A 57,671-nucleotide genomic window follows, 5' to 3' on the forward strand; every position below is an offset into this window, starting at 1 on the left:
TTGATATGACCAGAAAATCCTCAATGACTTCAGCAAAAGCTTCTTCACGTAATTGCTGAAGCTGCAGAGTTCGCTCATCCAGCTGCAACAACGACGGTTCCTCGACCGCTAAAACGCGGATGGCGGCATGGTGATCCTCTTCGGAAAGCTTCAAACTTTGACGCAACTCTTCTAAGTCCGCTAACGCAACGGCTCGATCAAGAGAGCCCTTACCAATCAAATCACGAATGACTCCTTGATAAATCTCACGGGCCTGTCCACGAACAGCAACAGGAAGTGCCTTGGCCAAAGTAAAAATCTCTTGGGCCGACAAGTCCTGCAATCTTCGTCCATCCAATGCGATATCGAGATCAGGAAGTTGCTTCAGTTGTCTTCTCAAACTATCGCTTGTGCTCTCACGACGATACGTGGATTGGTCACGCGACCAAGAACGGAATAAAACAATCGCCGAGACCGCTAATACCAACGAGCGCATCCATTGACCCCCATGGGGACCAAACGTGCCCTGACTGGGATCAACGAACCAGAAAAAAAAGTTAACTGAAAAAAAAGTGGCTAGTAAACGCGTCCGACTAACCGCTAACTCTGCAGCGGTAGGCAACCCTAGTTTTTCGTATCGATGCAAAAAGATGCGCTCCATGCCTTGAAAGACAGCAAAAGAGGCCCAGCCAGCTAAGGCCAAAAGCAGGGGGATTACCACAATCCTTGGAAACGGAAGCCATCCACCCAAAGGATCAAAAGCTCGCGCAGGTAATGTTGCATCAAAAGCCCAGTGGCCTTCGCGCAAATAAGTGAGTTCTGAATCTTTGGGTGCCACATGAGCCTCAATAGCCATCATCAACTCAAAGAACATCAGAATCAGACCTGGATAGGAATACCAGGCCCAAGCCAATCCACGCTTACCCCAGAGAGACTTCCAATAATGGCGTTCAGAATCAATATCAATGCAAGAGACTTGGCAAGCCACACAGGCACTTTTCTCCTGACCTGAATCAGCAATGGAGCGACACATCGACTGAGTGATCTTGGTTGTACTACCGATATGAGCAGCTCCCCCAAGAGCACCGCGCTGACCCGTCAAAATCGTTTGAACTGGACCCATTGGACAGATATATTGACACCAGGCTTTTCCGGCATAGAACCAACCAACGAATGCTGCTGCTGCCAGAGTAAAAATCATTAGCGATGCCAGGCCTATTGGACTGGAATTAACAACCAACAGACGAAGACAAAGTCCAGCAATCAGAAGCGTCCATTGCAATTGCACGTGATGACGCGCGAGCCATGAGTCTGGATTGACCTTAACGGGCTCAAGACGACCTCTTTTATTCTCAACTTTGCGCTGAATCCCAAGTGAGCGAGCAGCCTGAGAGACAAATGCCAATGGACAAATTCGGCGCCAAAATTCGTGGCTTCCAACAACCAAAATCAACAAACCAGATGGAACAACGACTCCCCAAAACAAACGATTCCCTGGCTGGCGATGCATCACGCACTCAATAGCGTTGGGTTCACAACCTGGAGCCAATGACGGTGGCAATGCCAACACTGGAATAAGCAGTGAGAGGATCAATAAACACCAACCAGTCAATAAAATCCAGCGCACTACCCGTGCCTGATGTTCTGGCCATTGGCTGAACCAACGCATGCTGAATCGCGCTCAAACATCACCTTAACCTGGCCAAAATGACCTTTGAACGTCAATCAGAAGGTTGCATCCCAGCGCCCAAGCCAAAGATGAAAAGCATCAGGGCCATGTGGGTCGAACACCACAACTGGAAGCCTTGCGCTAGTGGCTGAAAGTGCTGCTAGCGGCTCAAAAGCAAGATCTGAGCTCGCAGGAGATCACCGATGAAGCAGGCACGATGGTGTTCCGCCGACGGGAGCATTGCAAACCTTGAAGGTGCTGAAAACAGTGCTAAGGCCATCAATCTCCCCCAAGAGCCAGGATGCACACACTCGCCGAGATTGAGTCGGTGGCATCCAAATCCAAGTCTGCTTGGGAGAACCAATGACCAGCCCGTGGACGGCTGATTACCCCTGCAGCTCTTGCCGCAACATGGTTTTGGCCTGCTCCAAGGCACCATCCAGGGCAGCCCCATCACGCCCTCCAGCCTGAGCCAGGTTGGGCCGGCCACCGCCACCACCGCCACAGAGCTTGGCGATGCCAGCGATGAATTGGCCGGCCTGGAGCTTGGCAGCAATCACCGACGTGCCGAAGGCCGCCACCAGGATCACTTTGCCCTGATCGGCTGGGTCCGGCAGTCCACCGATCACGACCGCAGCACCATCCCCCATCTGATCAGCCAGGTTCTGCGCGGCCCCCTGCAGACCCGCGCCATCCACGCCATCGAGTCGTTCCACCAGCAGCTGGAAGTCGCCCACCGCAACAGCCTTCAAGGCCAGCGCTGCTGACTTGGCCACCGCCAGTTCAGCCTGCGCCGCGGCCAGCGCCTTGCCAGTGGCTTTCAGCTCGTCTTGCAGGGCAATGACCCGGTCGACGATCTCCGCAGGCTGCGCCTTGAAGCGCTCACCCAGCCGCTTCACCACCGCATCCCGTTCATTGAGATAGGGCAGCACTGCTGCACCAGCGACGGCTTCGATGCGGCGAATGCCAGCAGCGACACCGCTCTCACTCACGATCTTGAACAGCCCGATTTCCGCCGTGTTGCCCACATGGGTGCCACCGCAGAGCTCCATCGATACGCCTGGCACATCCACCACACGCACCACATCGGCATATTTCTCACCGAACATCGCCACCGCTCCAGCGGCCTTGGCCTGCTCGATCGCCATCTCCTGCACCTCGAGCGCATGAGCATCGGCAATCCAACCATTGATCAAGCTCTCAATACGTTCCAGTTCCTCTGCGGTGACCGCCCGCGGGCAGTGGAAATCGAAACGCAGGCGATCAAAACTCACCAAGGAGCCGGCCTGACCGATACCGGAATCCACCACCTGTTTAAGCGCTGCTTGCAACAGGTGGGTAGCGGTGTGATTGGCCTGCGCACGACGACGGCAAGCACGATCCACCCGGCCGTACACCACATCACCCACCGACAGACCACCGCGCTCCACACGACCGCTGTGCACGAACACACTGCGGTTGCGACTCACGGACTCGACGATCACGATCAGGCCATCACCGGCCTGGCCATCCGCCACCAGCGTGCCCCGATCACCGATCTGGCCGCCCCCTTCGCCATAGAACGGCGTGACATCCAGCACCACCTGAACGGCATCTCCAGCGACAGCGGTCTTCGCCGGCTCACCGTTCACCACCAGGGCCTGGATGCTGCTGCTTTGTTCCAGCTGCTCATAACCCCGAAACTCAGTGTCTTGCAGTCCTGCAGCCACCTGGTCGATCGCGTCTTGCAGCGTGAGGTCAATGCTCACTGCAGCTGCTTTCGCCCGCTGGCGCTGCTGCTCCATCGCCGTCTCAAAGCCGTCGACATCCACAGCAAGGCCATGCTCCTCAGCGATCTCCTGGGTGAGCTCCAAGGGGAATCCATAGGTGTCATAGAGCTCAAAGGCCTGCTCACCATTGATCTGCGACGGCTTGGCCGCGAGCACATCAGCGAGCAACTTCTCGCCGCGTTCCAAGGTCTCCAGGAAGCGAGCTTCTTCCCGTTGCAGTTCCGCAAGGATCACCTCCCGCCGCTCTAGCAACTGCGGATGCACTGATTGCATCAGGGCGATGGAAGCCTCACCCATGGCCTGGAGAAACGGCTGATCGATGCCGAGAAGACGGCCATGGCGCACCACCCGGCGCAGCAGGCGCCGCAGGATGTAGCCGCGGCCGAGGTTGCTAGCGGTGACGCCATCGCTGATCAGCTGGGTGATCGCACGGCTGTGATCACCGATCACCTTGAGCGACGTTTGGCCCTTGTCATCGAGCTGGTGGTAGTCAACACCAGCCTGCTCAGCAGCCGCCTGAATCAGCGGAAAGATCAGATCGGTCTCGTAATTGTTGGGAACCTTCTGCAGAATCTGCGCCATTCGCTCCAGACCCATGCCGGTGTCAATGTTGCGGTTCGCGAGCGGCGTGAGCATTCCCTCCGCGTCGCGGTTCGACTGCATGAACACCAGGTTGTAGAACTCGATGAAGCGGTCGTCGTCGTCCAGATCGATGCCGTCATCGCCCAGTTCAGGCTTGAAGTCGTAGTAGATCTCCGAACAGGGCCCACACGGCCCAGTGGGACCAGAGGCCCAGAAGTTGTCGGCCTCATCCATACGGATGATCCGCTTGGGGTTCACCCCCACCACCTCACGCCAAATCTGCTCCGCTTCGTCGTCATCACGGAAGACACTCACCACCAAATTTTTGGGATCCAGACCGAACACCTGCGTGCTTAGCTCCCAGGCCCACTCGATCGCCTGCCGCTTGAAGTAGTCCCCAAACGAAAAGTTGCCGAGCATCTCGAAAAAGGTGTGGTGCCTAGCAGTCCGGCCCACGTTCTCAATGTCGTTGGTGCGGATGCACTTCTGGGAACTGGTGGCACAGGGGGCTGGACGCTCCTGCTGTCCAAGGAAAATCGGCTTGAACGGCAGCATCCCAGCAATGGTGAGCAACACCGTGGGGTCGTCAGGCACCAGGGAAGCGCTGGCCATGCGTTTGTGGCCGCGCTCCTCGAAAAAAGCCAGAAACGCTTCTCGGATCTCCGCACCCGTGCGGGGACGCGCTGCATCGGTTCGCGACGATCGTGCAACAGCCATGGCGAGTTCGAGCTCGAAAAGCGGGTCCAGCAGCCATGATCGCCTTTGAGCCGCCACCGACGTTGGCTGACAGCACTGCCGAGCCGAGCCGCGCGTCCCTCAGGCTGCGCTCCCTGAGCTGGGCCCTGATTGCCGGGGTCACTGCAGGGCTGATCAGCCTGCCCTTCGGGATCGACCAGGCTGTGAGATCCACCGGCTGCGGATTGTTTTACGGCCTGCTGGCATTCCATTTGGAACGCGTCGATCCTGAGGATTCCCATCTCCAAGCAGGACTGGTGGGGGCCATCTGCGGCGTACGCACTTTGGGAATGTCCCTGGCCTCCCCTTGGGATGGAGCAGACGCCCTGGCATCATTAGTGAAGGATTTCGTCATGGGGTGGCTGCCGTTGATCGGCAGTTCGCTCTTGCTCCACGGGTTCCAACGCATGTTGTCTGCGTCGCGGCCATGAGCCTGCTGCACGCCACCTGGCTTCCGGCCATCCGTACTCCCAGCAGCTCCGGGCGAGCTGCATTGCTCGTGTGGGCTGACACCTGGAGGGTGGCCGAGCCCATGGGACCAGGCACGACACCAGCCATCCATCCATTCACGCTCAAGGCTGAAGACCTGCGCGCTCTGCTGAGCGAACGGGATCTACTCCCCAACGGCATCATTGACGCCACGGCCTGTCTCACCCTGCCGAGCCGCAGCGTGAAGCCGACGCGAAAGGCCAAGGCCGCTCAAGAGACTTCCAGCGACGACGCACCTCCCTGGTGCGGCCTGCCGCTGCAGGCGGGCGAGCCGATTCCCAAAACCACGGAATGGTGGCCCTGGCAGGTGCAGGGTCTTGCGATCGAACCGATGGCGGCCACCGAGTGGTTGGCGCGGCTGCCCCTATCCGGGCGTCATCCGGATCTGGCCGACGAGCTGCGCTGGTGGAGCCACATGCAGCGCTGGGCCCTCAGCTTGGTGGCGAGGGGTCGCTGGTTACCGCAGGTGGAACTGAGCAAGGGCGAGGGCTATCCGCATCGAGCCCGCTGGGTGCCGCTGCTCAACCGGGAAGAAGACCGCCGCCGCCTGGAGGACATGGCAGCACGGCTGCCCTTGGTAGCGACCTGTGCACTGCCCTGGCGTGAACCGACCGGCAAACGCAGCAATCGGATGACCCGACTGCGACCTGAAGCGATGCGGGCCGCCAATCCCGTGGCCTGCTGCCGACCCCGCAGCGGCCGCCTGCGGGTGGCCACTTTGCTGGAAGACCTGGTGGATGCCCAGCTGCGCAAAGGCTTCACACCGGATCAGGAAGGCCTAGACCCCTTGCTCTGCGCCTGGGAGGACGCGCTTAGCTCTGAAACCGGCGTGATCAACCTCAAGGATGAGGACGCTGAACGTCTGGCAACTGCCAGTCACCATTGGCGTGAGGGTGTGGCCGGAAATGTGGCCGCTGCGCGTGCCTGCCTGGAGCTTGAAACCCCAGCGGAAGGGGAGGACCTCTGGCCCCTGCGTTTCTTCTTACAAGCGGAAGCGGATCCCACCTTGAAACTGCCAGCCGGTACAGCTTGGGCCGCCGGTCCAGACGGGTTGCAACTCGGAGAAATCCCTGTGGAGCGTCCCAGCGAAGTGCTGCTCGAAGGCATGGGCCGAGCAATCACCGTGTTTTCCCCCATCGAGCGCGGACTGGAGAGCGCAACACCAGAAGCGATGCAACTGACCCCGGCTGAAGCCTTCGTGCTGGTGCGCACTGCAGCGCGCCAGTTGCGAGATGTGGGGGTGGGCGTCGATCTGCCCCCGAGCCTCTCTGGCGGACTGGCCAGCCGACTGGGCCTGGCCATCAAGGCCGAACTTCCCCAACGATCGCGCGGCTTCACCTTGGGCGAAAGCCTGGATTGGAGCTGGGAGCTGATGATCGGTGGTGTCACTCTGACGCTGCGGGAGCTGGAGCGCCTCAGCGGCAAACGCAGTCCCCTGGTGCGCCACAAGGGCGCCTGGATCGAATTGCGGCCCAATGATCTCAAGAACGCTGAACGGTTTTGCAGCGCCAACCCGGAACTGAGCCTCGACGACGCGCTGCGCCTGACAGCCACAGAAGGCGACACGATGATGCGGTTGCCGGTGCATGCCTTCGATGCGGGGCCCCGGCTGCAAGCCGTTCTGGAGCAGTATCACCAGCAGAAATCACCGGATCCACTGCCGGCACCAGAGGGGTTCTGCGGACAGCTGCGGCCTTACCAAGAACGTGGACTGGGGTGGCTGGCCTTCCTGCATCGGTTTGATCAGGGTGCCTGCCTGGCCGATGACATGGGCCTCGGCAAAACAATCCAGCTGCTGGCGTTTCTCCAGCACCTGAAGATGGAGAAGGAGCTGAAACGACCCGTGCTGCTGGTGGCGCCCACTTCGGTGCTGACCAACTGGAAGCGGGAAGCCGCAGCGTTCACCCCTGAACTCCAGGTCCGAGAGCACTATGGGCCTAGACGCCCAACCACCCCAGCAGCCTTGAAAAAGGCCCTGAAGGATGTGGACCTGGTGCTCACCAGCTACGGGCTGTTGCAACGGGACAGCGAACTGCTGGAAAGCTTCGACTGGCAAGGCACGGTGATTGATGAAGCGCAAGCCATCAAGAACCCCTCGGCCAAACAGAGTCAGGCCGCCCGTGACCTGGCCCGAACTCGCAAAGGCACCCGATTCCGCATCGCTCTCACTGGCACACCGGTGGAGAACCGCGTGAGTGAACTATGGGCGCTGATGGATTTCCTCAACCCCCGCGTGTTGGGGGAAGAGGAGTTCTTCCACCAGCGCTATCGGATGCCGATCGAACGCTATGGCGATATGTCATCGCTGCGGGATCTCAAATCCCGCGTGGGTCCCTTCATCCTGCGCCGGTTGAAAACCGACAAAGCGATCATCTCGGATCTGCCGGAGAAGGTAGAGCTGAGCGAATGGGTGGGGTTGAGCAAAGAACAGAAATCGCTCTACGCCAAGACCGTCGAAGACACGCTCGATGCCATTGCCCAGGCCCCCCGCGGCAAACGGCACGGCCAGGTTCTGGCATTGCTCACCCGCTTGAAACAGATCTGCAATCACCCCGCCCTTGCCCTCAAGGAAGAGTCAGCGAGCAACGACTTCCTGAAACGCTCTGTGAAGCTGCAACGGCTCGAAGAGATTCTCGAAGAGGTAATCGAAGCCGGCGATCGGGCGCTGCTGTTCACGCAGTTCGCGGAGTGGGGCAATCTGCTGCAGGGCTATCTGCAACGCCGTTGGCGCAGCGAGGTGCCCTTCCTCAGCGGCAGCACCAGGAAAAGCGAACGCCAGGCGATGGTGGATCGCTTCCAGGAAGACCCGCGCGGGCCGCAGCTGTTCTTGCTGTCACTCAAAGCTGGCGGTGTGGGCCTCAATCTCACGCGCGCCAGTCATGTGTTCCACATCGACCGCTGGTGGAACCCCGCCGTTGAAAACCAGGCCACCGACCGCGCTTATCGCATCGGTCAGACCAACCGAGTGATGGTGCACAAATTCATCACCAGCGGATCGGTGGAAGAAAAGATTGACCGAATGATCCGGGAGAAGTCCAGACTGGCGGAAGACATCGTCGGTTCCGGCGAAGAATGGCTCGGAGGCCTCGACATGGGCCAGCTCAAGGAGCTGGTGAGCCTCGAGGACACCCCGTCTTGAAACCATGAGCATTACTCCCAACGGCATCAACACCTCCCTCGGCGATGAAGGGCTCGGCCAGCAGCCGTGGTGGGTGGAGCAGTGGATGGAGTTGATCAACTCCTACCGCTTCAAGAAACGCCTGGAGCGCGCCTGGACCTACGCCCGAGAAGGGCACGTCACCTCGATCCGTTTTGAAGGCCGCCGCGTCCACGCCCGGGTGCAAGGCACCGGTGAAGACCCCTACAAGGTGAAACTCTGGCTGGATGTGCTGAATGACGAAGACTGGGGCTACGTGCTGGAGGCCCTCACTCAGAAAGCCCGCTGGTCAGCTCAGCTGCTGGCCGGAATCATGCCAGCCGACATCGAGCGGGCCTTCGCTGCTAGTGGCCGTCGCCTTTTTCCCTTCAAGCTCCAGGAGGTGCGCAGCGAATGCAGCTGCCCTGACAAAGCGAATCCTTGCAAGCACATCAGTGCGGTCTATTTCCTGATGGGGGAACGCTTCAGCGAAGATCCCTTCGTGCTGTTCCAGCTCAGAGGCCGCACCCGAGCCAAGCTGCTGGAAGACCTTGCCGAACACCGGCTCAAAGCCCTTCAGGCCAGGGTCGCCAAACAATCCGCCGCCACCGATGACTCTGCGGCGTCGGACGCTGGCGCTGAACCAGACATCCCTGGACCAGTGACGCCTCCCCACCCGGCGGTGCTGGACCCAACGCTGTGGTGGCGTTACGACGCCAGCCTGGACGGTGATCTGGTGGTTATCACACCCGCCATGGACGGAGACACGGGCCTGGACTCCGCAGGTGAACTGCCCCTGGCCGAGGAACCACGCTTTCCAGAAGCCAAGCCACGCTTCATTCAGCATCTACGCGATCAGGGACAGGCTCTGGCGCAGCGGGCCATGCTGGAAGCAATGGCCACCGGTGGCTGAGACAGCACCCTGGCTGACGCAGGAGAGTCAGGGGCTCACCTCCATTCTGCTGCGCTCGCATCAACGGGCCTTCGGAAGAGCGCTGCTCGCATGCGACCGTCCTGGCACCTCAAGACGACTGACCAACCAAGAGCTGTTCAGCAGCGCCGTTGCTGTTCTCGCCCACGACAACAGCAACGATCCGCGCTTGATCTATGCCAACGCCATGGCTTTGCGGCTCTGGCAACGCTCCTGGCCAGAGATGATCGGCATGCCATCGCGCTACACCGCTGAGGAAGGGGCACGACGGGAGCGCGCCTCTGCCCTTCAGCAGGCACAGCGCCAAGACGCGTTCGAGGGCTACCGAGGCATTCGCATCAGCGGAAATGGACGCCGATTCATGATCAACAACGCCAGGATTTGGACTCTTTGGGATGAAGAAAACCGCAGCTGTGGACAGGCAGCTGCTTTCTCCAACTGGTATTGGATTGAGCCCTGAGAGACAACGGTACGGCTCCCACGGCAATGCTGTCGCAACAACCGAACTAGGTGGTCTTGACCGAACCAAATCGGGCGGTTCTCCACCTCTTCAGATTCAATCAAACGGCGCAGATTGTTCTCGTGGGTGATGCCAACACCCCATCAACATCACTCCTGAGGAGTTCATCATGATCACCCTTCGCCAATCCCCTTTCGACCTGTTCGAGCGCCTCGACCAGCAGTTGTCCCAAGCAGAGCGCGTTCCTGCCGCCGAGATTTACGAAACCGCCGACCACTACACCGTGCGCCTGGAACTCCCGGGTGTCGCCCGTGACTCAATCGACGTGAAAGCCACCGACCGCAGCTTGAGCGTCACCGCCGAGCGGCAATCTCTGCAGCCTGAACCAACGAACGAAGCCGCTGACTCCGCCGAGACCGCCCTGCTGAGCGAATTCCGCTACGGCACCTGGAGCCGCAGCTTCCGCTTTGGCCAAGGCCTGAACCGAGAGGCCATCACCGCCAACTACCGAGACGGCGTGCTGGAAATCACGGCAGGGAAAACCCAGAGTCACACCAGCGTCACGGTGGCTGTGGACGCCTGAGCGTCAGCCTCCCCGTAACCATGACCCACAGTGAAGAGAACGCAATCTGGCCCTCGCCTCCCAGCGAGGGCTTTTTCATAGGGAGCGGCCCTCTGCGCATCAACGCGTCAGCGACCAGCCGATGAACAAGAGACTGACGCCCACCAAAAACACCAGACCGAACCAACTGAGCGCCCGCATGGCCAGGCCATCGCGATGCTGAGGCTCCACCAAGGGACTGTTCATGGTGTCCATCGCCATCCAGGCGAACACCGGCGCCGTCAGAAAACTGCCCGTCATGGCACCAAACACGAAATCCTTCACGGTGACGCCACCGCTGTAGGCCCAGAGCAGTGCCACCAGCGCCGCCAAAAGATGCAGCAGAATCCACAGCCCCAGTCGCCGCCGCTGGGGACCGGGCGCCGAGTCGCCGCGATCCACACCCTGGAGCAAACCCTGAATAGCGGAGATGCTGCGCGGATAAGCATCGAGGCAGGTCAGCGTGGTGCTGAACATGGCAGCAAAGGCCGCTGGAACGATGATCCAGGCCGCCCAGGTGCCCATCGCATCGGTGTAGATGCGGATGAGGTTCTGGGCAAAGGCGACGCCAGAGCCCTGCATCATCCCGTCGCCGGTGCCGTACATCGTGTAAGCACCAAGGATCACGAAGAACAGGGCGGTGACCACCGTGACGCCGTAACCGAGATTGAAATCGGTCTCGGCCTCCTTGAGCGATGCCGTGTGATCACTGTCGCGGGCACGGGAGAACATCCAAAGCGATGGCCACACGCACATCTCCACGGGCCCCGGCATCCAGCCCATCAACGGAATCAGAAAGCCAAGGTCGGCCAGCTGCCAGGGAGAGGGATCGGCCGCAAGCCACGTGGAGGCCACATCTCCGGCGGGACCGCGAATCAGCAAGGACGCCGCAGCCACCCCGGTGAGCAAGGTGAGCAATGCCACCAGCAGCTTCGACAACCGATCCAGGGCTCGGTAGTGACCGAACAGAAGAATCAGACCACAGGCCGCCAGAACAGCGATCGACAGGCCAAAACGGTTGGTCTCAGCCAACAAAGGAATGTTCGTGAGCAACAGCCCAGCGACGAAGCTGACCGCCGCGATCGTGAACGTCCCGGTGAACAAACTGACCAGCAGGTAAAGAGGCAGATAGGTCTTGCTGCGCTTCTGAAAACCCTCCAGCAAGGACAGTCCTGTGGCGGCCGTGAAGCGGCTGCCCACTCGCAGAAAGGGGTATTTCACCAAGTTGGTGAGCAAGATCAGGCCCACCAGGGCAAACCCGAAACGGGCACCGGCCGTGGTGGACGACATCAGGTGGGAGCCACCGATGCAGGCACCGGCCAACAGGATGCCCGGCCCGAGGCTGCGTCGCACTCCTGAGATCGCCTTAACGGCGCTGGATGACATAACAGCTGATCGCACTGCAAGCCATCTTCCAACCCACTCTTCTTAAAGTTGATTTCCGTCGCATTTCCCGACATGGTCGTCGCCGCCCCGACCGTCACCGGACGTCTGAGTCTTCAGTGCGAGGCGATTGCGTCCGACAGCTGCACCATCCGTTCCCTCGACTGGGAGCGCAGCCGCTTCGACATTGAATTCGGACTGCGCAACGGAACCACCTACAACAGCTTTTTGGTGCGCGGGGAACGCACCGCTCTGATTGACACCAGCCACGCCAAGTTCCGTGACACTTGGATCCCGCTGCTGCAGGAGCAGATCGATCCACAAACGATCGATCTTCTGATCGTCAGTCACACCGAACCCGATCACTCCGGCCTGATCGGCGACCTCCTGGATCTGAATCCTGAGATCGAGATCGTGGGATCCAAGGTTGCGATTCAGTTCCTGGAGAACCAGGTGCATAGGCCGTTCAAATCTCGGGCGGTGAAAAGTGGCGACGAACTGGATCTCGGCACGAATCGTGACAGCGGCGTGAGCCATCGCTTTGAGTTCCTCAGCGCTCCCAACCTGCACTGGCCGGACACAATCTTTTCCTTCGATCACGGCACGGGCGTTCTCTACACCTGTGATGCCTTCGGATTGCACTACTGCTCCGACGACGTCTTCGATTGCGACCCGGGAGCGATCGCTCCCGATTTCCGCTTTTACTACGACTGCCTCATGGGCCCGAACGCCCGCAGCGTTCTGCAGGCGCTCAAACGCATGGATGCGCTGCCTGAGATCAACACCATTGCCGTGGGCCATGGACCCTTACTGCGTGAGCATCTGCAGCATTGGATCGATGATTACCGCACATGGAGCGGTCAGCGCAGCAAAGGCGAAAGCTACGCCGCTGTTTGCTACTTGAGCCAATACGGGTTTTCCGATCGCATCAGTCAGGCGATTGCCCATGGCATCGGCAAAGCGGAAGCCCAGGTGCAACTTGTGGACCTGCGCGCCACCGATCCGCAGGAACTGACGGCACTGATTGGCGATGCCAAGGCCGTGGTGGTGCCCACCTGGCCCGCGGAACCCGATAGCGATCTGCAGGCCGCCATTGGCACCCTTCTGGCCGCCCTCGGACCCAAACAAACAGTCGGGGTCTACGACGCCTTCGGCGGCAACGACGAACCCATCGATGCGGTCGCCAGCCAGTTGCGCAGCCAAGGACAGAAGGAAGCCTTCGCGCCGCTGCGCATCCGTCAGCTCCCCTCCGGTGCCGACTACCAGCGTTGCGAAGAAGCCGGAACGGACCTCGGTCAGCTGTTGACACGTGCCAAAACCATCGCCGCCATGAAGAGCCTCGATGGTGACCTCGACAAAGCACTCGGACGACTCAGCGGTGGCCTGTACGTGGTGACCGCCAGCCAGGGCGAAGGCGAAGCGCAACGGCGCAGTGCCATGGTGGCCAGCTGGGTCAGCCAGGCCAGCTTTGCCCCCCCGGGTCTCACGGTGGCCGTCGCCAAGGACCGCGCGATCGAAACACTGATGCAGGTGGGAGACCGGTTTGTGCTCAACGTGCTGCGAAACGACAACCATCAAGAGTTGATGCGTCACTTCCTCAAGCGCTTTCGTCCCGGTGCCGATCGCTTTGAAGGTGTGAACGTTCTAGAGGGCGTTGCTGACGGCGGTCCCGTGCTCGGAGATGCTCTGGCCTACCTCGGCTGCCGGGTGGAGCAGCGGATGGAAGGGCCTGATCACTGGATCATCTATGCCGTTGTGGAACAGGGCAACGTGGCCGATACCGAAGCCATGACCGCCGTGCATCACCGCAAAGTGGGGAATCACTATTAATGACTGTGACGTCACCCCCGACCGCACCCGCCAGCCAACGGGACGTGATCACACTGCCCATCAGCCCAGGGCTGGTGTGCCTGCGTGGCCTCAGCCCGCAGCGACTCCGCTTCGAGCTGGAATACGCACTGGAGCGCGGCAGCACCGCCAACAGTTTCCTGTTCGAGGCTGGCCTTGCGGTTGATGGCCTGCCCAGCCCAGCCCTGCTTGTGCACCCCCCCGGAGCGGCCTATGCAGAGGTGTTCTTGCCCGCCCTCGCGGCGGCTCTTCCCCACGGCTGTGATGAGCTGCTGGTGGTGGTGGGTCATGTGAATCCCAACCGGGTGGCTCTGTTGCGCTCCTTGGCGGAGATCTACCCCATGATCACGCTGATCTGCTCCAACCCTGGGGCCAAATTGCTGCAGGAGCTCTGGATGCAGCGCAAGCCCTTGCCACCCGGAGAACCGGACAATCGACCGCCGCTGCCCTCCCTGCCAGAGCTGATGGTGATCCGCCAGGAGCAGAGCTTGTCCCTCAGCCATGGCCACACCCTGGAGCTTCTGCCGGCACCCACCCCGCGCTGGCCCGGCGGCCTGCTGGCGTTTGAAGACAGCGAAGGGCTGTTGATGAGTGACAAGCTCTTCTCTGCCCATGTCTGCACCCCTGACTGGGCCGAAAGCAACCGCACCGCCACCGAAGAGGAACGACGGCACTTCTACGACTCACTGATGGCGCCGATGGCCAGTCAAGTGGATGCCGTCGTTGGACGGCTCGAAGAACTCGACATCCGCACGATCGCGCCGGGTCATGGTCCCGCCATTGAAGCCAGCTGGCGCAGCCTGCTCAATGACTACCGGCGCTGGGGCGAAAGCCATCAAAACGCCACGCTGAATGTGGCCTTGCTGTTCGCCAGCGCCTACGGCAACACCGCCGCCATCGCTGATGCCTTGGCCCGCGGCGTTAGCCGCACGGGGGTCGCCGTGTGCAGCCTCAATTGCGAATTCACCCCCAGCGATGAACTGCTGAAAACGATCCGCGCCTCCGACGCCATCTTGATGGGCTCGCCAACGTTGGGTGGCCACGCGCCCACACCGATCGTTTCGGCTCTGGGAACCGTGCTGGCGGAAGGCGACCGCAGCAAACCCGTGGGGGTGTTCGGCAGCTTTGGCTGGAGCGGAGAAGCGGTGGATCTGCTGGAAAACAAGCTGCGGGATGGCGGCTTCAGCTTCGGCTTTGACCCGATCCGCATCAAGTTCAGCCCAGACCGCACCAAAGTGAAGGAACTGGAGGAAACCGGCACCCGCTTCGCCAGGCAACTGCTGCGCACGGAGCAGCGAGCGCAGAGACGTAGTGCCGGTGGCATGAGCGAAAGCCGCAGCGATCCCGCGGTGCTCGCACTGGGACGTGTGGTGGGATCCCTTTGCGTTCTCACCACGCGCAAGGCCGAGCTCAGTGGAGCGATGGTGGCCAGTTGGGTCAGCCAGGCCAGCTTTTCTCCTCCAGGGCTCACCATTGCCGTGGCCAAAGATCGCGCCGTGGAAGCGCTGCTGCATAAGGGCGATCGCTTTGCGCTCAACGTGCTGGCCGAAGGACGTGAAACCGCCCCGATGAAACAGTTTCTGCAACCCTTTGAGCCAGGGGCGGACCGCTTCGAGGGACTCGCGCTGGAGACCAGTCCTTCCGAGCAACCGCTGCTACCGGAGGCTCTGGCCTGGATGGAGTGCGAAGTGAAGCAGCGGATGGAATGCGGAGACCACTGGCTGATCTATGCCGAGGTGCTGCACGGTGGCCTCTTTGACACGGAGGGCAGCACAGCCGTGCATCAGCGCCGCAGCGGAGCGAACTATTAACAACGACTCCCCAATAGAGGAGCGCATCCAACCGACAACACGTCCACGCAACTCATAGTCGCTATGAGTTAGGGCTAAACTGGATGTCATTTGATACCGAGACATGGATCTCTCTAAACCCAATACACAAGCCAATCTCGAGGCCGCTTTTGGTGGTGAGAGCATGGCCAACCGCAAATATCTGTTCTTCGCTGATGTAGCCAAAGCACTGGGCCACAAAGAGCTCGCCAAGTTGTTCCGCGACACGGCTGCCCAGGAAACGGAACATGCCTTTGCCCATTTCCGCCTGCTGCATCCCGAGCTGGTGGTCGACGATCCAGCAACTCTGAGCGATGAGCAGAAACAGACCATGCTCACCCGTTGCCTCGAGCTCGCCATCGAGGGCGAGACCTACGAGTACACCACCATGTATCCGGAATTCACGGCCCAGGCACAGACAGACCGAGACGGCGGCGCAGCGGAGGAATTCGCCGAGCAAACCGAAGAATCAGCCACCCATGCCGACTGCTTCCGCACCGCAGCCAAGAACTTCGGACTGCTGACGCCGATTGAAAAGCATCACGCCGAAACCTATGGCGTCGCCCTTGAGGCACTGAAAGGCAAGGGAACGGCAGGTCAGGCCGAGCAACCCATCACGGGCCAATGGATCTGCAAGCAGTGCTCGATGATCTACGACCCAGTGGCCGGAGATCCGGATTCCGGCATTGCCCCAGGCACTCCGTTTGAAGCGATTCCGGACGACTGGGAATGCCCAATCTGCGGTGCCCACAAAGCCAGCTTCGTGCCCTACAGGGAAGCGGAATTGAAAGCAGCCTGAAGCGAGGAGCCATCACAATGAAGTGTCTGCCGTGGAAGGTGCGCCCATGAGCTCACCCATCAGTCCTGATGTGCTCGTCATCGCCGCAAGCAATGGCCAGAACCTGACCCTGGCGCAGCGGTTTGTGGACCAGGTGCGCAGCCTGGGCCAGCGCGCTGAGCTGCTGGATCTCACCAGCCTCGACCTGCCTTTGTTCACACCACAGGTGAAAGAGCAGGGCATGCCTGCTGGCGTGGGACCACTGCACAAACAACTGATGGCGGCTCCCCGCTGGGTGATCTGTGCACCGGAATACAACGGCTCCATCCCACCAGTGCTTACCAGTGCCATCGCCTGGCTATCGGTGCAGGGGGATGACTTCCGCGAGCTGTTCAACGGCCGACCTGTGGCGATGGCCACCGTCTCCGGAGGAGCTGGCATCGAACTGCTGACGGTGCTGCGCATCCAGTTGACCCATCTCGGCGCGCAGGTGGTGGGACGCACGCTGGCTGGGAATCAGGCACGGCCAGCCAAAGACAGCTCCATCCAAGAGCTGCTCAAGCGTCTGCTGCAGATGTCACCCCTAAGCCTTTGAGCCACCCCAGCGAGCCAATGCCTGACCTCTCCGCAGACGCCCACCAGCAGGAAGCTGTCATCCTGCGGCGCCCAGGCCCCGAGCGCTTTCACACCCAAACCGAGTGGCTTGACTCATTTCATAGCTTCTCCTTCGCAGGCCACTACTCCCCCGACTGGATGGGCTTCGGGCCCTTGCGAGTGATCAATGACGACGTCATTGCCGCAGGTCGCGGATTCGGGATGCACTCCCACCGCGACATGGAAATCATCACCGTGATGGTGGAAGGTGAACTCACCCATCGCGACTCGCTCGGGAACAGCGGCTTGCTGCAGGCCGGAGAAGTGCAGCGCATGAGCGCTGGCACAGGCATCGTGCACAGCGAGATGAATGAGGCAAACGAGCGCTGCAGGCTCTTGCAGATCTGGATTGAACCCAGCGAGGACGGTCTCACTCCCAGCTATGAACAGCGGGCGGTGCACCTCTACGCCAACACCTGGACACCGGTGCTTAATCCCATAGACCCCCATGCCATGGCCATCCAGCGCCCCGTTCACCTGTGGCGAGCCAACGTGGCCAAGGGGAAGACTCTGGACCTGCCGAGCATTGAGGCATCGCACCGCTGGCTTCAGGTCATTGATGGAGAAATCGAACTGAGCGGCCTTAGCGGCAGCAACACACTCCGGCGAGGCGATGGCCTGGGATTCCGCGGTCGTCCGACTGACTTAGAGACCCTCAAAAGCCATTGCGATCACAGCGATCTGCTCCTGTTCGCCTTGAACTAAACCGCAACCAGTGCGGAGTCACCCACATCAATCCCGAAGAGTTTCGGGATTTGCGCCACACACCACATCTGGCGCCCTGAAATGACAGTGTCACCACACAGCACCATTCAACGAATGGGTATCAATCCAGATCCTCAGTACGCGGTTCGCTATCGCGGTTTTGTTTTGCTGCAACAAAACAATCACAGCTGGCTGGTCAGGCCAGAGCGCAGTCCAATGACCTTGCTGCCGTTTCGCACGCCCACCTGCTCGCTGGCAGACGTGAAAGCATTAGTGGATTGGCGACTGGAACAGGAGCAAACTCTGCTGTCTGCCGCCAAGAGCCTGGCTCAGGCTGCTTGAGGAGGAGGAGTGGGTGATCCCTGGGACTGAATGGGGATCACCAGCGTGGCCCAGCGCTCAGGGCGCTCAGGGCGCTGGCGTCGGGCCTGGCGGACGCCAAAAGGAACACGAAGCACGTTGGTGCCTTCAATCGGCAAGGTGTGGCCACGGCCTAGAGCGGCTTGAAGACACTCAGGAATCTCAGGCAATTGCAGCGAATCGGCGCTCAGGGCCTTGGATTCGGAGGGGTGGTTCATGTCGCGACTCATTGATTCCCTCTTTGCGACTGGTGAATGCTGTGCAGTGTGGAGAACAAATTGTTCTCACGATGAAAAATCGAAGCTTAATTTTCGATTCTCGTGAAATTTATCGCACAGGTTGAACAGAAGCCAGCTCTTCCACGCTCGGACAAGTGCAGACGAGGTTGCGGTCACCATGCGCGTTATCGATGCGCGCCACTGCCGGCCAAAACTTGCTGAATCGCTGATCCGGGAGGGGGAAGGCCGCCTGCTCACGGCTGTAGGGACGATCCCATCGATCTGCTGTCACCGCCGCCAAGGTGTGCGGCGCCCGGCGCAGCGGGTTGTTGTCAGGGTCACTGGCGCCTGCCTCGATCGCAGCCGCTTCAGCGCGGATCGCGATCATGGCGTCGCAGAAACGATCCAGCTCCTCAAGACTTTCACTCTCCGTGGGTTCCACCATCACCGTGCCCGCCACTGGCCAGCTCACCGTCGGAGCATGGAACCCGTAGTCCATCAATCGCTTGGCCAAGTCATCCACCTCAAGGCCAGCGCTGCGGCGGAGCCCGCGCAAATCAAGAATGCATTCATGGGCCACCAGGCCGCCTTCCCCCTTGAACAACACCGGGTAGTGGGGATCCAAACGCTGAGCCAGATAGTTGGCCGACAGCAGTGCAACCGCCGTTGCCTGACGCAATCCCGCAGCCCCCATCAAGCGCAAGTACATCCAACTGATCGGAAGAATGCCGGCGCTTCCCAGGGGCGCCGCGGACACTGCGGAGATTGCTTGCGCACCGCCGCAGGCCATCAGGGGATGACCCGGCAGAAAAGGCAGTAGATGCTCGGCCACGCCGATGGGACCAACACCCGGGCCACCCCCGCCGTGGGGGATGCAGAACGTTTTGTGCAGATTGAGGTGGCAAACGTCGGCGCCGAACGCGCCCGGGCGGCACAAGCCCACCTGGGCGTTGAGGTTGGCCCCATCGAGATACACCTGGCCGCCGTGGTCGTGGACCAGGTTGCAAATCTCCCGGATACGGGTCTCGAAGACCCCATGGGTTGAGGGGTAGGTGACCATCAGAGCCGCCAGGGACTCGGCGTGATCCTTGAGCTTTAGGCGCAGGTCATCCACATCCACATTGCCCTGTGCATCGCAAGCCACCGCCACCACGCGCATGCCGGCCATCACGGCACTGGCGGGGTTGGTGCCATGGGCACTGGTGGGGATCAAACACACATCGCGGTGTCCCTGGCCGCGGGCTTGATGCCAGGCACGGATCACCAACAGACCTGCAAACTCCCCTTGAGAACCTGCGTTTGGCTGCAGGGACACCCCTGCAAATCCAGTCAGTGACGCCAACCAGCGCTCCAAATCCCGCGCCATTCGCTCATTGCCCTGCAGTTGATCCGCTGGAGCGAACGGATGGATGGCGCCAAATTCCCGCCAACTGACCGGCGCCAGCTCTGCCGCAGCATTGAGCTTCATGGTGCAACTGCCCAGCGGGATCATGCCGTGCACCAGCGAGAGGTCTTTGCTGACCAGCCGTTGGATGTAGCGCAGCAGCTCTGTTTCGCTGCGATAGCGGTGAAACACCGGTTGCTGCAGCCAGGGAGCCGATCGCAACGGCACGCCAGACAACATTTGATCGGCAGCCCCAAGACCTACCTGTGCAGGCAGGTCAGCCTCCAGCGCCTCCGCCACGACCGTCAGCAGCCGCCGCACCTCGGCTTCATCGCTGTGCTCATCGAGACTGATGCCGAACCCTTCAGATGCCTCGATCGCAGCGCCATCGGGCAGACAGCGCAGGTTGAAGCCCTCCTGCAAGGCCAGGCGGTGAATCTCCGGAGCCTGAGGACAGACCACATCAACACTGTCGAAGCGGCAGCCATCGGGCAGGCTCAACCCCAACGCCTTCAGACCTTGCTCCAGCTGCGAACGCAGCGTCACCACACGACGCGCGATCCTGGCCAGTCCTTCGGGGCCGTGATGAATGGCGTAGAAGGACGCCATCACCGCCAACAGCACCTGCGCCGTACAGATGTTGCTGGTGGCCTTGTCGCGGCGAATGTGTTGCTCACGCGTCTGCAGCGCCAGCCTTAAAGCAGGACGCCCTTCAGCGTCGCGGGACTGGCCGACGATGCGGCCTGGTAACTGGCGCCGATAGGTCTCACGGGTTGCGAAAAAGGCAGCATGGGGACCACCGCCGCCCATCGGCACACCGAAACGCTGAGAGCTGCCCACCGCGATGTCAGCCCCGAGGCTGCCCACAGGTTCCACCAGCACCTGAGCCAAGGGATCAATGGCCACGGTGACCAACGCACCCTGTACATGGGCCTGCGCGATGCAAGCGCGCGGATCCCAGAGGATTCCGCTGCGCCCAGGCAGCTGCAGCAGCACTCCAAACACATCCGATCCCCACTGGAACCGCTCGGGGTCAGCCACATCAAGCTCAACCCCGAGGGGCTGAGCCCTGGTGCGCAGCACCGCCAGAGTTTGGGGCAACACCGCTGCATCCACCAGAAAACGCTGGGCGTCGGATCGCTTACAGACTCCAAAGCTCATGGACATCGCTTCCGCGGCGGCGGTGGCTTCATCCAAGAGCGAGGCATTGGCGATAGGCAGCCCGGTGAGCTCACTGATCAGCGTCTGGAAATTGAGCAAGGCCTCCAGCCGGCCCTGGGCAATCTCCGCCTGATACGGGGTGTAGGCGGTGTACCAAGCGGGGTTTTCCAGCACCTGACGCTGGATGAGAGCGGGCGTCACCGTGCCGTAGTAACCCAGGCCGATCAGGGAGCGCATCACGCGGTTGGACTGCGCTAGCTGCTGCAGTTCCACTAGTGCCTGGGCTTCGTCGGCGCCGGCGGGCAGCACCCCCCGCGGGGGCTCAGCATCCAGGATGTCCCGGGGCACGACAGCCCGTACGAAAGCCTCGAGGTCAGCAAAGCCAAGCTTGGCGAGCATGACCTGGATTGCCGTGTCGCTGGGTCCGATGTGGCGCTGAACAAACGGTGAACGACTGTCGTCGGAACCCGTCTCCACCATGCGCTGGTCCAGCAGGGTCATGGTGCGCGAGCGTTCTTAAAGATCGTAGGCAACCCGGCGGAGCAGTCGCAGCAGGGTTATGCCGCTGCAACCTTGGTGGCATAGGTGGCCGCATCCATGAGCTGCTCGAATTGATCCGGATCGCTGGGCCGGATCACCAACAACCAGCCCTGGCCATGGGGATCGTTCTGGAGCTGCTCAGGGTCATCCAGAACCGCTTCATTCCGAGTGAGCACCTCACCGCTGAGAGGGGCATACATCTCCTCAACTGCTTTGACGGATTCCACAGTTCCGAACCCACCACCACGGTTGAGCTCCGTACCCACATCTGGAAGATCAACGAACACGATGTCGCCGAGCTGATCAACGGCATAGGCACTCAAGCCAATCCGCACTGACCCATCGTCCTGCCAGGCGTATTCATGGCTGTCGGCGTAGCGGTAGTTGGCAGGAAAGTCGAAAGCCATTGAGCCGGAGGTCGGCGGAGTTCACCCAGTCTGGGCCAGATCCAAGTGTCCTGCTGCTGCCAAGGCCGCCAGCGCCTTGATCAGCGCCAACTCCACATGGGCACGATGGGTCCCTCCCTGTACGTAGAGATTGAACGGCTCTCGCAACGGCGCATCGGCGGAGAACTCACTGGTGCTGCCATCAATGAAAGTGCCACCGGCCATGACCAGATCACTGGCATACCCCGGCATGGCGGCGGGCACCGGATCCAAATAAGAACCCACCGGTGAACAGGCCTGGAACGCTCTGCAGATCAACTTGAGAGGCTCAGGACGACCCAGCTGCACCGCCTGAATCAGATCACCACGCTGGGCACCGGCGACGGGCTGCACGGCATAGCCCAGTTCCGCGAACACACCGGCCACCAAATCCGCACCGATCAAGGCTTCCGTCACCATCTGTGGCGCCAGAAACAGCCCCTGCAGCAGCAAGCGGTGCAGGTCGAAGCCCGTGCCACCCTCACTGCCGATCCCCGGCGCGGTCAGCCGGCAGCAGGCCTGTTCCACCAGATCAGCCCGGCCGGCCACATAACCGCCGGCGGGCGCAATCGTGCCGCCGAGGTTCTTGATCAACGAACCGGCCACCAAATCCGCCCCCACATCACAAGGTTCCTGCGGCTCCACCAACTCGCCATAGCAGTTGTCCACGAAACACACACAGTCGGGCTGACGCGCATGAATGCGTGCACAGAGCTGCCCGATTACCTCCACGGTCAGAGAAGGACGCCAGCTGTAGCCACAGCTGCGTTGGATCAGGATCAGACGGCGCGGTTGCTCCAGAGCCTGATCGAGTGCCTGGAGATCCACGGCACCATCTTCGGTGAGCAGCAGTTCGTCGTAAGCGACGCCGAACTCCTTCAACGACCCCTGTCCCTCGCCGCGCAAACCGATCACTTCCTCCAGCGTGTCGTAGGGACGCCCGGTGATCGACAACATCCGATCACCGGGCCGCAGCACGCCAAACAATGCAGCGGCAATGGCATGGGTGCCACTGACGAATTGCAGCCGCACCGCTGCCGCTTCAGCCCCCAGGACGCGAGCGAACACACGGTCGATCACCTCACGCCCCTGGTCGCCGTGGCCATAACCACTCACGGAAGCAAAGTGCTGCGTGCCCACTCGCTCGGCAGCCAACGCATCCAGAATCTTCTGCAGACGCAGCGTCACCTCCGCCGTGCGCTCACGGGCCAGGGGCTCCAAACGGTCTCGTACCGCCAGCACATGACGCTGGGCAAATGCCTCTGCCTCGCTGGGATCCATCCGCATGGCAGCGGTGTTGACGCCCTGCCCTCCAGAAACCTGTGCCATCAAAAAGCCGCGATTTACCTGCTGCGTTCTCTTACATTCACATTTCCAACCGATTTGCCAAAGTCCCGGCTGTCGCCGTTCCGACCGCAGCAAAACCGGTTCAAGGAGAAACTTCTTGGTTATCAGCACTCCGGCAGACACAAGCTCCACCCGCGAATTGCGCATGCGCGCTGCGGTGATGTCGCCCCGTGAACGCCTTCCCCGCCGACAGCGCAAGTTCAAGGGCGGCACCACCTCCTTCATGGTGGTGATGCACGTGCTCGCAACCGTGGCTCTGCTGCCGCGCTTCTGGAGCTGGCAAGGGGTGATCGCCTTCGGCGTTCTTTACTGGGCGACCGTGCTGGGCGTCACCCTCGGCCTGCATCGCCTGGTGGCACACCGCAGTTTTGAGGTTCCCCGCTGGTTGGAACGCGTGCTGGTGGTGATGGGCACACTCGCCTGTCAGAGCGGACCGATCGATTGGGTGGCGCTGCATCGCCATCACCACAAATATTCAGATCAACCCAACGACCACCACGATGCTGGACGCGGTCTGTGGTGGAGCCACAGCGAATGGATGCTTCACGACATTCCCGCGTTGGAGCACAAGGAACGCTTTGGCGGCGATCTGATCAACGATCGCTTCTACGTGTGGCTGGATCGCTGGTTCTTGCTGTTGCAGATTCCCATCGGCCTGGCGCTCTATTGGTACGGCAATGCTGCGGGCGTTCACGGCGGTGGCCTCGGCCTGGTGCTTTGGGCCATCCCCCTGCGCCTGGTGGTCGTGTATCACGTCACCTGGTTGGTGAATTCCGCCACACACGCTTTCGGCTATCGCAATTTCGATTGCCCCGACCTGTCGCGCAACTGCTGGTGGGTGGCGGTGCTGTCGTTTGGAGAGGGTTGGCACAACAACCATCACGCCTTTCCCGCCAGCGCACGTCACGGCCTGCGCCCGTTTGAGATCGACATCACCTGGTTGCACATCCGCCTGCTGCAGAAACTTGGCCTCACCCGTCGGGTGCGTCAGGCGCGCTACCCCGGCTGAGCCGCAGCCCGCAACTCTCCTAAAAATGCTTCGGCGGTCTGGCCCTTGTTCCCCTCCAGGGCCAGGTGCGTGGCATAGAGATCGAGGAATTCACCGTCGAGTTCTTCAGCGCTGTATTCCCTGAGGCCGGCCATCACCTCCGCAAAACGCTCGCGACGCTGGGGCTTGGTGACGGGATAGGCCTCCATCACCGCATCACGACACTGCCGCCAGGCCTGCCCGCGGCAAAGACTGTCGGCCATCGCAGCACTCAGTTGGGCCGCTTCACCAGCGTCGATGCGCCAGTCGAAACCGGGGGGCAGGGGTCCGAGGCCCACAAAGATTTCCAAAAAATCACCGGCACCCAGAGGCTCCCCATCGACCCCTAGCAAGGGAACTGCGCTGTCACTGAGCACCCGCAGCAGATCGGGATGGACTTCAGCCAGGTGGGCGTGGATCGGCTCAACCCCTTGATGTAGCACTGCATTGGCCTGCCCCAGAGCCAGGAAGAGTTCAGGGCCTGGAGATGAAAGCTTGCCGTTGCGCAGGTTGGAGATCTGGGAGTTATGCACTCGACCCAGGTCCAGCGCATCGGCTAAGGCTGGCAAAACCTTATGGGACCAACCATTGCGCTCGTGCCACACATGGATCAAGTGGGCCATGGCCTGACGCCCTTCCTCGAGGCGCTGCCGGTAACCCTTGGTCACATGATCAGAACCACTCACGCTGCTCATTGCTTGATACGGATCCGTATCGGATGTAATGTTTGGGCATCTAACGGATCAGACCATGGTTTCCAGCGTGATTGACACGCCGTCACCGCCCAGTCGCCCTGCAGCCTCGCACCGTGCTCTGCAGCTGGCAACCCTGTTGCACCAACCACGCAAGGGCGAACAGCCCGTGCCCGCAGAGCGTGGCAAAAACTGGCTCACAATCGGATTCATGATCGTGATTCACGCCCTGAGCCTGTTGGCCCTGGCTCATACCTTTTGGAGCTGGCAAGCCGTGGCCAGCATGCTGATTCTCTACTGGGTGACCGCCTGCCTCGGCGTCACCATCGGCTATCACCGTCTGCTGTCCCACCGCTCCTTCCAGTTGCCGCAATGGCTGGAACGCTTCTTCGCCACCTGCGGTGCCCTGAGCTGCCAGCACGGCCCGATCGACTGGGTGGGGCTGCATCGCCATCACCACAAGTTCTCCGATACGGATGCGGATCACCACAACAGCCATCGCGGCTTCTGGTGGAGCCACATGGGCTGGATGTTCGAGGCGATCCCGGCCATGCAGGCCGTGCCCCGCATGACCGGTGACCTGGCCAAGGACCCGTACTACCGCTGGCTGAACAACTGGTTCCTGGCGCTTCAACTGCCCCTGGCTGGGCTGCTGTTCTGGATCGGCACCACCACCGGCGCCGGCGGCTGGGGGCTGGTGCTCTGGGGCATCCCCCTACGCCTGGTGCTCGTCTATCACGTCACTTGGCTCGTAAACTCCGCCACCCACTGCTGGGGCACCGTGGCCCATGACAGCGGCGACGCCTCTCGCAATAACAAGTGGGTGGCAGCGCTGACCTTTGGCGAGGGCTGGCACAACAACCACCACGCCTTCCCCCACTCCGCACGTCACGGTCTTCAGCCGGGCCAAATCGACCTCACCTGGGAGCACATCCGTCTGATGCGCGCCCTTGGCCTGGCCAAGAAAGTACGCCTGCCGGCGGCGTCGTAAAGTTACCGACTGCTAATTCGACGTCGTCGGGATCGTTCTCCATGGCCAAGCGCGTACAAGTCGTCCTGAACGAGGACGTTCTCAGCCTCGGCCGTGACGGCGATCTGGTGGACGTTGCTCCCGGCTACGCCCGCAACTTCCTGCTGCCCTTCGGCAAAGCCGTTCCTGTCACTCCCGCAGTGATGAAGCAGGTGGAACACCGCCGAGCCAAGGAAGCCGAGCGTCAGGCCGCCTTGAAGCAGGAAGCGGTTGCCTTCCGCACCGCTCTCGACACCATCGGCCGCTTCACCGTCAAGAAGCAGACCGGTGATGACGACGTGCTGTTCGGCACCGTCACCAACGGCGATGTGGCCGAAGTGATCGAGGAGGCCACCAAGAAAGAAGTGGATCGTCGCGACATCACCGTTCCCGACATTCATCGCACCGGCAACTACAAGGTGCAGGTAAAGCTTCACAGCGAAGTGACCGCTGAGATCAACCTGGAAGTGGTCAGCTACTGATCGCGACCGCGCACACACTCTGACGTGACCGGTGAAGGTGCGTCAGAGTGTTGATCATCTTCGAGCAGCTGCCGCCATGGTGAGCGTTCCCATGCCTGGTCCTGGCGGCGAGTCCGCCGAGGGGGGACGCCGCGGTTTCGGCAAGGGTCGCCAACGAGACGAGCCCAGCTTTGAAGCCCTGCCTGACTCGATTCCTCCCCAGAATCTGGAAGCTGAGGAAGCCGTTCTTGGCGGAATCCTGCTCGACCCCGATGCCATCGGCCGTGTGGCGGATGTGCTGCAGCCGGAAGCGTTCTATCTCAATGCCCACCGGGAGATTTTCCGCACGGCGGTGATGCTCCACAGCCAGGGCAAACCCACCGACCTTACGGCGATGACGGCCTGGCTGGCCGATACAGGTGCGCTCGAGAAAGTTGGCGGCAGCAGCCGGCTGGTGGAGCTGGTCGAACGCGTGGCCTCCACCGCGTCGATCGAGCAGGTGGCCCGACTGGTGATGGACAAGTTCCTGCGCCGCCAGCTGATCCGCTCCGGCAACGAGGTGATTCAACTGGGCTTTGATCAGAGCCTGCCGATGGAGCAGGTGCTCGACAAAGCCGAGCAGACGATCTTTGCCATCAGCCAGGAAAAACCATCGAAAGGTCTCACCCCCACGGCGGAGATTCTCACCAGCACCTTCAACGAAATCGAAAGCCGCTCCCTGGGCACCTCCGTGGCGGGCATCCCGGTGAACTTCTACGACCTGGATGCCATGACCCAGGGCCTGCAACGCAGTGACCTGATCATCGTGGCCGGACGTCCCGCCATGGGAAAAACCTCGATCGTGCTCAACCTGGCCAAGAACGTGGCGCAGCTGCATGACCTGCCGGTTTGCGTGTTCTCCCTGGAAATGAGCAAGGAGCAGCTCACTTACAGGCTGCTGTCGATGGAGGTGGGCATCGAAGCCGGTCGGCTGCGCACCGGTCGGCTGCAACAGGACGAGTGGCCGCTCCTGGGGCAAGGCATCAACACACTCGGCCAGCTGCCGATCTACATCGACGACAAACCGAATTCAGGCGTGCTGGAAATGCGCTCGCTCTGCCGCAGGCTGATGGCAGAACAGGGCAAGGAGCTAGGCCTGGTGGTGATCGACTACTTGCAGCTGATGGAAGGATCGAGCCCTGACAACCGCGTGCAGGAAATTTCGCGGATCACCCGTGCCCTCAAACAGATGGCCCGGGAGCTGAACGTGCCGGTCATCGCGCTCTCCCAGCTGAGCCGTGGCGTGGAGTCACGCACCAACAAACGACCGATGCTCAGCGACCTGAGGGAATCCGGCTCGATCGAGCAGGACGCCGACCTGGTGCTGATGATCTACCGCGACGAGTACTACAACCCGGAAACACCCGACCGCGGCATCACCGAAGTGATCGTGACCAAGCACCGCAACGGTCCGGTGGGCACCGTGAAGCTGTTGTTCGAGCCCCAGTTCACCCGCTTCCGCAACCTGGCGGCTTGAACCAAGAACCCGCGCATGTGGATCGGTCGGATTCTGCTCCTGGGTGTTGGCTCGTCCTACCTCGCGCGCTGGGTTCTCAGTCCACAGCGCCATCGCGACTATGTGGCCGGATGGTTGAAGGCCTTGCGCAACACCACCCGCTGGCTGCCGCGGGGGCGCCACAGGGTTCGCCGCTTCGGTCGACGCACCTTTATCGCGACCCTCAGTCGCTCGAACCGGCGCTGATGCGGCTCAGTTGGGAAAGAGGATCTGCCACTGGGTGCGGATCGTCCAGTCACCCAGCAACTCCTCACCCAACACCTGAGGCTTCACCGCGTTGTAGTAGCCCTCCACCGACACCTGCATGGGCTGACCGGCCAGCCGGAACGAGCGACCCACACCGCCGCCAACCGGCACGACCCAGCCTTTGCCATCCGGCTGGGTCCAATCGGCGGCAATGATCGGAGAGGAAATCAGATACCAGTCGGGATTCAATTGGTAGCGCAACAGTCCACGCACCACCATGCGGTTGACGTCGTCGCGATCGGACTGGCCACCCACCGACCACACATTGCGCATGCGCGCCCCCACGACCCAGGAGCCGCGATGAAAAAAGGCCAGAAGTGCAGGACCGACGGACAACTTGCCGCTGTCTATCGCGCCATCACCGACAGGCACCACCAGCGATGAGCCCAGGCCGATGGTTAAGTCAGGGCCGAGATCCGGAACCAGAAAGGCGGTGGGACTGATGTCGGCCAGGCCGGCCTGACTGCGCTGATCCCAGCCCAGCAGTGCGGGCCCACCTGCTGGCGACAGCCCAATCAGGGGATCCGCCGTGGGCAAGGAGATGAAGCGAAAGATCGTGCGCGTCAGCACGGTCCAGTCGTCGTTCAGTCGGAAAGGAACGACGGGCTGAAATTTGAAGATCTGGATCGAGCGATCGGGCTGCGCCGATGGATCGACAGCCTTGGGAGCCCATTGCGTGTTCGGGACCACATCCCACTCACCCCACAGTCGCGTGAAGGACGTGATCGGATTGCGCTGGGCGGCAACCGGCTCGGCGATCAACAAGCTCGCCGCAAGGCCAGCGAGCAGAGAACGAACCACCACTGACAACAACCAGCGCGCGAAAAACGACACCAGTGTCCGACCAAACCGTCAACAGCAGCCTCGACCACGCAGCCGCCATCCAGGAATGAACACAATCGCGTACGCATCGGCTCACCATCGCGAACGATCGGGCGCACGAACAGCAACAGTTCCAGTACGACTTCGGCCCGTCGGTGATTCAGTTCGACAGCACATTTTCCAGCTGCCAAGGCCTGCAGGAGCTCTTCAGTCCACTCTCACCTGATCTTGTAGCGCTGCAGATGAGCCGCGGGCCGCTCCAGGGCCGACTGCGCATCTTTCACCTCGGCGCGATTCGCTTCAATCTGCTGGAAACCAATCAAAGCCTTTTTCTCAGCGGAACCCGGCGGCCGAAACCATGCACTGTGGCCATCCCTCTGGAGGAGCCCAAGGCGTCATCGCCCTATCGGGCGCAAGGCATTCCCGTGGCATGGCCAGCCTTGATGGGATACAACCGCCACCTCACCGACTTCGACCTGAGGATCCCAGCTGGTGCCCGGCTGGCCACCATCGTGATTGGCAAAGAAATCCTGATGGAGCAGCTGGACCGACGGGGAGGCAGCGAGCGCACCCTGGAACGCTGGGAGAGCACCAATCAACTGGAACTACAGCCTGAACTTCAGCAGACTTTGCGGGATCAGCTCAACAACCGAATTGCACGGGGTGAGCAGCGGTGGACCCCCGAAGAACCCGACCAGCTGCTGGACACCGTAATTCGCTGTTTTGAACAGCCCAAGGCACGCACCTCACTGGTGGCCAAGCGTGAAGCACGCCATGAAGCCGCCATCGACCTGCTGCATTGGTGCGCCAGGCGCCCGACGGCAATCGTCACCGCTGACGAACTCAGCGCCGAGCTGTTCCAATCGCGTACGTCGTTGTTCCGGGGATCCAGGGAACATTTCGAACGCACACCCCTGGAACTGCAACGCTCGATCCGCATGGATCGCGTCAGGCAACTGCTGCTAGACCCGGCCCGCCGAGCGAGCCAAGGCCTGACCGGTGTTGGCGACAGCGCAGCATCGATGGGCTTCACCAGCCGCAGCCACTTCGCCCGTCACTATCAAGAGCAGTACGGGGAGCAACCGCAGGAGACGCTCACCAACGGACTGCAAGCCACAAGCTGATCAGCCGACAACAAGCGCGTACGAACAGGCTCAGACCCCCCTTGGAGAAAGGTTCACCCTTCCCAAAAGTGGATGAGAGTTTCCTGAGATGTTCCGCGCATGCGCGTGATCACCAATCACTGGGTGACGCATCAAGGCGGATCGTTTCGCCTGGCTTGAGGCAGGGCGCGATGTCTGAGCTCAGTGAACAAGCAAGCAACGCACCTGCAGCAAGCTTCAGCGCACAGACAGCTGCTGCCGCTGAAGCCACACCGATTGAAGCAGCAGGCGCTTCGGTGTCCACGTCGGTGTCCGAACAGAGCAGCGCCATCAGCACCAGCGCACCTGAGACCGGCAGTGAACCAACCAGCCTGACCAGCGACGCCGGCAACGAGAGAACCGAGAGCACGTCTCCAGCATCGAGCGACGCAACGGAGCTCAACCCGCTCAATTCGAACGCAGCACAGCCCACTGACTCCACTGCAGCAGAGCCCAGCCCCACGCCAGCTGAACCGCCGATCACCCCAGAGTCATTGCAGCAGCTTTGGCATCCGCAGCTGCAGGAATGGGCGTCAGAGGGCGAGCTTCTGACGGCAGCCAGCACGGCGCTACATCTCGACTCCAACCACCCCCCAGAACAGCTCAAAACCCTGATTGCCAATCTGGCAGCGGGCGAAACCAGCGATATTCCCCCGATTGAGCTACTTCAGCAAGCCGCCATGTCGGGCGCCGCTGGCGCCTACGCCGAGAGTACTGGCACGATCTATCTCAATAAAAGCTGGCTCAGCAGAGGAACAAACAAGCAAACAATCAGTGTCCTAACAGAAGAGTTTGGCCACCACTTAGATCACATCATTAACAAGAGAGATACACCAGGCGACGAGGGCCTGACCTTCTCAAACCATCTCACCCAACAAACCGCAGAGATTGATACAAACGATCGACACGTTTCGACGGGTCTAATTTTTGTCGAAGGAACGTGGATTAAAGCGGAATTCAGTTTCACAGGGTTCACCGGATTTGGTGGCAACCTCATACAGCCAAACCAAATCCAACTCACTGAAGACGCACTGATTCAATACAACACCCTGCTTTCACAGGGTCAGGAGTTGACGTATAGCTACGGGGGGATTCCGCCCACGGTTGGCATTCTCAGTGCTGAGGGCCAATCAATTCTCGACAACTTAGGGACCAACTCACTCGGCACAGCGGGTTACAACTTCGCCGAGACCTCCCCTTGGGACCTCCGCTACGTCAGCTTCGGCGGATGGATTGGTGGCACTGGCACCAAGCATGCCCTGGTTGGTTGGACGGACAACAGCACCCAACCCGGCAATGAGGGGACCCTTAAGGGTGGTGAGTTCCGGCTTAGCTACGGCACCGACGGCTACATCCGCCTCTACTACCAAGATGTGCTGAAGCTGACTTCGGCCTCGACGTTCACGGGCGATCAGACCCTCACTCTGGTGGGGTTCGACGACCAGCAGCAAACCAACGTCTACATCCCCAGCAACTGGACCCTTGCTCCCATCATCGCCCTGACAGCCGATGTCTCATCGCTGAGCGCCGGAGAGACGGCCACCCTCACATTCACCCTCTCAGAAGCCTCCACCGATTTCACTGTTGACGATGTCACCGTTTCTGGTGGCACCCTCTCCAACTTCTCCGGATCCGGCACCTCCTATTCCGCAACATTCACGCCAACAGCAGACAGCACAACAGACGGTGTCATTTCTGTTGGATCTGGAGTCTTCTCCAATTCAAGCGGCGCCACCAATGCTGATGGCTCGGATGCCAACAATTCCGTCACCCTCTCCGTCGACACCGTCAGGCCAACCATTGCCGTCACATCCGATGTCTCATCCCTGAGCTCCGGAGAAACGGCCACCCTGACCTTCACTCTCTCGGAATCATCCACGGATTTCGTTGAGGCCGATGTCTCCATAACCGGTGGCAGCCTCTCCAACTTCTCCGGTTCCGGCAGCTCCTATTCCGCCACCTTCACACCAGACACCAGCAGCGACACCAATGAGGTGATCTCCATTGCCTCCGGCGTCTTCGCTGATGCAGCTGGCAACACCAACCAAGACGGGACCGATAGCAATAACTCCGTCACCCTCACCGTCGACACGGTCTCAGCGCCACCATTCACCCGGCTCGGCAACGACATCGATGGCGAAGCCGCTGGTGATGAAAGCGGTTCCGTTGCTCTCTCCAGCGATGGAACCATTCTGGCCATCGGTGCGCACTACAACGACGGCGGTGGCAACAGACGAGGCCGCACGCGTATCTATGCGTGGAATTCAGGAACCAGGCGCTGGGATCAACGCGGCGACGACATCAATGGAGAGTGGAATACGGACTACTCAGGCAGTGCCGTCTCCATTTCGGACGATGGGTCCGTCGTTGCGATTGGGGCCATTAGTAACAATGGCAATGGCAATGAATCAGGCCACACCCGCATCTACGCCTGGGATGGCAGCGCCTGGGTGCAGCGCGGCGGCGACATCAATGGTGAAGCTTCGAATGACAACAGCGGTGGTGCTGTCTCCCTATCGAGCGATGGCAGCGTTGTTGCCATCGGTGCCAAATACAACGACAACGCTTCCGGCGAAAACGCCGGCCAAACCCGCGTCTACGCCTGGAATGGCACGGCTTGGGTGCAACGCGGCAGTGACATCGATGGAGAGTCTGCCCAAGACCTCAGTGGCTGCTCAGTCTCGCTCTCAAGCGATGGCAACACGCTGGCGATTGGCGCGCAACAAAACAGCGGTGGCGGCAACAAGTCGGGCCACACGCGCATCTACACCTGGGATGGCAGCACCTGGGTGCAACGCGGCAGTGATATCAATGGCGAAAGCGGGGGCGATCAGAGCGGCCTCTCCGTTTCCCTCTCCACCGACGGCAACGTTGTCGCCATCGGCGGTAAGTACAACGACGGCAACGGCAGCGACTCAGGCCACACCCGCATTTACTCCTGGGATGGCACCGCTTGGGTCAAGCGCGGCAACGACATTGATGGAGAGAGCGCTGGCGACCGCAGTGGCGCCAAGGTTTCCCTTTCCGGTGATGGCAACGTTGTCGCCATCGGGGCACCGCAAAACGCTGCCAACGGCACGAATTCTGGCCACACCCGCATCTACCAGTGGGATGGCACGGCCTGGAATCACATCGGCAGCGACATCGATGGAGAAGCGGCCGATGACTACAGCGGAGGCCAGATCTCCCTATCGCGCGATGGCAGCACCGTTGCCATCGGCTCCATTTTTAACGACGACAACGGATCGAGTGCTGGGCATGTGCGCGTCTTCCGGCTGACGGACCTCACGGCGCCCACCATTGCCGTCACCGATGACGATGCTGATAACTCCCTGAGTTCTGGTGATACATCAACACTCACCTTCACCCTCTCAGAAGCTGCCACAGATTTCGTCGAATCCGATGTCGCCGTTTCCGGTGGATCCCTCTCCAATTGGACTGCTGTCTCCAGCACCGTTTACACCGCAACCTTTACACCCACATCTGACAGCACCACCGATGGTGTGATCTCAGTTGCCAGTTCGAAATTTTCTGATGCCGCCGGCAACACCAACAACGATGGGGCCGATGCCGACAACTCCGTCAACTTCTCAATCGATACGCGCAATCAATCATCAGGATCTTCAGCCGCTTTTGCCTCTTCACCACAAGAAAGTGAAAGTGTCGATCTCCCATCAAGACCGCCTCTTTCCGGCAGCCAACTCATCGTCGCGTCTAATAGGAAACAACTTCAAGTCACTGAAGGAGAAGGTCTTTGGATTCAACTCGAAGCGACAGGAGCAGTAACAGAACACCATAACGTGCTTGAAGTCACTGATAACAAAGGCAACACTCTAGGAAGCGTTGGAGCTACAAAGTGGTCGACCAATCTTGGCTGGCATGAGTTTTACGCCAGGGGAGGAACCACTTTTTCATTCCATAGCCACCAGAACCAAAACACCTTTTCTGAATTCCCGGAGATTAATTTTTTTCAGGAAAGCGACTCAATCAGTGCAAGACTAAATGACAATCCAAGCATCGACGAGGACAGTGACGACCTGCAATTACGCATTACCAGCTCCCAGGAAGCTTCAAGACCCGTAGCGGCATTACTGGCATCTCAACAAAAGAATGTCGAAGACACTATCTTAAACTTTACAGAGATTAAAGACAATTCGCAGATCAAACTTTCCATCAACAGCGAATGCGATGACACCAACCAATTCGCACTGATCAAAATAGACGATTTCAACGACAACGAAATCATCGTGAATGGCATTTCAAGCCAATCAAAAGAGGCCTTTCGAACCGCGATTGAAGACGAACTTATTCACCCAGACCAAGGCAAGCTTGTAACAAGCGGGTCAGGAACACAAACAGCGAGCTTGACACTTAACCAAAGCGATCAAGGCTTTTACGCACCCGTTTTCATCAACCAAACCACCAATCAACTGTTCACAGCAGGGTTTTCAAGCGCTTCGGAAAGCTGGACACAAGTTAGAACGCTGGGCAGAAACTTCTTCGGCTACGAGGACACCCACGACTCCAATCAGAGCGACTGGGACTTCAACGACATGACCGTGAATGTGGAGTTAATCACTTGAATGTAGCTTTTTTGCTCGCCACTGTTCAGAACAAGGCTGGGAACCACTGCTAAACACCCTCTCCAACAGAGCCCGAACCTGAAGCTGATCAAGCAGCGGCGGTCGCGTACTAACAGGCTCAGACCCTTGTTGCCACACGTTTTCTTTTCTCTAAGAATAGAATGAGAAATGTCTGAGTTGACCCGTGAATGCACGTGATCAGCAATGACTGGATCACACACCAAGTCAGGTCGTTTCGCCTGAGTTGAAGCAAGACGTGATGTCAGAACCTGGCGAACAGGCGACCCATGCAGCCGCTGAAAGCATCAGCGCACAGATAGCCCCTGCAGCAAAATCCACACCCATCGAAGCTGTAGACGCGTCGTTGTCGGATTCGGTCACCCAACAAAACAACAGGCGCACGACCAGCGACATCAACAACGACAGCACGTCTCCAACACCAAGCACTTCGACAAACCTCAACTCACTCGATTCCAACGAAGCACAGACCACTGACTGTTCAGCAGAAGAGCTCGATCATGCGACAGCAGAACCGCGGATCACCACAGAATCACTGCAGCAGCTTTGGCATCCCCAGCTGCAGGAGTGGGCGTCAGAGGGTGAGCTTCTGACGGCAGCCAACACAGCGCTGCACCTCGACTCCAACAACCCCCCAGAACTTCTTACCGGAATCGTGGAGCGCCTGAGCCAAGGTCTCTCCAGCGACATTCCCCCGATTGAATTCCTTCAGCAAGCCTCCATGGTGGGTGCCGCTGGAGCTTATGCAGCATCAGAGCAAACCATCTACCTCAACCATGACTGGGTCAAGGCCGCCAGCGAAACTGACACTATCAAGGTTCTCACCGAAGAGTATGGCCACCACCTTGATGCACTGATTCACACCACAGACACGCCTGGAGATGAGGGTCTATATTTTGCAGATTTACTGACTGAAAGCGGCAACATCGAGGATCCAAACCATTACCTTGAACTCAAGGATCTTGGGCACATTACCGTTAACAACGAACAAATTGACGTAGAGTTTTCACAACAAAATAACTCACTCGAATGGATACAAGTTGGCAATGAGATTAATGGCTCCTCAATTTCTGCAAAAGCCGGGTACGCAGTCAGTCTTTCACAAGATGGAACAATCCTTGCGGTTGGAGCACCTTTTGACGACGTCAACAGCAGCTTTACGCAAACAAACGAAGGCAGTGTCACCGTCTATCAAGACGTAAATGGCAGCTGGCAACAATTAGGCAGCGAAATCGAGGGTGCTAGCGCCGAAGAACAATTCGGATACTCGGTCAGCCTTTCAAATGATGGAACAAAGCTTGCTGTTGCTGCATTGTTTGCCAACACAGCGAATGGAACAAAGACCGGGAGAGTCAATGTTTACAGCTTTACTAATGGAGATTGGAGTGAGCTACAAACCGGCGGCATCGCAGGGCCTGTCGAGAAAGGACGCATCGAAAATGTTGCTCTCTCTGGAGATGGAAACTACGTCATTTTGGGCTCATCCAAAATGCAGACAGGCAGAGCCCAGATCTACCAATTTAGCAATAACCAATGGGCGCAAATTGGCACAACGCTCTCTGGAACAAAAAACAATGACCGATATGGATACGCGGTTGATATATCCGATGATGGCAGCATCATCGCAGTGGGCTCATTTGGAGCTGACGCAACCAACGCCAGCAATTCAGGCGCCGTTAATGTATACGAATTAATCGACAACCAATGGAATGAGATAACAGAAATCAAAGGTGAAAAACGTACTGACAACCTCGGCTATTCGGTTGCGCTCTCATCAGACGGTACTTATCTTGCCGTAGGAGCAAGAAATCACGATACCGGGGGCAACACATCATCCAACGAAGGCTACGCTCAGGTCTATAAAAGAAATGGCTCTTCTTACGCACAAATTGGACAGACACTAGTTGGCAATCAAGCCGGGGAAAAAGCAGGAACAAAGGTCAGCATTTCTGATGACGGATCTCGGTTAGCGATAGGATCGGGATTTTATAACTCTGATAAAAATAATGTTGGCCAAGCCAGACTTTATGAGCTTCAATCAGACACTTGGATCCAGATTGGATCAGACATTAATGGTCAAAACACAAACGACCTTGCCGCAAGATGGCACGGATTAAGTCTGAATGGAGGTGGAACAAGAGTCGCTGTTGGGGCCCATAACAATGACAACAACGCAAGAAATTCCGGCCAAGTTCGGATCTTTGACAGTTCTGGAATCACCATTGCTCAGACCAGCACTCCCCTGGTCACTACAGAAGGAGGCACGTCCGCCTCTTTCACCGTCGTCCTCGACGCCCAGCCCACAGACACCGTCACCGTCGCCATTTCCGGCGACGACAGCACAGAGCATGAGCTCAGCGCCTCATCGCTCACCTTCACCACCGCCAACTGGGACACACCCCAGACCATCACCGTCACCGGCGTTGACGACAGCCTCGTCGATGGCGATATCACCACCACAATCACCGCCACCGCGTCCAACACCGGCGGGTACGCAGGCACTGAAACGGCTATAGCAACGCTCCAAACCAGCGACGACGACACCGCCGGCATCACCATCGCTCAGGGAATCACGCCGCTCGTCACCTCAGAAACCGGCACCACTGCTTCATTCACCGTCGTCCTCGACGCCCAGCCCACAGACACCGTCACCGTCGCCATTTCCGGCGACGACAGCACAGAGCATGAGCTCAGCGCCTCATCGCTCACCTTCACCACCGCCAACTGGGACACACCCCAGACCATCACCGTCACCGGCGTTGACGACAGCCTCGTCGATGGCGATATCACCACCACAATCACCGCCACCGCTTCCAACACCGGCAGTTACGCAGGCACTGAAACGGCCACAGCAACGCTCCAAACCACCGACGACGACACCGACGATGGCAGCAACGGCGTCACCATCACCCAAGGCGCCAACAAAGAAGGCGCTGATCTGCTCACTTCAGAGGCCGGCATCACATCCACATTCACAGTCGTTCTCGATGCTCAGCCCACAGACACCGTCACCGTCTCCATCACAGGCATCGACGCCACTGAAAACTCACTGAGCGGCTCCACCCTCAGCATTTCAAACACTCTCACCTTCACAACCGCCAACTGGGACACAGCCCAGACCATCACGGTCACCGGTGTCGACGACAGTTTCGTCGATGGCGATATCACAACCACAATTACCGCCACCGCTTCCAACACCGGCGGTTACGCAGGCACTGAATCCGCCTCCACCACCATCAAGAACTCTGACGACGAGGTTGCCGGCATCACCATTGCCCAGGCCAGCACTCCCCTCGTCACCACAGAAGCCGGCTCCACCGCCACATTCACCGTCGTCCTCGATGCCCAGCCCACAGACACTGTCACCGTCGCCATTACAGGCAACGACACCAGTGAAAACTCACTGAGCGGCTCCACCCTCAGCTCTTCAAACACTCTCACCTTCACAACCTCCGATTGGAATACACCTCAAACCGTCACCATCGCCGGTGTCGACGATGGGCTCATTGACGGCGATATCACCACCACTCTCACTGCCACGGCATCCAATACCGGTGGGTACGCAGGAACCGAATCCGCAACAACAACAGTCAAAAACGACGACAACGACAATCCTCCTGCACTCTCAAATCAAAACATCTACGTCCTTGAGACCGTTGCCGATGGCAGTGAACTCATCGATCTAGCAGATAGCAATACAAGCAATGACACCGATCAGGATGATGATCCCATCAGCTATTCCATTCTCGATGGAAACGACACAAAGCTCTTTACCATTGATTCAGAAACGGGAAAAATTTATCTCGCGACAAATAAAACACTGAATTACACAACAAGCGATCGTCATGAGTTGCAAATCAAAGCATCTTCAACAGGTGGAACATCAACAGCGACAATCACTATCTACGTACAAAATGTGAACAGTACCCCGGTCGCAGAGGACGACAGCGGTTCGCTCAACGAAAACGAAGCACTAAGCAAGACAGAGGTCGAAGGCCTGATCGCAAACGACTCTGATGAAGATGTGAATGACACTCTTTCGATTAGCAATTTTCACGCTGGTTTAAGTGATACAGATTCACCAAGAATCGGCCAGTTTAATACTGCACTCGATGGCATCTATGGCCAGCTCACACTCCAAACCAATGGATCTTATACATATACAGCCAACAAGACCAGCGCAGATGCACTCAACGCTGGTGAAACAGGGACAGACACGTTCAGCTACACACTGAGTGACAGCGAAGATACAGATCAAGCCGAACTTACAATTACAATCGCAGGCATTAATGACATTCCATTTCTTGTTGATGCAATCAAAACTAAGAAGTATATTGAGGGTCAAGGCAATGTCATTGTCATTGACGGAAGCCTTGATATCCGCGATGTCGACGACGAGAATATTGAAAGCGCAACAGTCTCAATCAGCAATGGCACATACGTCAGCACGGAAGATCAGCTGGCATTCAGCGATGCCTATGGAATCACGGGCAACTGGAATTCCAGCACGGGAATATTAACTCTCAGCGGCACAACAACCAAGACTAATTACATAAGTGCACTACAAACTGTCACTTATACAAACACCAACAACGCCAATCCAGTCATCGGAACAAGAACCATTGATTGGCTAGTTAATGATGGAGATAGCAATTCAACCAGCATTCAATCAAGCATCATTGTAGGTGGGCGCAATGATGCACCTTTAGCAGTCAACGATTCAGCCAGTGTGGATGGGGGATCAACAGTCTCGACCAGCACAGCAGACAACCTTTTGGTCAATGATACGGACCCAGAAAGTCACTCGCTAACGATCAAATCTTTTCGCATAGGCAGTGAACAATCATCAAACCCTGAATTTCTTGCTGGGAATACCCTGACAGGGTCCTACGGTCAGATGACCATCGCTTCGGATGGGACATACAGTTATACAGCACAAGAAACTGCTAGTTATAAACTCCTGGAGGGAGAAACAGCAACCGAAACTTTTACGTACACAATCACAGACAATCAAACAACTGACGAAGGATTCGACACCGGTGAGATAACGATCACAATTAGTGGTGTTAACGACGCCCCAAACGCAATTGACGACTCAGTCGATGTCGACGAAGACAGCTCCAAACAATTTGCTGACTTTCTAGGCATCTTAAAAAACGATACTGATATTGATGGTGATCAGCTTTTCGTCAAAGGGGTCATCGCAGGAGCTTCAACAAGCAATTTTCAAGCAAGACGCCTGGAATCGAGCAGTCTCAGCACAGAGTTACAGGGAACTTACGGCGTCTTGATTGTCAATTCCAATGGATCTTTTCGCTACACAGCAAGCTTGGCTGATGCTCTTGATGCAGGCGACAAAGAAATGGATCGATTTACCTATACCCTAACTGACCTCACGAATGATGACAGCGGAGTCATCGCAATCGAAGTCACCGGGATTAATGATACGCCTTTATTGTCAAGCATCACAACCGGAACAATTAGCGATCAAACCAATTCTTCCTCCCTGCAGACAAGCAACATTTCCGGTCAACTGTCAGCAACTGATGCTGATGCTTCCGCTGTACTGACCTATGGCATCAGTGGAGCGAGCGGGTCCACAGCGTCAGGAACTTATGGCACTTTGGCACTAAACAGCACAACTGGGGCTTATCAATACTCACCGAATAGCTCGGTCATTGAGGCACTTAATGCAGGAGAAAGCGTTTCTGATTCTTTTGAGATCTACGTCAGTGATGGCAGTCAGTCAACGGCCAAGACCTTTCAGATCAACATCACCGGTGCAAATGACGCCAGCACTACAGGATCAAACACCAGCAATAAGTCCACTGAAAGTCAAACCTACGGTCTAACCATTGTTGCCAGTGGAATCATCAATCGTGCTGGCCAACTCATCACAACCGAAGAAGGAACCTCTTCCTCCTTCAGCGTTGTCCTCAATCGACAACCCAGTGCTGATGTTGACGTGCTGATCTCTGGGCTGGATTCAACGGAAGGACGTCTCAACAAAAACATACTCAGATTCACACCCTCTAACTGGAACGTGCCACAGACCGTCACCGTGACGGGCATCAACGACAGGTTCACAGATGGCGATACCACCTACAACCTCACTGCAACTGCCAATGAGGCAGGCGGTTATTCCGGCAACGAAGCAGCGACCATCACAATCAAGAATGTTGATCATTCCAATCCGCAACCAAGTCAATTAGTGATGAACAGTGATGACGAAGGTTTGCGGACAACTGGCGACACTGGACTTTGGGTTCAACTTGAAGTTCTGCAGGCCAATGCTGATTTACACAACAGCCTACAAATCATTAACGATCAAGAAGAAGCCATCGGATCCATCGGGGCCACTCGCAACTCCACAAACATGGGAAAACAAGAATTCTTTCTTAGTGGTGGAAGAGAGTTGTTCTTTCATCAGTTGAGTCATGACTCGAAACTTGATAAATCACCAAGTCTTCGAATTAACTCATCAATTAATGATTTTATTCTTAACCTTGATGACAGCAAAGAAGGAGACAATGACCACGATGATCTATCAATCAAAATCACCACCTCTCAAAGCGCAAAAAATCCAACTGCTGCCATACTCGCTTCAGAACAAAAAAATATTTACGACTCAATCCTGAACCTTTCTGAGATCAACACTCCAACAGCAAAACTAAGGATCACCATTCAAAGTAATTGCGCTGATGTCAACAAGGTAGGCCTCGTGAAAATCATAAGCAATGAAAACAATGAATTTTCAGTCAATGGAGTTGCCTCGACAGCCGGGGAATCTTTTGATCAAGCGATTCGCGACAACCTGGTCAACCCCGACGGATCTGAGCTCTTGATCAATGGTCTAAGCACACGCCAAGTCGAATGGAACATCAATCAAGGTGAGGAAGGATTTTATGCACCTGTTTTTATTAATCAAAACACTAACGATCTCTTCACCTTTGGGGCCACAAGCGCAGCCGACAATCAAATCCACGTTAAAAACTTAGGTAGTAATTTCTTTGGCTATGAAGATACTCTTTCATCTCAAAATTCAGACTGGGACTTCAATGACATCACCATGTTAGTGGAAATGATCTGAGAGCTTTCGACAAACAAACCTGTGGCATTGGAGAATGAAGGCATGACCGCCTCCACAGCCCCCACGGAAGTTTTCGACGTGATCGTCGTCGGTGGCGGCCACGCGGGCTGTGAAGCCGCCATCACCAGTGCTCGCCTGGGGATGAACACCGCACTATTCACACTCAACCTGGATCGCATCGCCTGGCAGCCCTGCAATCCAGCTGTGGGCGGCCCCGCCAAAAGCCAACTGGTGCATGAGGTCGATGCCCTTGGCGGCGTGATCGGGCGCCTCGCCGACGCCACCGCCATCCAGAAACGAATCCTCAATGCCAGCCGCGGCCCTGCGGTCTGGGCCCTGCGTGCACAGACCGATAAGCGGCAGTATTCACGCCAGATGTTGCAGCTGCTGCAGCACACCCCCAACCTGGCACTGCGCGAGGCGATGGTCACAGGGCTGGAGATCGAAGGGGATCCCAGTGGCGGTGGAACCTCCTGGGACCCAAGCCAAGGTCCAGCCGCAAGCATCACCGGCGTGCGCACCTATTTCGGCAGCCTTTACGGAGCCAAAGCCGTCGTGCTCACCGCCGGCACCTTCCTCGGTGGGCGCATCTGGGTGGGCCACCAGTCGATGGCGGCAGGACGGGCCGGCGAGCAGGCCGCCGAAGGGCTTACGGAAGCCCTGCATCAGCTCGGGTTCCACACCGACCGACTGAAAACCGGCACCCCAGCGCGGGTGGATCGGCGCAGCATCACCCTCGATCAATTGGAGGAGCAACCCAGCGACGCGGCAGACCGGTTCTTCTCGTTTGACCCCGCCGCCTGGAGCAGCGGCGAACAGATGAGCTGCCACATCACCCGCACCACAGCAGCAACCCATCAACTGATCAAAGACAACCTGCATCTCACCGCGATCTATGGCGGCGTGATTGACAGCAAGGGGCCGCGCTACTGCCCCTCGATCGAAGACAAGATCGTGCGCTTTGCCGACAAGGACAGCCACCAAATCTTCCTGGAGCCCGAAGGGCGCGACACGCCGGAGATCTACGTGCAGGGCTTCTCCACCGGCCTGCCCGAACCGATCCAGTTGCAACTGCTGCGCAGCCTGCCTGGCCTGGAACAAGCTGTGATGCTGCGGCCGGCCTACTCCGTGGATTACGACTATCTGCCGGCCACACAACTGCTGCCATCGCTGGAAACCAAACGCGTGCAAGGGCTATTCAGCGCTGGTCAGCTGAACGGCACCACGGGCTACGAGGAAGCCGCGGCCCAGGGATTGGTGGCTGGACTGAATGCCGCAAGGCGCATCCGCGCTGAAGAGGCGGTGCACTTCCCTCGAGAAGGCAGCTACATCGGGACCATGATCGACGACCTGGTGAGCAAAGATCTGCGCGAGCCCTATCGGGTGCTCACCAGTCGTAGTGAATACCGGCTCGTGCTGCGCGGCGACAACGCTGACCGTCGCCTCACCCCCCTGGGCCGGGAACTCGGACTGATTGATGACCGTCGCTGGCAATTGTTTGAGCAGAAGCTCAAGGCCATGGACCAGGAAAAACGGCGGCTGGAACAGCAGCGACTGAAGGTGAGCGATCCCGCCGCCCCCGCTGTGGAGGAGGAGACCGGGGCCCCCATCAAAGGCTCCATCACCCTGGCCGACCTCTTGCGCAGACCAGGCATGCACGCCGCCGACCTGGTACGCCATGGCTTGGCTGATGGGGACCTGCCGCTACCGGTGCGCGAAGGCGCTGAAATCGACATCAAATACAGCGGTTATCTGGCCCGCCAACAGCAACAGATCGACCAGGTGAAACGTCAAGGTCAGCGCAAGCTGCCTGCGGAGATTGCCTACGCAAGCATTGGCACCCTCTCGCGGGAAGCCAGGGAAAAGCTGGCGGCCGTCCGCCCACTCACTCTTGGCCAAGCCAGCCAGATCCCTGGTGTCAGCCAGGCGGACCTCACTGCTCTGCTGATGTGGCTGGAGTTGCAGCAACGGCGCGATCCTTCCGCAGCGGCCCTCGCTTCCAACGCCAACGCTCGATAGCGTTGGGCGACTGAACAGGCTCTGGTGCCACCTCGCCTCTCCACTTCAAACGCCTACTGGAACCTGCGTGCGGAACAGGTAATGGATCGCGTCTTCACCGATGAGGACCTAACGCTCGAAGCCGTGCAAGTGCAGGTGGAGCCAACGGCTTCAGCACCAACAGCCCGCACCCCAACGAGCCAGATCAGATCCTTGACATGGCCGCAGGTGTGCTTAGCAGCGGTTGGCGTGGTGGCCGTGCTGGGAAGCGCAAGCCTCACGCTGAACTGGCGACACAGCCAACAGGTTCTGGAACGCGACCGCAACCTTGCTCTGATCGAGCGATTGCAACAGCCGCCATCCACAACAACAGACGCCAGCACCATCGCTAGCCAGCCAAGCGTCGGGAAGCTCCCTGACGCTTCGACCAGCGACGCTGACGTCGATCCTGAACACGCCCAGAGCAGCCTCACCATCACTCCCCTGCCCGGTACGCCACGGGCTCAGTTGGAGCCCATTACGCTCCCCATTCCAGTGGCTGCACTCGCGCCATCGACAACCGAGCCAGCGCCCATCGCCACAGAACCACTACTCGTCGGCGTCGTCCACAGTGGCAATGGCGGCGGATCAGCCATTTTTCAACTTGGAGACCTCTCGGTCTCGTCCTTCCCCGGCGAACCCATTGGCAACAGTGGCTGGACCCTGCGCAGCGTTAATGCCAATGGCGTTGTGATGGAACGCGAGGGATCCCAACGTTCCCTGAGTATTGGAGGTGCCTTCTGAGCCGTTCGAGCACGCTGACGCCATCACCAACCATCCTCTGGGAAGCACCCACGGCCTCGGTGCTGGCAGGAGAAGAACCGGGATGGCTGCCGGGACCGTGGCGATTGATGCTGCTCGGGGATGGCAGCCCGACGCGTCACCTGCGCCTGCTCACCGGGCACAGCGTGCAGGTGCGCCTCGTGGCCATGGCTGCAGACAACACAAGCGACGCAACGATCGGTGGCGCACGACCCATGGAAGTGCAGGAACTGAACCCACCGCTGCTGCGCCGTCAGGTCTGGTTGGACTGCGGCGGCACCACCCTGGCCTGGGCCGAAAGCTGGTGGAATCAAGCCGAAGCCGAACAGAATCTGCGCAACAAAGAACAGCCCATCTGGCTGAGCCTCACCCAGGGCCGCTCAGAACTGTTTCGAGAAGTGGATGGATTAGCGCTTGTGAACGATCCCTGGCTGGAGGAAGGCTTCGGGGAACGCGGACCGTTCTGGAGCCGCCACTACCGCTTTTTCCGCCAAGGCCGCGAACTCACCGTGATCCGCGAGGTGTTCAGTCCGGCGCTAGAGCGCTGGCTGGGGGAAGCGCCGAGACGGCCGCTTCATGCAGCGTCATGAAGAAAACCAGCATTTGATGCGGATTCGCACTTGACAGCTTGCGGGGTGTTGTGCTCTAGCAATCATGATCGCATCGGCAACGGTTCTATGGCGAACTCCACCTGGGTGACCCTCCACGATTTGGGCCGCCGTTTCGGCATCTCTTCAATCCAATGCGGACGCACTCTCGAGCAGGAAGGCTGGAGAGACCGGCACGGCCAACCGACACCCGCAGCCCTTTTGGCCGGCGCGGTCGAACAGCGCACACCCCACAGCTACGGGCGCAGCTTCCTCTGGAATGCCGACGTCTGCGCACTGGCACTAGAGAGGCGTGGCTATCAGCCTGTGCCTCGCGCCGAGCACGTGGGGCAGTGGGTCGACTTGTTGGAGGCGATGGACCATGGGTCTCCGTCCATCACTACGACCGCTGATCAGATGGCGGAGGAGCTGCCACAGGAGCTGGTGGAGGACGTCAACCGTCAACTGAGCCGCCGCGGTTGCCGCTACCAGGTGAACCGGCCGCTCAGCAGCAGGCACTGAGAGGGATCAGCACAAGCACTATCAGCCCAATCACAGGTCTTCTGCCTGCTTGCGCACCCGCTTTAGCTGCTGTTTGAGCGTCTCTTCATCCCGATGACTGAGCTTCATCTGGATCAGCCGGGGGTGGGGTGCGTGAGGGCGCACCTCCTGGGCCTCTTCCACCGTGGGGGATCCCCCCACCAACCTGTAGTGGGGGGTGTTGCAGACAGCCGAGTTGAGCCAACAGCCGATCAGTCGCGGCGACGGCTGGAGCGCGGCAACGGTCGCCGGGCAGTGGTGCGTGGCGAAGCCGGAGACGCAGGGTCAGCCGACGCTGGACCCGATGGTCCGCGCCCCGAGCGCTTCCAGCGATCCACGCGGAAACTGTCATCGTCCGGCCAGGCATCATCCGCCTCGACCGGGACTGGATCAACGGGATCGGGCTCCATCCTTGGTGCAGGCTCCACTGCTGGCGGTGGTGGGAGCACAGGCTGCCGTCGCGAAAGGGCCTCGAGAGGACGCTTGCGGCCATCAGCCACGGGCCGCTCCATTCGACTGGAAGACGCCGACCTGGCCGACACAGATGGGCGCGATGGCGGCCGTGGGCTGTCCCAGCGCGAGGAAGGTTCGGGCGGTTCCCGCCAGTCGTCGTCTTCGTCCAACAACCAATCGATGCGGTCACCCACCCAGCGACCCACCGCATCCAATCGAGAGGCTCCATCAAAACGATCGACACTGCGTCGTCCAGGGCGAGCCCCAGACACGCCATCAACAAGCTGGCGGCCCGTGTCCAGCCATCGATCCAAGCGTCGATCGAAGGGATCAGGACTGCGCTGTGAGCGTGGTCGACGTGAATCCATGGACCGACGTTACCGACGCCTGTGCTGCAGCCAACGCTCCCGTTGCAGGCCGATCAAAACGATCGAGACTCCACCCAACTCCAGCACCCAGAAAAAAACCTCCATCGGGCTCAGCTCTGCTCCGGTGCCGGCTCGTAGCGAAGCAGACAACTGGCATGCCATCGACCCCCATGGTGCTGATTGCAACAGGTGCGGCATGCCGCCTGTCGCATCCGGCGGCGATAGGGCGTCCGCTTGCCGCATGAGGGGCAGACAGCCACCCAACGCGGGGGGCTCTGCGGCACTGGAAAGCGGTGGCGCACGCTCACTTCAAAACGCGACTGCGATGCGTTGATCGCTGCCATCCGCTCTCTGAAATGAGGACCATGCCCCTCGTCACGTTGGAGCACCAGATCCACCCAGGCATGAATCATTTCGTGGCACAGCGTGCTTTCTGTGGCTTCCCGGGGCAATGGATCCAGCAATGGCTTCGAGAGAACAATCTCCCTGCCAAAGGGTGGGGCGATCGCGGGCCCTCGGCGATAGAAACCCGCTGTCCTCCGTAGGCGTCCATCACTCCAGCGCACAGCCAACAAAGGCTGATGTCCGCTGGTGAGCGACCCCTCAAAATGCTCTCGGTTCAGGCGATGGAACAAAGGCAGCAGGGGCTCAAGCGGCATGGCTGGCGCAGGCCTTGCACAAAAACGTCGGCCCAGTCTGCCTCCATCCCGCAGTCCGTCAGTCAGACTCAGCACTCACTTGGAAGCGGCTGATGGATCTGGGTCTGGTACGAGAGATTGGAAGCAAGGCACTGCTGGCCGGTGGTGGCGCCCTGCTCCTGTATTGGACGATCACGGCCGTGAAGCTGGTGCTCAGCGCTCGCGGCATCAATCCGCTGATCAAACAGTTCTTCACGCAGGTGGCGGCAGGCCGCGTTGACGCTGCCTACCTGCTCACCACCAAAAACTACCGGCAGCATGTGAATCGCCAGCAGTTCATCCGCTATCTGGCTGGCCTGAAGCTCAACCGCTTCAGCAACCTCAAATCCGGACGTCCTCGCCTCCAGGAAGGCAGCATGATCCTCACCGTGAAGCTGATCGCGGAAAACAAAGAGGAAATGCCTCTCGACTTCACCTTCACCAAGGTCGAAGACAACTGGAAGATCGAGCGAATCGCCACTGTCCAGAGCTGAAACTGCTGACTTGTGAACGCATCAGCTCCGCCACCTGCCTCGCCCGACGATGACCAACGCGCCGCCGAGCTCAGGCGTTTGCTGACCAACGCAGCCCACGCGTATTACGTGCTGGATGCACCGGAGATGGAAGACGCGGTCTATGACCGCCTCTACCGCGAGCTGCTGGAGCTGGAGACAGCCCACCCTGAGCTGATCCTTGCCGAGAGTCCGACCCAGCGCGTGGGTGCGGCTCCGGCAGAGGGATTCAGCAGCATCGCCCATCGCATTCCCCTCTTCAGCCTCGACAACGCCTTCAGCACCGACGAGCTGCGCCATTGGTACGGGCGTCTTCTCAAAGTGCTCGATCGCGAGCCCGCAGCAGGCATGACGCCAGCGGCCCTGGCGATGGTCGGTGAACTGAAAATCGACGGCAACGCCTTAGCCCTGAGCTACGAAAACGGCGTCCTCGTCAGAGGAACCACGCGAGGCGATGGCGAACAGGGGGAAGACATCACCTCCAACGTGCGCACGATCACGTCGATTCCGCTCAAGCTGCACCTTGACGAACCGCCGGCCTGGGTGGAAGTGCGCGGCGAGGCCTTGATCCCGGACAGCACCTTTGCAGCCATCAACGCAGAGCGAGCTGCCAGGGATGAGGCGTTGTTCGCCAATCCACGCAACGCCTGTGCGGGAACCCTGCGACAACTCGACCCCAAAGTAGTCGCCGCGCGACGCCTCGATTTCTTCGCCTACACCTTGCATCTCCCCGATGACTGGCAGGGGGAACGACCGAAGGGTCAGTGGGAGTGCCTCACCTGGCTTCGCGACGCTGGCTTCCGCGTCAATCCCAACGCAGCGCTCCTGCCGGATCTCCAGGCGGTGGAAACCTTCTTCACCGATTGGGACAACCGCCGCCATAACCTCAATTACGCCACCGATGGCGTGGTGGTGAAACTGAACGACCTGCGCCTGCAGGATGCGGCCGGCTTCACCCAGAAAGCACCCCGCTGGGCCATCGCTCTCAAATACCCAGCCGAGGAAGCACCCAGCAAATTGCTACGACTCACCTGTCAGGTGGGACGCACGGGCGTGATTACACCCGTGGCCGAATTTGAACCGGTAGCGCTAGCCGGCACCAGCGTCAGTCGTGCCACGTTGCACAACGCCGACCGACTGGCGGAACTGGATCTGCACAGCGGCGACACCATCGTGGTGCGCAAGGCGGGGGAAATCATTCCCGAAGTGCTGCGGGTGCTGCCTGAACTCCGGCCTGCCGACGCGCAGAGACTGGAACTGCCACACCAATGCCCCAGCTGCGGCTCAGAACTGGTGCGCGAGCGCGGTGAGGCCGCCACTCGCTGCATCAATAGCAGCTGCCCGGCGATCCTCCGCGGAGCCTTACGCCATTGGGTGAGCAAAGGCGCCCTGGATGTGGATGGACTGGGGGGGAAGTTGATCGAACAATTGGTCGATCGCGGCTTGGTGCAATCGATTGCCGACCTCTACCGACTCGACGCGGCGCTGCTCAGCAGCCTCGAACGCATGGGTGAAAAGAGCGCAGAAAATCTGATCGTCGCCCTGGAGGCCTCCCGTCAACAGGGCTGGGCCCGTCAGCTCTACGGACTCGGAATTCATCACATCGGTGAGGTGAATGCCAAGGCTCTGGCCACCAGCTTTCCGGATGCGAGTGCTCTGCAAACCGCTGCCTGCAACGCGCCGGAGTCCATCACCGAGGTGTTCGGCATCGGCGCTGAAATTGCGCAAAGCCTTCAGCAATGGTTTGCCAACCCCTCCAACCTCCGCTTGCTGGACGGTTTGCGCGACTGCGGCTTCAGCCTGGCCCTCAACGCTGAAGAACTCAACCTTGTGGAAGCCAAGACCAGCGATCGACCGTTGAGCGGCAGCACCTTCGTGCTCACAGGGACCTTGCCGAACCTCACCCGCTCTCAGGCCAAGCAGCTGATCGAAGCCGCGGGTGGCAAGGTCAGTGGATCCGTGAGCAAAAAAACCAGCTACGTCGTTGCTGGTGACGAAGCCGGGAGCAAGCTGGCCAAAGCGGAGAGCCTGGGAGTGACAATTCTGGACGAAACGGCGCTGCAGGATTTGGTGAACGCGCCACAATCGCGATAGCCAGATTCACCTCATGAGCGCCCTGCTCAGGCGTGCCCTCAACAACGTCACCGGCGAGTGGAAGCTAAACCTGGACAACCGGGTCCCACCAAAAGAGCTCTACGCAGCACGGATCGCCTCCTCGAAGCCTTCCCTTGGCTTTTTTGTGTTGCTGATCTGCTCAGCGGAAATCGCCACCCTTGGACTGATCTCTAACAGCACCGCAGTAGTGATCGGCGCCATGATCGTGGCCCCTCTGATGGACCCGATCCTTAGCCTCGCCTTTGGACTTTCGATTGCCGATAACCGCTTGGTGAAGCGATCGGCGATCACGGTTGTCATCGGCGTCGCCACCGTGGTGTTCACGTCATGGCTGTTGGCGATGGTGCTCGGCGCCAGCGAAGTGAACCGTGAGATGACGGCTCGGACGGCACCCAACCTGATCGATCTCATGATTGCGGTGGCGGCCGCCATCGCCGGTTCCTTCACGATCACTCGAGACAAGTTGTCGAACTCGATCGCTGGAGTTGCGATCGCAGTGGCTTTAGTGCCACCCCTCTGCGTGAGTGGCATCGGTCTCAGCCTCGGCCCCGAACTCGTCGCCGTGTTCGGACGGGGCACAGTCGCTGGACTCACCAATCAGGTGGCAGAGGGTTCCTTTCTGCTCTTCCTGGCCAATCTGATCGGCATCACTGTTGCCAGCTTGGTGGTGTTCATGGTGCAGCGCTACGGCAGCATTCAAAAAGCCTGGCGCCATCTCCTCGTGTGGTTAGGTCTGCTGGGGTTGCTCTGCATTCCGTTGTCTTCAGCGCTGCACGATTTCAGCGTGCGTCAGCAGATCAACAGCAGATTCACCAATTTCAAAGCCGGCCTCATTCAGGAAAGCCTTTATTCAGGTCTCAATCTGAACAGCTTGCGACGGATTCGCATGCTCTACAGCAATGTGCGCGTGGTCAATAACCGCGCCACCATCGAAGTCGTGCTGAACGTTCCCACCAAGCTTGTTGGGAAAATTGAACTGACCGAATTTCAAAGGGAATTCCGCCGCGATGCCATCAAGGACTATGGCCTCGATGAGGTGGAAATCAATATCAGCGTGATTCCCACCCAGATCCTTCGCTACGACCCTGCAGCTAGCACCATCCCATGACTCAACAGCCCATCCACTCCTGGATCAAAACGGAATGCGGCCGTGCCAAATATCAAGAGCTTTCAGCCAAGCCCGGCGCGATCGCCAAGCTGCGCCTGCTTTGGTTTGTGTTGATCGCTGCTCTCCGCGACGCCCCCTTACCCAATCCCGATCAGCACTCAAGCTGATTCGATTCAGCCTCCAAGGCCCGCCGGGCCGCCCGGCCGACAAGCCACACCACAGCCACAGTGGCCAGAATCCCCACGACCCGCAAGGCCCATCCAGCGGGGCTCGTCTCGCCACTCAGCACGTCGCCGAAACGGGCCACATCCCCTGCCAAGGCACCAAGGGCACAAAACAGAATCGTTCCGGGGATGATGCCAATCAAACCCAGGTTGTAATCGCGCAAGCTCACCTCGCTCAGGCCATAGGCGAGGTTGAGTAGTGAGAAAGGAAACGCCGGTGACAGGCGCGTCAGCAGCACAAGTTTGAAACCTTCACGGCTGACCGCCCGTTCGATCGCCAACAATTTGGGAAACCCAACGAGACGGCGCCGTGACCAGTCTCTGATCCCGTATCGCCCAAGCAGAAAGGCTGCTTCAGCACCAAGACTCGCCCCAACAAACACGATCAGGCTTCCCCACAAGGTGCCGTACAAGACTCCAGCCAGCATGGAGGCCCAGATTCCCGGCAGCAGCAGAGTGACCCAGATCGCATATAGCGGCACGAACAGAACGGCCCCCAGAGGAGATTCCAACCAAGTGATGAGCTCACTGGATCCCAGCCAATCCAACACGGTTCCGTTTCGGCTTGGGATCGTTTCTACTTCGGATGGTTGACCACCGAGTGCGCAGTCACCAGCTATCTGCTGCCTCTGCAGAAACCCACAAGCCAACCCTCCCGATCCTCAGAGTGCAGGTCTAAGCCGAGTTGGTTGCACTTCACGGCCAGTGCCCTAGACAACGACAACGCTTTGCTCAGTGACTGAGCATCCTCACGACTGGTCCATGCGTTGTCGAAGCCGTGATTCGAAATCTTCTCGGGCCTTGCGACGGATCGGACTCCTTGCCCTCGGCGTTCTTCTGACGGCATGCAGCAACAGAAACCGTCAGCAACCGACCTCGCTGCTGCGGGTGGCGCGGACATTGCCAAGCAGCGAAACCGTAACAACGGCCGACAGCGAACGGGATCGCAAACTCCTGCGCCAATTCCAGACCAGTGTGCGCGAAGTAGTGCCAGGGCTACAGCTTCAGCCATCGCTCTACACCGAATCATCAATCGAAGCAGAACTACGTCGTCAGACCAACAGTGGACTCGGTCCCGATCTGGTCATCAGCGATGCACGCACGATTCACGCGCTGTTCGAAGCCCGGTTGCTTGACCCCGTTCCTCTTACCAAGGACCAGCGGCAGGCCGTCGCTCCAACACTGCTCAAACGACTCACCAACGACCAAGGCCAGATCACAGGTCTGCCCGTGTCCCAATCGCTGCAACTGGCCTGCTACGACAAAAGCAAACTGAAAACTCCACCGGCTTCACTGTCAGAGCTCGCCAAAGCCAGCAGCGGTGAGTCCGTGTTCGGCATCGCGCAGAACTTCGAAGATCTCTACTGGAGCATGGGCAGCTTCGAGGCGGGGCCAGCCCTCGTGACGTCCTTGCGCGGACAAACACCAACAGCCCCAGAAACGCGTCAATTGGTGCGCTGGCTTGGCTGGCTGCAGGACACCAGCTTTCAGCAGAACGTGATCTTCCTACGCGATCAACCCACGCTAAGACGCCAACTGATCCAAGGCCGACTCAACTGGATCAGCTGCTGGAGCACACAGCTGCCGCAACTCAGAGAGGCCATGAAAGAGAAACTCGGGGTGAGTGTGTTGCCGGCTGGGCCTGTCGGTCAAGCCACTCCCGTCAGCAAACTGCAGGTGTGGGGCTTGGGTCGCAACTCCAGCCAGCGCCAACGCGCCAGCAGCGAAGAACTAATGCAATTCATCGTTCAACCCTGGGCTCAGAAAACCTGGTCACTGCGCTACCGAACCAGCTACCCGGTCAACCCCGTGGCAGCGGCGATCGTGAACAGTCAAATCCCGGGAACCGATGATCTTTATCTGATGAAATCCAGGGAAGGCATCCTGATTGGCGATGAAATCATGGCCAGCCTGGATGCCAATCCGGAACTGAACGAAGGCCTGCAAGACATCATCAATGACGTGATCTTCGGGACGGAATCGCCCGCACAAGCAGCCGGAAAGATCCACCAACTGCTGAAGCAAGCCTCATGAATTTCGTTCGTCCCACACACTTTGGAACCGTCTCTCCTGACGAGATTCTGGTGGAAATCCTGAGCTGGATGGCCTTCCTGCAGCGCTGGACCGTGCTGATCCAATTGCTGGTGGTCTTGGTGGTGATCGTGATCGCAAGAACCCGCAGCATGCAACTTGCGATCAGTCGCTATCGCTTTCATCAGCTGGTCCCTGAAGCGCTGCGCGTGCTGATTGGACCGGTCCTCATCTTGATCACAGCAGGTGGTTTCGCCCTGGCAAACGTCCCTTTTGGCCTGTTGCGTTATTTCGGACTTCTGTGGCTGGGATGGAACCTATTCACACCTCTCAAGCTGCTCGTGGAGCGGGTGAGCCCCCGCTTTCCAATTGGGGAAGTGGAGACCACGCTGTTCAAGCCGATTTATGTGTTCAGTGCCACCTTGTCTTTGCTGAGCCTGCTGGGAAGTAGGGAGAATCTCGCCAGAATTGGAGTCGCCAATTTATTTGGTGTAGAGATCACTCTGGGCAAGATTTATACCGCCATTGTTGCGATCTATCTGATCGTGACCGTTGCTTCAAGACCGGCGGCTCTGATGGCTTGGCTCAGCGGTGTGGTGTTCGGCGTCAAGCAACGGAACCAGCGCGGCCTCGAGTTGCTGTTCCGGTACAGCGTGATCGGCATCGGTGTGATCAGCGTCGCCTACTACATCGGGATCAATGGCAACGCTTTTATCGCCATCGCCGGTGGTTTGTCAGTGGGCATCGGCTTCGGGATCAAAGAAATCATCTCCAACTTCATCAGCAGCATCTGGCTGCTATTTGAAGGATCCGTGCGACCAGGAGAAATCCTGATGATCAACGGCGATCCTTGCACCGTGCGCAAACTCGGACTGCGCGCCACACAACTGCGTCGTGGGCGCGACGGCGCCGAGCTGTTGATTCCCAACCAAAACTTTTTCACCCAGGAGGCGGCGTCCTACACGGCAACTGAAACTTCACGCCGCGACAGCGTTGAGGTCGGTGCTGCCTATGACCACGACCCCGATCGCGTGATTGATGTACTGCTTCAAGTCGCAGCAGAACATTCAAAGGTGAAGACTTATCCACCGGCATCGGCCTTTGTCACCGAATTTGCCGACTCCTCGATCAACTACAAAATGCTGTTCTGGGTTGCCGATCCCCTCGATGCCTTTGCTGTTGGTAGCGATCTTCGTCGCGCCATCTGGAAACGCTTTGAGAAGGAGAGCATCACCATTCCCTTCCCACAGCGTCAGGTATATCCCATGGAATGGCCGCCGAGCAATCAGCAGAGCTTGCGTCCCCAGCTACAGGCAGAGCTGAACATTGATGGAGATCTGGCAGACGACATGAGCTAAGTTCAAAAGGTCGGCAAGTGAGTCTCATACCTGGTCCTCATTCCGCCAACGACTTCAACCTGGAGTTCCTGCAAACAAACATCGGTTTGCTGATGGGAACCCTGGCGCTTTTGGGTGCCTGGCTGTTGCTGCAACTGTTGAGCCGCCATGGGCGCAACATGGGCAGCCAACTTGCAGCGGCACTCAGGCGGCCTGTGCTGATTGGATTCGGCGTGTCGCTATACGCCAGCTGGATCATCCATCAGCTCAACAAAGACCTCCGACTCGGTCTGCTCGTGCAGGCGGAAGTCAACCGGATCTCCACCACTTTGGTTATCGCCAGCATCACCTGGGCCGTGATGAATGTCGGCCAGACGGTGTTGATGTCTGCATCCATGAAGCGATGGATTCAGATCAAGGATCAGCAGGATGAATCCATGCTGATCAATGTGATGAGCAGGTTATACACCATTTCTGTACTGCTCATTGCAACAGCAGCACTGATGGTGAACTTTGGCGTTCCCTCCGGCGCCATTGCCACGATGCTTGGGGGCGCCGGAATTGGCTTCTCATTCGCAACACAGCAGATCAGCCAAAATTTTCTTTCCGGCTTCATGTTGTTTTTCAACCGCCCCTTCAGGGAAGGCGATTGGATCAACGCAAACAACTTGGAAGGGACTGTGGAAAAAATTGGCTGGTATTACACACGAATTCGCACTTTTGATCGACGACCTCTCTACATTCCTAATTCGGTTTTTGCAATCAACCCGATTGAAAACCCTGGGGAAATGTACAACCGAAGAATCTTTGCCAATATCGGTCTTCGTTATGAAGATTTAAGCAAGATTGGCAATATCACGCAAGAAGTGCGCACCTATCTTGAGCAGCATCCAGACATCGACCAAAACCAAAGCATTGTTGTCAGTTTTAATGAATGGGATTCTTCATCAATCAACATGATGGTTTACTGCTTTACAAAAACAACTATCTGGAAAGATTGGCTCGAGATACAACAAGCTATCTTTCTTGAGATCGCTGGAATTGTTCAGCGCAGCGGTGCTGATTTTGCCTTTAATTGCACCACTCTCTATCCAGCACCTAATGCCAACGCAGACACACTCATCAAGTCACTCAATCAAGGTAAGCCTGCGTCTTAATAGACAAAGAATCTCACTACATTTTGGTTGTTTTCAAAACACACGGCAGAGTCATTCGAAGTACAAGTCATACCGGACGCCATAGCAGTTCAACTGGACGCGGATGTGTAAAAGCGCAGGGCAAACAACCAGAAAGTACGGGCAATCGCAAAGAACATCAGCGCCAGAGCCAAACCCGCCAGCAACATCGGCACCGCCGCCTCACCCAGCAACACCTGAGCGGGAACCGTCGTGAGAAAGGCCACCGGCAGCACGAAGGTGAACAACAGGCGCAGGGTCGGCGGATAGGCACTGAGCGGATAACGACCGGAGGCCAGCAGCGCCCGCAACACCTCAGTGGCATTCCAGGTTTTGACGAACCAAATACTGGTGGCAGCGATCAGAAACCAGAGCGAATAGAGGATCAGGCCACCGGCTATCAACATCACCAACACGGCGAAAAGGGCAGGCAAGCTGACCACCACACCGGCCTGATGACTGCCCCAGGCCAAAAGCCCCAGTCCCAGACCGATCTCCGGCAGCCCCGCTGGCGACAACGTGCGCAACGACAACCAGAACTGGCTGTCGATCGGTTTGAGCAGGACGAAATCCAAGGTGCCCTCGCGCACATGGGTGACGATCGCCCCGAGGTTGGGACGGAGCCAGGTGGTGGCCATGCCGTCGAACACCGTGTAGAGGCCCTGCACCATCAGCGCCTGAGCCCAGCTCCAGCCCCCCAACGTCTGATCGGGGCCATAAAACAGCGAGAGCAGCAGCAGGCTGCCACTGAGGCTCATCGCCATCGCCAGCAGCTCGATCAACACATTGGCTTGATATTCCAGTTGCACGGCCACGGCCGTGCCCCAGAAGCGTCGCAGGGTTCGCCAGTACCGTCCCATCAGGCCCCCATGGCGCTGTAACGCCGCACGCCAGCCCGCCAGAGCAGCAGCACCATCGGCAACAACAAGGCAATCCAGGCCAATTGAGCCCCAAAGCCCGCCAACAGATCCACCGGTTGGCCCGCCAGCACGCGGGCCGGGAAATCAATCAGATAGGGGAACGGCGTCCACTCGGCCACGGCCCGAACCGCCGGCGGAAAGGCCGTGAGCGGTGCCAGCAGCCCAGACAGGAACAGAAAGGGAATGAACTGGAGACGCTCTAGGGCACTGGCCTTCTCACTCCAGAAACAGAGGGCTGCAATCAGGCTCTGAAACAGGAAGGCGATGGCAAAGGCCATCCAGGTGGCCAACCAGGCCATCAGGAACCCCCCGAACGACGGCAACCAGAAGGCCTGGGGCTGCACCGCAAAAAACACGGCCGCGATCAGGGCCGCGAAGGGCAGACGCGTGAGCTGCTCGCCGAGGTGGGCCGCCACATAACGCCAGAGCGGATGCAGTGGCTGCAGCAGATAGGGCGAGAGCCGGCCGAGCAGTGCGTCTTCCTCGAAGGCGTAGACAACCCACACCACCGAAAATTGGCGCACCAGAAAGGCACTGAGGAAATAGCGATCCAGGGCCACACCATCGAGACCAAGACCCGAGCGCGCATCGCTGCCGCTCCAGACGCTGAGCATGACGAACGGCAGCACTCCAGAGAGGGCCCAGAGGGCGATCTCAGCGCGGTACTCGAGCATGTGGGCGTACTGGGAGCCCAACAGCACCCGGATAATCCGCCGGTTCAAGCCGAAGATCCGCATCAGACACGCCCCTGGCGGAACAGACCACCGATCAGTTCTTCGATCGGAGGATCGGTCACGTCCAGATCGCGCACCGCAAAACGATCCAGCAGCTGCGCCACCACGGCAGTGAGCTGATCGCGGGGCACCAACAGCCGCACGTCACACCCCTCCACCAGCTCCAACCGCCCCAGACCGGCCAAAGCTTCCGGCGCCACAGGCGACTCCAACTCCAGCCGCACCTCTCGCTCCGGCGCCAGCTGATCCGCCAGAGCCTCGAGCGGACCGTCATGAAACAACCGACCCTGGTGGATCAGCAGCACTCGGGGGCACAAGGCCGTGATGTCAGCCATGTAATGGCTGGTGAGCAACACCGTTGCCCCCGTCCTGCGGTTGTATTCCGCCAGGAACTGGCGCACCCGTGCCTGAGCATTCACGTCCAACCCCAGAGTCGGTTCATCCAGGAACAACACATCCGGCT

Annotated in this window: 46 protein-coding genes (2 of these 46 only partly in view); 30 read left to right on the plus strand and 16 right to left on the minus strand. The window is 58.9% G+C overall.

Translation table 11 applies throughout. From position 1 onward, the window contains the following. Positions 1–1,648, minus strand: the 5' portion of a protein-coding gene (locus tag SynA1825c_RS12565) for a 4Fe-4S binding protein (RefSeq protein ID WP_186469597.1). The gene continues 932 nt to the left of window position 1, outside the view; the window shows 1,648 of its 2,580 coding nt (coding positions 1–1,648); its start codon is at positions 1,646–1,648; the stop codon falls past the left edge of the window. A gap of 386 nt (positions 1,649–2,034) precedes the next feature. Continuing rightward, the gene (alaS, locus tag SynA1825c_RS12570; RefSeq protein WP_186469598.1) at positions 2,035–4,716 is read right to left on the minus strand and encodes an alanine--tRNA ligase; all 2,682 of its coding nucleotides are present in this window, start codon (positions 4,714–4,716) and stop codon (positions 2,035–2,037) included. Positions 4,717–4,751: 35 nt separating this feature from the next. On the opposite strand from alaS, the gene SynA1825c_RS12575 reads away from it, so the two are divergent. The 5 genes from SynA1825c_RS12575 to SynA1825c_RS12595 all read left to right on the plus strand — a co-directional run bounded on the left by SynA1825c_RS12575 (position 4,752) and on the right by SynA1825c_RS12595 (position 10,333). Then, a complete protein-coding gene (locus tag SynA1825c_RS12575) occupies positions 4,752–5,165 on the plus strand; it encodes a hypothetical protein (RefSeq protein WP_186469599.1) in 414 nt (137 codons plus the stop codon). After that, entirely contained in the window at positions 5,162–8,362 is a 3,201-nt protein-coding gene (locus SynA1825c_RS12580; RefSeq protein WP_186469600.1) for a DEAD/DEAH box helicase, read from the plus strand. Before SynA1825c_RS12575 ends, SynA1825c_RS12580 begins: the two co-directional genes overlap by 4 nt. Before the next feature lie 4 nt (positions 8,363–8,366). Next, positions 8,367–9,272 carry an SWIM zinc finger family protein gene (locus SynA1825c_RS12585; protein WP_186469601.1) on the plus strand — a complete coding sequence of 302 codons (906 nt, stop codon included), beginning with the start codon at positions 8,367–8,369 and terminating at the stop codon, positions 9,270–9,272. After that, complete coding sequence (locus tag SynA1825c_RS12590; RefSeq protein WP_186469602.1) at positions 9,265–9,750, plus strand: MEKHLA domain-containing protein; 486 nt, start codon at positions 9,265–9,267, stop codon at positions 9,748–9,750. The genes SynA1825c_RS12585 and SynA1825c_RS12590 overlap by 8 nt, the downstream gene beginning before the upstream one ends. 169 nt (positions 9,751–9,919) lie before the next feature. Then, positions 9,920–10,333, plus strand: a complete 414-nt coding sequence (locus SynA1825c_RS12595) for an Hsp20/alpha crystallin family protein (protein WP_186469603.1) — start codon at positions 9,920–9,922, stop codon at positions 10,331–10,333. 99 nt (positions 10,334–10,432) lie between these two features. Here SynA1825c_RS12595 and SynA1825c_RS12600 read toward each other — a convergent pair whose 3' ends face one another. Next, positions 10,433–11,737 carry an NRAMP family divalent metal transporter gene (locus tag SynA1825c_RS12600; protein ID WP_186469604.1) on the minus strand — a complete coding sequence of 435 codons (1,305 nt, stop codon included), beginning with the start codon at positions 11,735–11,737 and terminating at the stop codon, positions 10,433–10,435. 72 nt (positions 11,738–11,809) lie between these two features. Between SynA1825c_RS12600 and SynA1825c_RS12605 the strand changes: the two genes are divergently transcribed. From SynA1825c_RS12605 to SynA1825c_RS12630, 6 genes are all read left to right on the plus strand, one after another. Continuing rightward, positions 11,810–13,564, plus strand: coding sequence for a diflavin flavoprotein (locus SynA1825c_RS12605; RefSeq protein WP_186469605.1), 1,755 nt, complete (start codon positions 11,810–11,812; stop codon positions 13,562–13,564). Further along, positions 13,564–15,393, plus strand: coding sequence for a diflavin flavoprotein (locus SynA1825c_RS12610; protein ID WP_186469606.1), 1,830 nt, complete (start codon positions 13,564–13,566; stop codon positions 15,391–15,393). Before SynA1825c_RS12605 ends, SynA1825c_RS12610 begins: the two co-directional genes overlap by 1 nt. 103 nt (positions 15,394–15,496) lie before the next feature. Continuing rightward, positions 15,497–16,210, plus strand: coding sequence for a rubrerythrin family protein (locus tag SynA1825c_RS12615; protein ID WP_186469607.1), 714 nt, complete (start codon positions 15,497–15,499; stop codon positions 16,208–16,210). A 46-nt stretch (positions 16,211–16,256) separates the two neighbouring features. After that, positions 16,257–16,784, plus strand: a complete 528-nt coding sequence (locus SynA1825c_RS12620; protein ID WP_186469608.1) for an NADPH-dependent FMN reductase — start codon at positions 16,257–16,259, stop codon at positions 16,782–16,784. 17 nt (positions 16,785–16,801) lie between these two features. Continuing rightward, complete coding sequence (locus SynA1825c_RS12625; RefSeq protein WP_186469609.1) at positions 16,802–17,548, plus strand: pirin-like bicupin family protein; 747 nt, start codon at positions 16,802–16,804, stop codon at positions 17,546–17,548. A 114-nt stretch (positions 17,549–17,662) separates the two neighbouring features. Continuing rightward, the gene (locus SynA1825c_RS12630; RefSeq protein ID WP_186471214.1) at positions 17,663–17,890 is read left to right on the plus strand and encodes a hypothetical protein; all 228 of its coding nucleotides are present in this window, start codon (positions 17,663–17,665) and stop codon (positions 17,888–17,890) included. Here the strand turns inward: SynA1825c_RS12630 and SynA1825c_RS12635 are convergent. The 4 genes from SynA1825c_RS12635 to SynA1825c_RS12650 form a co-directional block, all read right to left on the minus strand. Beyond that, positions 17,878–18,138, minus strand: coding sequence for a hypothetical protein (locus SynA1825c_RS12635; protein WP_255478393.1), 261 nt, complete (start codon positions 18,136–18,138; stop codon positions 17,878–17,880). The two genes, SynA1825c_RS12630 and SynA1825c_RS12635, sit on opposite strands and share 13 nt — an antisense overlap. Before the next feature lie 97 nt (positions 18,139–18,235). Beyond that, positions 18,236–21,172, minus strand: coding sequence for an aminomethyl-transferring glycine dehydrogenase (gene gcvP, locus SynA1825c_RS12640; protein ID WP_186469611.1), 2,937 nt, complete (start codon positions 21,170–21,172; stop codon positions 18,236–18,238). A 56-nt stretch (positions 21,173–21,228) separates the two neighbouring features. Further along, positions 21,229–21,618 carry a glycine cleavage system protein GcvH gene (gcvH, locus tag SynA1825c_RS12645; RefSeq protein WP_186469612.1) on the minus strand — a complete coding sequence of 130 codons (390 nt, stop codon included), beginning with the start codon at positions 21,616–21,618 and terminating at the stop codon, positions 21,229–21,231. 21 nt (positions 21,619–21,639) lie between these two features. Beyond that, complete coding sequence (locus tag SynA1825c_RS12650) at positions 21,640–22,917, minus strand: methionine gamma-lyase family protein (RefSeq protein WP_186471215.1); 1,278 nt, start codon at positions 22,915–22,917, stop codon at positions 21,640–21,642. 211 nt (positions 22,918–23,128) lie between these two features. Between SynA1825c_RS12650 and SynA1825c_RS12655 the strand changes: the two genes are divergently transcribed. Next, positions 23,129–23,992, plus strand: a complete 864-nt coding sequence (locus tag SynA1825c_RS12655) for a fatty acid desaturase (RefSeq protein ID WP_255478394.1) — start codon at positions 23,129–23,131, stop codon at positions 23,990–23,992. Here the strand turns inward: SynA1825c_RS12655 and SynA1825c_RS12660 are convergent. Next, on the minus strand, positions 23,980–24,705 hold the full coding sequence (locus tag SynA1825c_RS12660; RefSeq protein ID WP_186469614.1) for a hypothetical protein: 726 nt from the start codon (positions 24,703–24,705) through the stop codon (positions 23,980–23,982). The two genes, SynA1825c_RS12655 and SynA1825c_RS12660, sit on opposite strands and share 13 nt — an antisense overlap. Positions 24,706–24,760: 55 nt before the next feature. Between SynA1825c_RS12660 and SynA1825c_RS12665 the strand changes: the two genes are divergently transcribed. The 4 genes from SynA1825c_RS12665 (at position 24,761) to SynA1825c_RS12680 (ending at position 27,913) form a co-directional block, all read left to right on the plus strand. Then, positions 24,761–25,693 carry a fatty acid desaturase gene (locus SynA1825c_RS12665; protein WP_186469615.1) on the plus strand — a complete coding sequence of 311 codons (933 nt, stop codon included), beginning with the start codon at positions 24,761–24,763 and terminating at the stop codon, positions 25,691–25,693. 41 nt (positions 25,694–25,734) lie between these two features. Then, positions 25,735–26,193: a 50S ribosomal protein L9 gene (gene rplI / locus SynA1825c_RS12670; protein WP_186469616.1), complete on the plus strand. Its 459-nt coding sequence runs from the start codon at positions 25,735–25,737 to the stop codon at positions 26,191–26,193. 76 nt (positions 26,194–26,269) lie between these two features. Beyond that, positions 26,270–27,688: a replicative DNA helicase gene (gene dnaB / locus SynA1825c_RS12675; protein ID WP_186469617.1), complete on the plus strand. Its 1,419-nt coding sequence runs from the start codon at positions 26,270–26,272 to the stop codon at positions 27,686–27,688. Between the two features lie 15 nt (positions 27,689–27,703). After that, a complete protein-coding gene (locus SynA1825c_RS12680; RefSeq protein ID WP_186471249.1) occupies positions 27,704–27,913 on the plus strand; it encodes a hypothetical protein in 210 nt (69 codons plus the stop codon). 6 nt (positions 27,914–27,919) lie between these two features. On the opposite strand, the gene SynA1825c_RS12685 is transcribed toward SynA1825c_RS12680, so the two are convergent. Beyond that, positions 27,920–28,807 (minus strand): neuromedin U, encoded by an 888-nt coding sequence (locus tag SynA1825c_RS12685; protein ID WP_186469618.1) that lies wholly within the window; start codon positions 28,805–28,807, stop codon positions 27,920–27,922. Positions 28,808–29,037: 230 nt separating this feature from the next. On the opposite strand from SynA1825c_RS12685, the gene SynA1825c_RS12690 reads away from it, so the two are divergent. The 7 genes from SynA1825c_RS12690 to SynA1825c_RS12720 all read left to right on the plus strand — a co-directional run bounded on the left by SynA1825c_RS12690 (position 29,038) and on the right by SynA1825c_RS12720 (position 45,536). Further along, positions 29,038–29,919 (plus strand): helix-turn-helix domain-containing protein, encoded by an 882-nt coding sequence (locus tag SynA1825c_RS12690; protein WP_255478395.1) that lies wholly within the window; start codon positions 29,038–29,040, stop codon positions 29,917–29,919. A gap of 170 nt (positions 29,920–30,089) precedes the next feature. Beyond that, positions 30,090–34,520, plus strand: coding sequence for an Ig-like domain-containing protein (locus SynA1825c_RS12695; protein WP_186469620.1), 4,431 nt, complete (start codon positions 30,090–30,092; stop codon positions 34,518–34,520). A gap of 244 nt (positions 34,521–34,764) precedes the next feature. Continuing rightward, on the plus strand, positions 34,765–41,628 hold the full coding sequence (locus SynA1825c_RS12700; protein ID WP_186469621.1) for an S-layer family protein: 6,864 nt from the start codon (positions 34,765–34,767) through the stop codon (positions 41,626–41,628). Between the two features lie 42 nt (positions 41,629–41,670). After that, entirely contained in the window at positions 41,671–43,647 is a 1,977-nt protein-coding gene (gene mnmG, locus SynA1825c_RS12705) for a tRNA uridine-5-carboxymethylaminomethyl(34) synthesis enzyme MnmG (RefSeq protein ID WP_186469622.1), read from the plus strand. Between the two features lie 24 nt (positions 43,648–43,671). Further along, entirely contained in the window at positions 43,672–44,409 is a 738-nt protein-coding gene (locus SynA1825c_RS12710; protein WP_186469623.1) for a hypothetical protein, read from the plus strand. 32 nt (positions 44,410–44,441) lie between these two features. Next, positions 44,442–45,017, plus strand: a complete 576-nt coding sequence (locus SynA1825c_RS12715) for a chorismate lyase (protein WP_370523246.1) — start codon at positions 44,442–44,444, stop codon at positions 45,015–45,017. Between the two features lie 87 nt (positions 45,018–45,104). Then, the gene (locus tag SynA1825c_RS12720) at positions 45,105–45,536 is read left to right on the plus strand and encodes a hypothetical protein (RefSeq protein WP_186469624.1); all 432 of its coding nucleotides are present in this window, start codon (positions 45,105–45,107) and stop codon (positions 45,534–45,536) included. A 30-nt stretch (positions 45,537–45,566) separates the two neighbouring features. On the opposite strand, the gene SynA1825c_RS12725 is transcribed toward SynA1825c_RS12720, so the two are convergent. The 3 genes from SynA1825c_RS12725 to SynA1825c_RS12735 form a co-directional block, all read right to left on the minus strand. Then, the gene (locus SynA1825c_RS12725) at positions 45,567–45,716 is read right to left on the minus strand and encodes a hypothetical protein (protein ID WP_186469625.1); all 150 of its coding nucleotides are present in this window, start codon (positions 45,714–45,716) and stop codon (positions 45,567–45,569) included. 50 nt (positions 45,717–45,766) lie between these two features. Then, a complete protein-coding gene (locus SynA1825c_RS12730) occupies positions 45,767–46,375 on the minus strand; it encodes an RNA helicase (RefSeq protein ID WP_186469626.1) in 609 nt (202 codons plus the stop codon). Between the two features lie 110 nt (positions 46,376–46,485). Beyond that, positions 46,486–47,034 (minus strand): SprT family zinc-dependent metalloprotease, encoded by a 549-nt coding sequence (locus SynA1825c_RS12735; protein ID WP_186469627.1) that lies wholly within the window; start codon positions 47,032–47,034, stop codon positions 46,486–46,488. Between the two features lie 92 nt (positions 47,035–47,126). On the opposite strand from SynA1825c_RS12735, the gene SynA1825c_RS12740 reads away from it, so the two are divergent. Genes SynA1825c_RS12740 through SynA1825c_RS12755 form a run of 4 tightly spaced genes read left to right on the plus strand, consistent with a single transcriptional unit; the run spans position 47,127 to position 50,954 of the window. Beyond that, positions 47,127–47,546, plus strand: a complete 420-nt coding sequence (locus SynA1825c_RS12740) for a hypothetical protein (RefSeq protein WP_186469628.1) — start codon at positions 47,127–47,129, stop codon at positions 47,544–47,546. Between the two features lie 12 nt (positions 47,547–47,558). Then, entirely contained in the window at positions 47,559–49,658 is a 2,100-nt protein-coding gene (gene ligA, locus SynA1825c_RS12745) for an NAD-dependent DNA ligase LigA (protein ID WP_186469629.1), read from the plus strand. Positions 49,659–49,671: 13 nt separating this feature from the next. Continuing rightward, positions 49,672–50,787: a TIGR00341 family protein gene (locus SynA1825c_RS12750; RefSeq protein ID WP_186469630.1), complete on the plus strand. Its 1,116-nt coding sequence runs from the start codon at positions 49,672–49,674 to the stop codon at positions 50,785–50,787. After that, the gene (locus SynA1825c_RS12755) at positions 50,784–50,954 is read left to right on the plus strand and encodes a hypothetical protein (protein ID WP_186469631.1); all 171 of its coding nucleotides are present in this window, start codon (positions 50,784–50,786) and stop codon (positions 50,952–50,954) included. The genes SynA1825c_RS12750 and SynA1825c_RS12755 overlap by 4 nt, the downstream gene beginning before the upstream one ends. On the opposite strand, the gene SynA1825c_RS12760 is transcribed toward SynA1825c_RS12755, so the two are convergent. Further along, positions 50,939–51,562: a TVP38/TMEM64 family protein gene (locus SynA1825c_RS12760; protein ID WP_186469632.1), complete on the minus strand. Its 624-nt coding sequence runs from the start codon at positions 51,560–51,562 to the stop codon at positions 50,939–50,941. The genes SynA1825c_RS12755 and SynA1825c_RS12760 overlap by 16 nt on opposite strands. Positions 51,563–51,812: 250 nt before the next feature. Between SynA1825c_RS12760 and SynA1825c_RS12765 the strand changes: the two genes are divergently transcribed. Genes SynA1825c_RS12765 through SynA1825c_RS12775 form a run of 3 tightly spaced genes read left to right on the plus strand, consistent with a single transcriptional unit; the run spans position 51,813 to position 55,536 of the window. Further along, positions 51,813–53,045 carry an extracellular solute-binding protein gene (locus SynA1825c_RS12765; protein WP_186469633.1) on the plus strand — a complete coding sequence of 411 codons (1,233 nt, stop codon included), beginning with the start codon at positions 51,813–51,815 and terminating at the stop codon, positions 53,043–53,045. Then, entirely contained in the window at positions 53,042–54,400 is a 1,359-nt protein-coding gene (locus SynA1825c_RS12770; protein ID WP_186469634.1) for a mechanosensitive ion channel family protein, read from the plus strand. Before SynA1825c_RS12765 ends, SynA1825c_RS12770 begins: the two co-directional genes overlap by 4 nt. 17 nt (positions 54,401–54,417) lie before the next feature. Then, positions 54,418–55,536 carry a mechanosensitive ion channel family protein gene (locus SynA1825c_RS12775; protein ID WP_370593754.1) on the plus strand — a complete coding sequence of 373 codons (1,119 nt, stop codon included), beginning with the start codon at positions 54,418–54,420 and terminating at the stop codon, positions 55,534–55,536. An 89-nt stretch (positions 55,537–55,625) separates the two neighbouring features. Here SynA1825c_RS12775 and SynA1825c_RS12780 read toward each other — a convergent pair whose 3' ends face one another. The 3 genes in view from SynA1825c_RS12780 to SynA1825c_RS12790 are tightly spaced (each overlapping or abutting the next) and all read right to left on the minus strand, a layout consistent with a single transcriptional unit that may run on beyond the window. Continuing rightward, a complete protein-coding gene (locus tag SynA1825c_RS12780; RefSeq protein WP_186469635.1) occupies positions 55,626–56,414 on the minus strand; it encodes an ABC transporter permease in 789 nt (262 codons plus the stop codon). Next, entirely contained in the window at positions 56,414–57,211 is a 798-nt protein-coding gene (locus tag SynA1825c_RS12785; protein WP_186469636.1) for an ABC-2 family transporter protein, read from the minus strand. Before SynA1825c_RS12785 ends, SynA1825c_RS12780 begins: the two co-directional genes overlap by 1 nt. Then, a protein-coding gene (locus SynA1825c_RS12790; protein WP_186469637.1) for an ATP-binding cassette domain-containing protein crosses the window boundary here: on the minus strand, positions 57,211–57,671 show its 3' end. 514 nt of this gene lie beyond the right edge of the window; 461 of the gene's 975 nt are visible here — the last part of the coding sequence; its start codon lies off the right edge, out of view — the gene reads right to left on this strand; its stop codon occupies positions 57,211–57,213. The genes SynA1825c_RS12785 and SynA1825c_RS12790 overlap by 1 nt, the downstream gene beginning before the upstream one ends.

Source organism: Synechococcus sp. A18-25c, assembly GCF_014280035.1.
Lineage (GTDB): Bacteria > Cyanobacteriota > Cyanobacteriia > PCC-6307 > Cyanobiaceae > Synechococcus_C.

What these genes read in the sequence shown, in the direction of transcription:
- alaS (WP_186469598.1), bottom strand. Translation starts at nt 4,716, where the DNA reads ATGGCTGTTGCACGATCGTCGCGAACCGATGCAGCGCGTCCCCGCACG.
- SynA1825c_RS12575 (WP_186469599.1), top strand. Translation starts at nt 4,752, where the DNA reads ATGATCGCCTTTGAGCCGCCACCGACGTTGGCTGACAGCACTGCCGAG.
- SynA1825c_RS12580 (WP_186469600.1), top strand. Translation starts at nt 5,162, where the DNA reads ATGAGCCTGCTGCACGCCACCTGGCTTCCGGCCATCCGTACTCCCAGC.
- SynA1825c_RS12585 (WP_186469601.1), top strand. Translation starts at nt 8,367, where the DNA reads ATGAGCATTACTCCCAACGGCATCAACACCTCCCTCGGCGATGAAGGG.
- SynA1825c_RS12595 (WP_186469603.1), top strand. Translation starts at nt 9,920, where the DNA reads ATGATCACCCTTCGCCAATCCCCTTTCGACCTGTTCGAGCGCCTCGAC.
- SynA1825c_RS12600 (WP_186469604.1), bottom strand. Translation starts at nt 11,737, where the DNA reads ATGTCATCCAGCGCCGTTAAGGCGATCTCAGGAGTGCGACGCAGCCTC.
- SynA1825c_RS12605 (WP_186469605.1), top strand. Translation starts at nt 11,810, where the DNA reads ATGGTCGTCGCCGCCCCGACCGTCACCGGACGTCTGAGTCTTCAGTGC.
- SynA1825c_RS12610 (WP_186469606.1), top strand. Translation starts at nt 13,564, where the DNA reads ATGACTGTGACGTCACCCCCGACCGCACCCGCCAGCCAACGGGACGTG.
- SynA1825c_RS12615 (WP_186469607.1), top strand. Translation starts at nt 15,497, where the DNA reads ATGGATCTCTCTAAACCCAATACACAAGCCAATCTCGAGGCCGCTTTT.
- SynA1825c_RS12620 (WP_186469608.1), top strand. Translation starts at nt 16,257, where the DNA reads ATGAGCTCACCCATCAGTCCTGATGTGCTCGTCATCGCCGCAAGCAAT.
- SynA1825c_RS12625 (WP_186469609.1), top strand. Translation starts at nt 16,802, where the DNA reads ATGCCTGACCTCTCCGCAGACGCCCACCAGCAGGAAGCTGTCATCCTG.
- SynA1825c_RS12630 (WP_186471214.1), top strand. Translation starts at nt 17,663, where the DNA reads ATGGGTATCAATCCAGATCCTCAGTACGCGGTTCGCTATCGCGGTTTT.
- SynA1825c_RS12635 (WP_255478393.1), bottom strand. Translation starts at nt 18,138, where the DNA reads ATGAGTCGCGACATGAACCACCCCTCCGAATCCAAGGCCCTGAGCGCC.
- gcvP (WP_186469611.1), bottom strand. Translation starts at nt 21,172, where the DNA reads ATGACCCTGCTGGACCAGCGCATGGTGGAGACGGGTTCCGACGACAGT.
- gcvH (WP_186469612.1), bottom strand. Translation starts at nt 21,618, where the DNA reads ATGGCTTTCGACTTTCCTGCCAACTACCGCTACGCCGACAGCCATGAA.
- SynA1825c_RS12650 (WP_186471215.1), bottom strand. Translation starts at nt 22,917, where the DNA reads ATGGATCCCAGCGAGGCAGAGGCATTTGCCCAGCGTCATGTGCTGGCG.
- SynA1825c_RS12655 (WP_255478394.1), top strand. Translation starts at nt 23,129, where the DNA reads ATGCGCGCTGCGGTGATGTCGCCCCGTGAACGCCTTCCCCGCCGACAG.
- SynA1825c_RS12660 (WP_186469614.1), bottom strand. Translation starts at nt 24,705, where the DNA reads ATGAGCAGCGTGAGTGGTTCTGATCATGTGACCAAGGGTTACCGGCAG.
- SynA1825c_RS12665 (WP_186469615.1), top strand. Translation starts at nt 24,761, where the DNA reads ATGGTTTCCAGCGTGATTGACACGCCGTCACCGCCCAGTCGCCCTGCA.
- rplI (WP_186469616.1), top strand. Translation starts at nt 25,735, where the DNA reads ATGGCCAAGCGCGTACAAGTCGTCCTGAACGAGGACGTTCTCAGCCTC.
- dnaB (WP_186469617.1), top strand. Translation starts at nt 26,270, where the DNA reads ATGGTGAGCGTTCCCATGCCTGGTCCTGGCGGCGAGTCCGCCGAGGGG.
- SynA1825c_RS12680 (WP_186471249.1), top strand. Translation starts at nt 27,704, where the DNA reads ATGTGGATCGGTCGGATTCTGCTCCTGGGTGTTGGCTCGTCCTACCTC.
- SynA1825c_RS12690 (WP_255478395.1), top strand. Translation starts at nt 29,038, where the DNA reads ATGAGCCGCGGGCCGCTCCAGGGCCGACTGCGCATCTTTCACCTCGGC.
- SynA1825c_RS12695 (WP_186469620.1), top strand. Translation starts at nt 30,090, where the DNA reads ATGTCTGAGCTCAGTGAACAAGCAAGCAACGCACCTGCAGCAAGCTTC.
- mnmG (WP_186469622.1), top strand. Translation starts at nt 41,671, where the DNA reads ATGACCGCCTCCACAGCCCCCACGGAAGTTTTCGACGTGATCGTCGTC.
- SynA1825c_RS12720 (WP_186469624.1), top strand. Translation starts at nt 45,105, where the DNA reads ATGGCGAACTCCACCTGGGTGACCCTCCACGATTTGGGCCGCCGTTTC.
- SynA1825c_RS12730 (WP_186469626.1), bottom strand. Translation starts at nt 46,375, where the DNA reads ATGGATTCACGTCGACCACGCTCACAGCGCAGTCCTGATCCCTTCGAT.
- SynA1825c_RS12735 (WP_186469627.1), bottom strand. Translation starts at nt 47,034, where the DNA reads ATGCCGCTTGAGCCCCTGCTGCCTTTGTTCCATCGCCTGAACCGAGAG.
- SynA1825c_RS12740 (WP_186469628.1), top strand. Translation starts at nt 47,127, where the DNA reads ATGGATCTGGGTCTGGTACGAGAGATTGGAAGCAAGGCACTGCTGGCC.
- SynA1825c_RS12750 (WP_186469630.1), top strand. Translation starts at nt 49,672, where the DNA reads ATGAGCGCCCTGCTCAGGCGTGCCCTCAACAACGTCACCGGCGAGTGG.
- SynA1825c_RS12755 (WP_186469631.1), top strand. Translation starts at nt 50,784, where the DNA reads ATGACTCAACAGCCCATCCACTCCTGGATCAAAACGGAATGCGGCCGT.
- SynA1825c_RS12770 (WP_186469634.1), top strand. Translation starts at nt 53,042, where the DNA reads ATGAATTTCGTTCGTCCCACACACTTTGGAACCGTCTCTCCTGACGAG.
- SynA1825c_RS12780 (WP_186469635.1), bottom strand. Translation starts at nt 56,414, where the DNA reads ATGGGACGGTACTGGCGAACCCTGCGACGCTTCTGGGGCACGGCCGTG.
- SynA1825c_RS12785 (WP_186469636.1), bottom strand. Translation starts at nt 57,211, where the DNA reads ATGCGGATCTTCGGCTTGAACCGGCGGATTATCCGGGTGCTGTTGGGC.